This is a genomic window from Isoalcanivorax pacificus W11-5 (genome assembly GCF_000299335.2).
GTDB lineage: Bacteria > Pseudomonadota > Gammaproteobacteria > Pseudomonadales > Alcanivoracaceae > Isoalcanivorax > Isoalcanivorax pacificus.
Genome location: NZ_CP004387.1, coordinates 1,375,230 through 1,431,614, shown reverse-complemented (window position 1 = coordinate 1,431,614; position 56,385 = coordinate 1,375,230). Strand labels below are relative to the sequence as shown.

At 63.0% G+C, this 56,385-nt stretch carries 57 protein-coding genes, 1 tRNA gene and 1 riboswitch (2 of these 59 running past the window's edge); of the genes, 19 read left to right on the top strand and 39 right to left on the bottom strand.

Annotated features, from left to right (window positions below):
- Positions 1-990 carry the 3' portion of a DEAD/DEAH box helicase gene (locus S7S_RS06400; RefSeq protein ID WP_008739839.1) on the top strand. It extends 369 nt beyond the left edge of the window, so the window shows 990 of its 1,359 coding nt (coding positions 370-1,359); its start codon lies off the left edge, out of view; its stop codon occupies positions 988-990.
- Positions 991-1,057: 67 nt separating this feature from the next.
- On the opposite strand, the gene nadA is transcribed toward S7S_RS06400, so the two are convergent.
- The 22 genes from nadA to aspS form a co-directional block, all read right to left on the bottom strand.
- A complete protein-coding gene (gene nadA, locus S7S_RS06395) occupies positions 1,058-2,107 on the bottom strand; it encodes a quinolinate synthase NadA (RefSeq protein ID WP_035205883.1) in 1,050 nt (349 codons plus the stop codon).
- A gap of 112 nt (positions 2,108-2,219) precedes the next feature.
- Positions 2,220-3,476 (bottom strand): SAM-dependent methyltransferase, encoded by a 1,257-nt coding sequence (locus tag S7S_RS06390; RefSeq protein WP_082027649.1) that lies wholly within the window; start codon positions 3,474-3,476, stop codon positions 2,220-2,222.
- Between the two features lie 4 nt (positions 3,477-3,480).
- Positions 3,481-4,266, bottom strand: a complete 786-nt coding sequence (locus S7S_RS06385) for a DUF1365 domain-containing protein (RefSeq protein WP_008739836.1) — start codon at positions 4,264-4,266, stop codon at positions 3,481-3,483.
- Positions 4,263-5,525, bottom strand: a complete 1,263-nt coding sequence (locus S7S_RS06380; RefSeq protein WP_008739834.1) for an NAD(P)/FAD-dependent oxidoreductase — start codon at positions 5,523-5,525, stop codon at positions 4,263-4,265. Before S7S_RS06380 ends, S7S_RS06385 begins: the two co-directional genes overlap by 4 nt.
- Positions 5,522-6,988 (bottom strand): deoxyribodipyrimidine photo-lyase, encoded by a 1,467-nt coding sequence (phrB, locus tag S7S_RS06375; protein ID WP_008739832.1) that lies wholly within the window; start codon positions 6,986-6,988, stop codon positions 5,522-5,524. The genes S7S_RS06380 and phrB overlap by 4 nt, the downstream gene beginning before the upstream one ends.
- Complete coding sequence (locus S7S_RS18800) at positions 6,985-7,893, bottom strand: MerR family transcriptional regulator (RefSeq protein WP_008739829.1); 909 nt, start codon at positions 7,891-7,893, stop codon at positions 6,985-6,987. The genes phrB and S7S_RS18800 overlap by 4 nt, the downstream gene beginning before the upstream one ends.
- Positions 7,890-8,828: a YbgA family protein gene (locus tag S7S_RS06365; protein WP_008739827.1), complete on the bottom strand. Its 939-nt coding sequence runs from the start codon at positions 8,826-8,828 to the stop codon at positions 7,890-7,892. The genes S7S_RS18800 and S7S_RS06365 overlap by 4 nt, the downstream gene beginning before the upstream one ends.
- 145 nt (positions 8,829-8,973) lie before the next feature.
- Positions 8,974-9,048 (bottom strand) — tRNA-Lys (locus S7S_RS06360).
- Positions 9,049-9,108: 60 nt separating this feature from the next.
- On the bottom strand, positions 9,109-9,792 hold the full coding sequence (gene queC, locus S7S_RS06355; RefSeq protein ID WP_008739825.1) for a 7-cyano-7-deazaguanine synthase QueC: 684 nt from the start codon (positions 9,790-9,792) through the stop codon (positions 9,109-9,111).
- Between the two features lie 65 nt (positions 9,793-9,857).
- Entirely contained in the window at positions 9,858-10,499 is a 642-nt protein-coding gene (gene queE, locus S7S_RS06350; protein ID WP_008739823.1) for a 7-carboxy-7-deazaguanine synthase QueE, read from the bottom strand.
- A gap of 56 nt (positions 10,500-10,555) precedes the next feature.
- Positions 10,556-11,335, bottom strand: coding sequence for a tol-pal system protein YbgF (gene ybgF, locus S7S_RS06345; RefSeq protein WP_238582945.1), 780 nt, complete (start codon positions 11,333-11,335; stop codon positions 10,556-10,558).
- Positions 11,336-11,366: 31 nt separating this feature from the next.
- Positions 11,367-11,945: a peptidoglycan-associated lipoprotein Pal gene (gene pal / locus S7S_RS06340; RefSeq protein WP_008739819.1), complete on the bottom strand. Its 579-nt coding sequence runs from the start codon at positions 11,943-11,945 to the stop codon at positions 11,367-11,369.
- Positions 11,946-11,986: 41 nt separating this feature from the next.
- A complete protein-coding gene (tolB, locus tag S7S_RS06335; protein WP_008739810.1) occupies positions 11,987-13,279 on the bottom strand; it encodes a Tol-Pal system beta propeller repeat protein TolB in 1,293 nt (430 codons plus the stop codon).
- Positions 13,276-14,028: a cell envelope integrity protein TolA gene (tolA, locus tag S7S_RS19810; protein WP_008739808.1), complete on the bottom strand. Its 753-nt coding sequence runs from the start codon at positions 14,026-14,028 to the stop codon at positions 13,276-13,278. Before tolA ends, tolB begins: the two co-directional genes overlap by 4 nt.
- Complete coding sequence (tolR, locus tag S7S_RS06325) at positions 14,025-14,456, bottom strand: protein TolR (protein ID WP_008739806.1); 432 nt, start codon at positions 14,454-14,456, stop codon at positions 14,025-14,027. The genes tolA and tolR overlap by 4 nt, the downstream gene beginning before the upstream one ends.
- Positions 14,453-15,127 (bottom strand): protein TolQ, encoded by a 675-nt coding sequence (gene tolQ / locus S7S_RS06320; RefSeq protein ID WP_202966532.1) that lies wholly within the window; start codon positions 15,125-15,127, stop codon positions 14,453-14,455. Before tolQ ends, tolR begins: the two co-directional genes overlap by 4 nt.
- Before the next feature lie 119 nt (positions 15,128-15,246).
- Entirely contained in the window at positions 15,247-15,657 is a 411-nt protein-coding gene (gene ybgC / locus S7S_RS06315) for a tol-pal system-associated acyl-CoA thioesterase (protein WP_008739803.1), read from the bottom strand.
- 27 nt (positions 15,658-15,684) lie between these two features.
- Complete coding sequence (gene ruvB, locus S7S_RS06310) at positions 15,685-16,725, bottom strand: Holliday junction branch migration DNA helicase RuvB (protein WP_008739802.1); 1,041 nt, start codon at positions 16,723-16,725, stop codon at positions 15,685-15,687.
- A gap of 20 nt (positions 16,726-16,745) precedes the next feature.
- The gene (ruvA, locus tag S7S_RS06305) at positions 16,746-17,366 is read right to left on the bottom strand and encodes a Holliday junction branch migration protein RuvA (protein ID WP_008739800.1); all 621 of its coding nucleotides are present in this window, start codon (positions 17,364-17,366) and stop codon (positions 16,746-16,748) included.
- On the bottom strand, positions 17,363-17,881 hold the full coding sequence (ruvC, locus tag S7S_RS06300) for a crossover junction endodeoxyribonuclease RuvC (protein WP_008739798.1): 519 nt from the start codon (positions 17,879-17,881) through the stop codon (positions 17,363-17,365). The genes ruvA and ruvC overlap by 4 nt, the downstream gene beginning before the upstream one ends.
- Before the next feature lie 192 nt (positions 17,882-18,073).
- Entirely contained in the window at positions 18,074-18,814 is a 741-nt protein-coding gene (locus S7S_RS06295; protein ID WP_008739796.1) for a YebC/PmpR family DNA-binding transcriptional regulator, read from the bottom strand.
- Between the two features lie 91 nt (positions 18,815-18,905).
- Positions 18,906-20,669 (bottom strand): aspartate--tRNA ligase, encoded by a 1,764-nt coding sequence (aspS, locus tag S7S_RS06290; protein WP_008739795.1) that lies wholly within the window; start codon positions 20,667-20,669, stop codon positions 18,906-18,908.
- A 358-nt stretch (positions 20,670-21,027) separates the two neighbouring features.
- Between aspS and S7S_RS06285 the strand changes: the two genes are divergently transcribed.
- On the top strand, positions 21,028-21,459 hold the full coding sequence (locus S7S_RS06285; protein ID WP_008739793.1) for an HU family DNA-binding protein: 432 nt from the start codon (positions 21,028-21,030) through the stop codon (positions 21,457-21,459).
- A gap of 69 nt (positions 21,460-21,528) precedes the next feature.
- Here S7S_RS06285 and S7S_RS06280 read toward each other — a convergent pair whose 3' ends face one another.
- Positions 21,529-22,572: a DUF2806 domain-containing protein gene (locus S7S_RS06280; RefSeq protein ID WP_008739791.1), complete on the bottom strand. Its 1,044-nt coding sequence runs from the start codon at positions 22,570-22,572 to the stop codon at positions 21,529-21,531.
- A gap of 191 nt (positions 22,573-22,763) precedes the next feature.
- Between S7S_RS06280 and S7S_RS06275 the strand changes: the two genes are divergently transcribed.
- The 8 genes from S7S_RS06275 to S7S_RS06240 all read left to right on the top strand — a co-directional run bounded on the left by S7S_RS06275 (position 22,764) and on the right by S7S_RS06240 (position 33,772).
- Complete coding sequence (locus tag S7S_RS06275) at positions 22,764-24,035, top strand: ABC1 kinase family protein (RefSeq protein WP_008739789.1); 1,272 nt, start codon at positions 22,764-22,766, stop codon at positions 24,033-24,035.
- Positions 24,036-24,085: 50 nt separating this feature from the next.
- Positions 24,086-24,379 (top strand): PA4642 family protein, encoded by a 294-nt coding sequence (locus S7S_RS06270; protein ID WP_008739787.1) that lies wholly within the window; start codon positions 24,086-24,088, stop codon positions 24,377-24,379.
- Positions 24,380-24,618: 239 nt separating this feature from the next.
- Positions 24,619-25,845, top strand: coding sequence for a hypothetical protein (locus S7S_RS19805; RefSeq protein ID WP_008739785.1), 1,227 nt, complete (start codon positions 24,619-24,621; stop codon positions 25,843-25,845).
- Positions 25,846-25,847: 2 nt separating this feature from the next.
- Complete coding sequence (locus S7S_RS06260; RefSeq protein WP_008739782.1) at positions 25,848-26,468, top strand: class I SAM-dependent methyltransferase; 621 nt, start codon at positions 25,848-25,850, stop codon at positions 26,466-26,468.
- 90 nt (positions 26,469-26,558) lie between these two features.
- The gene (locus tag S7S_RS06255) at positions 26,559-27,764 is read left to right on the top strand and encodes a sensor histidine kinase (RefSeq protein ID WP_008739780.1); all 1,206 of its coding nucleotides are present in this window, start codon (positions 26,559-26,561) and stop codon (positions 27,762-27,764) included.
- Positions 27,761-28,339 (top strand): response regulator transcription factor, encoded by a 579-nt coding sequence (locus S7S_RS06250; RefSeq protein ID WP_008739775.1) that lies wholly within the window; start codon positions 27,761-27,763, stop codon positions 28,337-28,339. Before S7S_RS06255 ends, S7S_RS06250 begins: the two co-directional genes overlap by 4 nt.
- Positions 28,340-28,433: 94 nt before the next feature.
- Positions 28,434-30,227, top strand: coding sequence for an autotransporter assembly complex protein TamA (locus S7S_RS06245; RefSeq protein ID WP_202966531.1), 1,794 nt, complete (start codon positions 28,434-28,436; stop codon positions 30,225-30,227).
- A 5-nt stretch (positions 30,228-30,232) separates the two neighbouring features.
- Positions 30,233-33,772 carry a translocation/assembly module TamB domain-containing protein gene (locus S7S_RS06240; protein WP_041025942.1) on the top strand — a complete coding sequence of 1,180 codons (3,540 nt, stop codon included), beginning with the start codon at positions 30,233-30,235 and terminating at the stop codon, positions 33,770-33,772.
- A gap of 59 nt (positions 33,773-33,831) precedes the next feature.
- Here S7S_RS06240 and S7S_RS06235 read toward each other — a convergent pair whose 3' ends face one another.
- Entirely contained in the window at positions 33,832-34,242 is a 411-nt protein-coding gene (locus tag S7S_RS06235; RefSeq protein WP_008739751.1) for a PaaI family thioesterase, read from the bottom strand.
- A 124-nt stretch (positions 34,243-34,366) separates the two neighbouring features.
- On the opposite strand from S7S_RS06235, the gene S7S_RS06230 reads away from it, so the two are divergent.
- Entirely contained in the window at positions 34,367-36,085 is a 1,719-nt protein-coding gene (locus S7S_RS06230) for a proline--tRNA ligase (protein ID WP_008739750.1), read from the top strand.
- Positions 36,086-36,132: 47 nt separating this feature from the next.
- Here S7S_RS06230 and S7S_RS06225 read toward each other — a convergent pair whose 3' ends face one another.
- Positions 36,133-37,155: a DUF4062 domain-containing protein gene (locus tag S7S_RS06225; RefSeq protein ID WP_008739749.1), complete on the bottom strand. Its 1,023-nt coding sequence runs from the start codon at positions 37,153-37,155 to the stop codon at positions 36,133-36,135.
- Positions 37,156-37,415: 260 nt separating this feature from the next.
- Between S7S_RS06225 and S7S_RS06220 the strand changes: the two genes are divergently transcribed.
- Positions 37,416-38,159 (top strand): ParA family protein, encoded by a 744-nt coding sequence (locus tag S7S_RS06220; RefSeq protein ID WP_008739748.1) that lies wholly within the window; start codon positions 37,416-37,418, stop codon positions 38,157-38,159.
- 50 nt (positions 38,160-38,209) lie between these two features.
- On the opposite strand, the gene S7S_RS06215 is transcribed toward S7S_RS06220, so the two are convergent.
- The 7 genes from S7S_RS06215 to S7S_RS06185 form a co-directional block, all read right to left on the bottom strand.
- A complete protein-coding gene (locus S7S_RS06215; protein WP_008739747.1) occupies positions 38,210-39,883 on the bottom strand; it encodes an acyl-CoA dehydrogenase family protein in 1,674 nt (557 codons plus the stop codon).
- Positions 39,867-40,502 carry a TetR/AcrR family transcriptional regulator gene (locus S7S_RS20100; RefSeq protein WP_008739746.1) on the bottom strand — a complete coding sequence of 212 codons (636 nt, stop codon included), beginning with the start codon at positions 40,500-40,502 and terminating at the stop codon, positions 39,867-39,869. The genes S7S_RS06215 and S7S_RS20100 overlap by 17 nt, the downstream gene beginning before the upstream one ends.
- An 86-nt stretch (positions 40,503-40,588) precedes the next feature.
- Positions 40,589-41,026: a putative toxin-antitoxin system toxin component, PIN family gene (locus tag S7S_RS06205; protein ID WP_008739743.1), complete on the bottom strand. Its 438-nt coding sequence runs from the start codon at positions 41,024-41,026 to the stop codon at positions 40,589-40,591.
- A gap of 12 nt (positions 41,027-41,038) precedes the next feature.
- Positions 41,039-41,278 carry a hypothetical protein gene (locus S7S_RS06200; RefSeq protein WP_008739740.1) on the bottom strand — a complete coding sequence of 80 codons (240 nt, stop codon included), beginning with the start codon at positions 41,276-41,278 and terminating at the stop codon, positions 41,039-41,041.
- A 62-nt stretch (positions 41,279-41,340) separates the two neighbouring features.
- Positions 41,341-41,862 carry a DUF4262 domain-containing protein gene (locus S7S_RS06195; protein ID WP_008739738.1) on the bottom strand — a complete coding sequence of 174 codons (522 nt, stop codon included), beginning with the start codon at positions 41,860-41,862 and terminating at the stop codon, positions 41,341-41,343.
- A gap of 68 nt (positions 41,863-41,930) precedes the next feature.
- A complete protein-coding gene (locus tag S7S_RS06190) occupies positions 41,931-42,848 on the bottom strand; it encodes a radical SAM protein (RefSeq protein ID WP_008739736.1) in 918 nt (305 codons plus the stop codon).
- 24 nt (positions 42,849-42,872) lie between these two features.
- A complete protein-coding gene (locus S7S_RS06185; RefSeq protein ID WP_008739734.1) occupies positions 42,873-43,916 on the bottom strand; it encodes a methyltransferase domain-containing protein in 1,044 nt (347 codons plus the stop codon).
- 496 nt (positions 43,917-44,412) lie between these two features.
- Positions 44,413-44,517, top strand: a riboswitch (glycine riboswitch).
- Between the two features lie 35 nt (positions 44,518-44,552).
- Between S7S_RS06185 and S7S_RS06180 the strand changes: the two genes are divergently transcribed.
- Complete coding sequence (locus tag S7S_RS06180; protein WP_008740468.1) at positions 44,553-45,173, top strand: trimeric intracellular cation channel family protein; 621 nt, start codon at positions 44,553-44,555, stop codon at positions 45,171-45,173.
- Here the strand turns inward: S7S_RS06180 and S7S_RS06175 are convergent.
- From S7S_RS06175 to S7S_RS06165, 3 genes are read right to left on the bottom strand one after another with little or no spacing between them, the layout of a single operon-like run.
- Positions 45,146-45,826, bottom strand: coding sequence for an HvfX family Cu-binding RiPP maturation protein (locus tag S7S_RS06175; RefSeq protein WP_008740467.1), 681 nt, complete (start codon positions 45,824-45,826; stop codon positions 45,146-45,148). The two genes, S7S_RS06180 and S7S_RS06175, sit on opposite strands and share 28 nt — an antisense overlap.
- 58 nt (positions 45,827-45,884) lie before the next feature.
- Entirely contained in the window at positions 45,885-46,118 is a 234-nt protein-coding gene (locus tag S7S_RS06170) for an anti-sigma factor (RefSeq protein ID WP_008740465.1), read from the bottom strand.
- Positions 46,112-46,732 (bottom strand): RNA polymerase sigma factor, encoded by a 621-nt coding sequence (locus S7S_RS06165; RefSeq protein ID WP_008740463.1) that lies wholly within the window; start codon positions 46,730-46,732, stop codon positions 46,112-46,114. The genes S7S_RS06170 and S7S_RS06165 overlap by 7 nt, the downstream gene beginning before the upstream one ends.
- Positions 46,733-46,971: 239 nt before the next feature.
- Between S7S_RS06165 and S7S_RS06160 the strand changes: the two genes are divergently transcribed.
- From S7S_RS06160 to recQ, 6 genes are all read left to right on the top strand, one after another.
- Positions 46,972-47,901 (top strand): metal-dependent hydrolase, encoded by a 930-nt coding sequence (locus tag S7S_RS06160; RefSeq protein WP_008740461.1) that lies wholly within the window; start codon positions 46,972-46,974, stop codon positions 47,899-47,901.
- A gap of 53 nt (positions 47,902-47,954) precedes the next feature.
- On the top strand, positions 47,955-48,791 hold the full coding sequence (locus S7S_RS06155) for an SDR family NAD(P)-dependent oxidoreductase (RefSeq protein WP_008740459.1): 837 nt from the start codon (positions 47,955-47,957) through the stop codon (positions 48,789-48,791).
- Positions 48,792-48,810: 19 nt separating this feature from the next.
- Positions 48,811-50,322: a flavin-containing monooxygenase gene (locus S7S_RS06150; protein WP_008740457.1), complete on the top strand. Its 1,512-nt coding sequence runs from the start codon at positions 48,811-48,813 to the stop codon at positions 50,320-50,322.
- 239 nt (positions 50,323-50,561) lie between these two features.
- Positions 50,562-50,810, top strand: a complete 249-nt coding sequence (locus S7S_RS06145) for a type II toxin-antitoxin system HicA family toxin (RefSeq protein WP_008740455.1) — start codon at positions 50,562-50,564, stop codon at positions 50,808-50,810.
- Positions 50,810-51,175: a type II toxin-antitoxin system HicB family antitoxin gene (locus tag S7S_RS06140; RefSeq protein WP_008740453.1), complete on the top strand. Its 366-nt coding sequence runs from the start codon at positions 50,810-50,812 to the stop codon at positions 51,173-51,175. The genes S7S_RS06145 and S7S_RS06140 overlap by 1 nt, the downstream gene beginning before the upstream one ends.
- Before the next feature lie 87 nt (positions 51,176-51,262).
- Positions 51,263-53,068, top strand: a complete 1,806-nt coding sequence (gene recQ, locus S7S_RS06135; RefSeq protein WP_008740450.1) for a DNA helicase RecQ — start codon at positions 51,263-51,265, stop codon at positions 53,066-53,068.
- Between the two features lie 880 nt (positions 53,069-53,948).
- Here recQ and S7S_RS19205 read toward each other — a convergent pair.
- The 4 genes from S7S_RS19205 to S7S_RS06120 all read right to left on the bottom strand — a co-directional run.
- Entirely contained in the window at positions 53,949-54,293 is a 345-nt protein-coding gene (locus S7S_RS19205) for a hypothetical protein (RefSeq protein ID WP_082027646.1), read from the bottom strand.
- Between the two features lie 326 nt (positions 54,294-54,619).
- The gene (locus S7S_RS19560) at positions 54,620-54,991 is read right to left on the bottom strand and encodes a hypothetical protein (RefSeq protein WP_144401608.1); all 372 of its coding nucleotides are present in this window, start codon (positions 54,989-54,991) and stop codon (positions 54,620-54,622) included.
- Between the two features lie 9 nt (positions 54,992-55,000).
- Positions 55,001-55,888, bottom strand: coding sequence for an RHS repeat-associated core domain-containing protein (locus S7S_RS18795; RefSeq protein WP_052269212.1), 888 nt, complete (start codon positions 55,886-55,888; stop codon positions 55,001-55,003).
- A gap of 48 nt (positions 55,889-55,936) precedes the next feature.
- A protein-coding gene (locus S7S_RS06120; protein ID WP_144401607.1) for a hypothetical protein crosses the window boundary here: on the bottom strand, positions 55,937-56,385 show its end. Its footprint extends 2,389 nt past the window's final position; the window shows 449 of its 2,838 coding nt (coding positions 2,390-2,838); its start codon lies beyond the right edge, outside the window; the stop codon is at positions 55,937-55,939.

Below are 56,385 nucleotides of genomic sequence, written 5' to 3'. Positions count from 1 at the left end.
CTGGATATTCTGGTCGCCTGCCCCGGCCGCCTGCTGGATCACGCCGGCCAGGGCACGGTGGATCTCTCCGGTGTCGAAATCCTGGTGCTGGATGAAGCCGACCGCATGCTCGACATGGGCTTTATCCACGACATTCGCCGGGTACTGAAACTGCTGCCGTCGAAACGCCAGAACCTGCTGTTCTCTGCCACCTTCTCCGATGAGATCAAGGCACTGGCAGAAGGGCTGCTGGACAAGCCGGCACTGATCGAAGTGGCGCGTCGCAACGCCACCGCTGAAACCGTGGCGCAGAAAATCTATCTGGTCGACCGCGAACGTAAGCGCGAACTGCTGGCCGAACTGATCACCCGTCATAACTGGTATCAGGTGCTGGTGTTCACCCGCACCAAGCACGGCGCCAACCGGCTGGCAGAGCAGCTCGGCAAACAGGGCATCACCGCGATGGCGATCCATGGCAACAAGAGCCAGTCGGCACGCACCCGCGCCCTGTCGGAATTCAAGGCCGGGGCACTGCAGGTGCTGGTAGCCACGGACATCGCTGCACGCGGTATCGATATCAGCGAACTGCCGCATGTGGTGAATTTCGAACTGCCGAACGTGGCCGAAGACTACGTGCACCGCATCGGTCGTACCGGCCGCGCCGGCGCCGAGGGCGAAGCCATTTCGCTGGTGTGCGTGGATGAAAAGAAACTGCTCGGCGGCATCGAGAAACTGATCGGCCGCGCGCTGCCGAAAGCCACCCTGCCAGGCTTCGAACCGGACCCGAGCATCAAGCCGGAACCGATTCCCAACGGCCGCAACCGCGGCGCTGCACCGCGTGGCAACGGCGGCGGCCATGCCGCACCGCGTAATCCACGCAACGCCGCACCACGTCAGCAGCCCCGTGGCGAACGGCCGAAGGTCGCCGCCAGTGGCGTCAGCAACGATGCCAAAGGCGATGCCCAGCGCCGTCGTCGTCGCCGGCGGCGCCCGGCGGCTGCAACAGCCTGACGACAACAAGAGAACCCGCCATCTGGCGGGTTCTCTCGTTTTGCTGGTGTGGAGTGATCCGTCGCGCTCAGCGCTGCAGTGATTTACCGAAATCCAGCATCCGGTTCAGCGGAATCATGGCCTGTTCGGCAATCGCCGGATCAACAAAGATTTCCTGCCCTGCGCCGTCCGCATCTTCCAGCACACGGCACATGTTCTCCAGGCCATTCATGGCCATCCACGGGCAGTGCGCACAACTGCGACAGGTGGCACCGCTGCCGGCGGTGGGCGCTTCAATGAACGTCTTGTGCGGCGCCAGTTGCTGCATCTTGTAGAAGATGCCGCGGTCGGTGGCGACGATCAGGGTCTGGTTCGGCAACTCACAGGCCGCCTTGATCAGCTGCGAGGTGGAGCCCACCACATCGGCGATATCCACCACCGACGCCGGCGATTCGGGGTGCACCAGCACTGCGGCATCCGGCCAGGCTTTTTTCAGGTCCAGCACGCCACGCGCCTTGAATTCTTCGTGCACGATGCAGGCACTGTCCCAGCACAGCACATCGGCGCCGGTCTGGCGGGCCACGTAATCGCCCAGGTGGCGATCCGGCGCCCACAGGATTTTTTCACCCTGGCGGTCCAGATGCTCGATCAGTTCCACCGCGATGCTGGACGTCACCACCCAGTCAGCGCGCGCCTTCACCGCAGCGGAGGTGTTGGCATACACCACCACGGTACGGTCCGGGTGCTGGTCACAGTAGGCCGAAAATTCATCCACCGGGCAGCCCAGATCCAGCGAACAGGTCGCTTCCAGGGTCGGCATGAACACGCGCTTTTCCGGGCTGAGAATCTTCGCCGTCTCGCCCATGAAACGCACCCCCGCAACGATCAACGTGGACGCAGGGTGCTCTTTGCCGAACCGGGCCATCTCCAGCGAATCGGCGACACAACCACCGGTTGCTTCCGCCAGCGCCTGGATTTCCGGGTCGGTGTAATAGTGGGCCACCAGCACGGCATTGCGTGCCTGTAACAATTCCTTGATGCGGCGGCGGTATGCTTCCCGCTGCACGGCATCCAGTTCATCAGTGGCCTGAATGCGGTCGAGGTGCTCGCGCACCAGCTCGATAGCCTGTGCTGTCATCGGCATCAGAAGGGAAGTTTTGCTTCCCTTTCAACAAGTTAGTGAACGCCTGTTAGGCAGTTTCAACGCGCATGATAGCACAAAACCGCCCGGGTACAGGTAGCGGCGACGTTCACCCCTGCGCGGCCGGCCGGCCACGGCGGGCGGGGCCGGCCGCCAGCAGCTGCACCGTGCTGATGGCGCCCTCGCGAAATGCCCCTTCGCAGTAGCACAGGTAGTAATCCCACATGCGGCGAAAGCGCTCATCAAAGCCCAGGGCAGCCACCTGCTGACGTGCCGCCAGGAAACGGCTGCGCCAGTCGGCCAGGGTGCGGGCATAATCCAGCCCGATGTCATCCACCTGCTCCGGTTGCAGGCGGGTATGACGGCCCAGACCACTGCAGATCACCCGCAGTGACGGCAGGAAGCCGCCGGGGAAAATATAACGCTTGATGAAATCCACCTGACGCAGTGCGTAGTGGTAACGCTGATCGGGGATGGTGATGGCCTGCAACAGCAGCAGCCCATCGTCGGTGAGCAGGTCATTGAGCCTGGCGAAGTATCCCGGCAGGTACTGGTGCCCCACTGCCTCGATCATTTCCACCGAGACGATGCGGTCGTAACGCCCCGTCAACTGACGATAATCCTGGTCCAGCACCGTGACGCGGTCCGCCAGCCCCGCCTCCGACACCCGTGCGCATGCGTAGGCGTACTGTTCGGCAGAGATGGTGGTAGTGGTCACACGGCAGCCATAGTGACGCGCAGCGTGCAATGCCAGGCCACCCCAGCCGGTACCGATCTCAAGCAGATGGTTGTCCGGGCCGAGCTGAAGCTTCCGGCAGATCACATCCAGTTTGTGCAAGGCAGCCTCTTCCAGCGTCATATCCTCGCGGGCATAGATGGCGCTGGAATACATCATGGTCGGGTCGAGAAACAGCCTGAAGAAATCGTTGCCAAGATCATAATGCGCAGCGATGTTGCGCCTGGAGCCGGTAATGGAATTCCGGTTGAAGCTGTGCAACATGCTGCGCAGCGGTTGCAGCATGCGCGCGGCACCGCCCTCCAGCGCCTGCATCGGTTCGATGTTGGCGGCGAAAAAACGCACCACACCGACCAGGTCGTCGCTGTCCCAGAGCTCTTCCATCCAGCCTTCGCCAGCACCAAGCGCACCGCCGGTAAACAACATGCGATAGGCACGCCAGTCGAGGATGCGCAACGCGGCGGCCGGATGGCCTTCGCCGATCAGCAGACGGTTACCGTCTGGCTCCACCAATTGCAGACGGCCAACCGGAAACCGCGCCAGTGTGCGCAACACAAAGCGACGGGCCAGACGATCCAGTGCACTCATCTGGTCTGTTCCCGCCTGGCTCTGGAATCTCAGCATGCCCATACCATCATTTCTCCATTGATGACTGACGCGCATCCGCACTGCCCGCTTTCGCCGGGTGCGGATGGAACGGCACGCCCTTGCGCCACAAACGCAACGCCTGGACGTAGATGGCCGCACTCACCCGCAGTGTCTGCCAGCCAAACCGGCGCAGTACGCTGCCAAGCTGTTCAGGGTGCGCGGGCTGGCATTTCAGACGCATGCCCGCCACAAACACCCGCTCATCCGCCGACCAGTTTTCAATACGCACCGTGATGCTGGCGTCATTCATTGCCAGCCGCCAACGGTACTGCATAGCCATGTCCATGAACGGGGAGACATGAAACGCCTTGTCGTGCTGGACAGAAAACGTGCCGTCGCCATCTGCCACCAGCGCATACCAGTGGCGCTCATGCCAGGGTGTGTTACTGACTTCCGCCAACACGCTGCCAGCCTGCGTGGCGCCGGGCGGGATATGCCAGTACAGCACCAGCGGATTGAACAACCAGCCCAGGCATCGCGGCTGCGCAAGCATCAATACACGCCCTTCTCGCCAGTCCAGCCCGAGGCTCGCTGCCTTCTCGCGCACGCGGGCATGCAACGGACGCGCATCACCCGGCACAGGGGGTGTCAGGTAGTCCTGCTCACGCACCGTTAACGGTCGCCAGCGGCGGCCCCAGCTCCAGTGCCGCGCCAACAGGCCGTCGATGTCCTCAAGATCGACCCGCAGCAACCACAGCGGATAACTGAAACGATGCTGCACCGGCGTCTGCCGCTGGTGCCAGACAGCGCCCTGGCACAAGGCATGGTTCACAGCTTTTCTCCGAAGGCCTCGGCGACACGCAGTGCAGACACGACGCCATCCTCATGAAAGCCGTTCCTGCACCAGGCTCCACAGAACCAGGTGTGGCGGCGACCGTTGATCTCACCGATTTTCTGTCTCGACGCTAGGCCGCGCGTGGTGAACACGGGGTGAAAAAAACGGTGCCGGCTGATGACCTTGTCCGGTGCAATCCGGTCCGTGGCATTGAGCGTGACACAGAAGGTTTCCGGGGCCTGGATGCCCTGCAGGATATTCATGTTGTAGGTGACCTGGATCGGCGCGCCATCTGGCCGCGTGCCGCCTTCAGGCAACAGCGCATTCCAGCTTGACCAGACCGCGCGGCGGCGCGGCAGCAGACGGGTATCGGTATGCAGCACCACATCATTTTCCTGGTAGGGAATGTCTGCCAGACATTGCTGCTCGTCCGCGTCCGCGTCCTGCAGCAACGCCAGCGCCTGGTCGCTGTGGCAGGCCAGCACCACCTCGTCAAAGTGTTCATTGCCGCAGGCCGCCGTGCTGACGATTATCCCCTGCGTTTCCCGCCGCACCGCCAGCACAGGGCTGTCTGTGCGAATGTCGGCCCGGATCTGCGGCACCAGCGCATCCAGATAACGGGCAGAACCACCGGGCACCACATACCATTGCGGCCGGTTGCGAAGACTCAGCAGGCCGTGGTTCTCGAAAAAACGGATAAAGAACTTCGCCGGAAAATCCGCCATGGTCTGCTCGCTGCACGACCAGATGGCACCGCCCATGGGCAGGATATAGTGCGTCATGAACCGTTCACCGTAGCCGGCGCGGCGCAGGTATTCACCCAACGGCAATTCGCCCGCTTCATCGTGGAGCAGCGCCGGCGCTTCTCGGTTGAAACGCAGGATATCGCGCAGCATGCGCCAGTGCGCCGGAGATACCAGGTTACGCCGCTGAGCGAATACCCCCTTGAGACCCGCGCCGGAATATTCCACCCCGGTGTGCGGGCAGCTCACCGCAAAGCCCATCGACGCCGCCTGGCGGCCGACACCGATCTGCGACAGCAGCGTGTTGAAATGAGGATAGGTCCGGTTATTGAAGACAATAAACCCCACGTCGATGCGGTACTCACCGTGGTCACGCGACACCGGCACGGTGCAGGTGTGGCCGCCGAGCACAGGTGCCGCTTCGAACAACGTCACAGCATGGCGGCGGCCCAGCAGCCAGGCAGCGGTCAGGCCGCTGATACCGGCACCAATTACGGCAATACGTCGGCTCATATACAGTTCCTGTTTTTCACGGCTTCGACGATCCCGGTTGAGCCGCCAATGTCGCGGGCCTGCTGGAACGCGGCCGTTACGCGCTCCCGTACCCCCTCATGCTGGACAATCGGTGACGGATAGTCCGGCGCCAGCATCGGTGCCAGCCAGGGCTGGTGCAGCGCCTTGCCGGTCAGCCCGTGCAATTCTGGTACATACTGCTTGATGAACACGCCATCCGGATCAAACCGTTCGCTCTGCCGTATCGGGCTGAACACACGGAAGTACGGCGCCGCATCCGTGCCGGTCGATGCACTCCATTGCCAGCCGCCGTTGTTGGCAGCGAAATCTCCGTCCAGCAACTGCCGCATGAAGTACGCCTCGCCCCAGCGCCAGTCGATGAACAGGTGCTTGGTCAGGAACATCGCGGTGACCATCCGCAGCCGGTTATGCATCCAGCCGGTCTGGTTGAGCTGACGCATGGCGGCATCCACCAGAGGATATCCGGTGCGCCCTTCGCACCATGCCTGGAAGCATTGTTCATCACGCTGCCACTGCAGCCACTTTGTCTCTTCGCGAAACGGCGCCCCCCAGGCCAGGTGAGGAAAATTCGCCATGATCTGCCGGTAAAAGTCGCGCCAGGCCAGTTCACCAATCCAGACCAGGGCCCCTTCTTCCGTGTCAGCCTCGCGCGCCATCGCTTCCCGTGCCATCAGATAGCAGCGCTGCACGCTCAACGTGCCGGCGGACAATGCGACCGACAACAGGCTGGTGCCCGCTTGCGCGGGAAAATCGCGTTGAGCCTTGTAACCGGCCAGCCCTTCGCGCACGAAGCCCTGCAATCGCCGCCGCGCAGCAGCTTCGCCCGGCTGCCAGTGCGCCTGCAGCGAGGCCGGGACATCCAGCGCAGCCAGTGCCTTGCGCAGACTGTTATCATCCCGGAATGCCACCGCCTCGCGCTTGCGTGGTCGCGCTGGCGGGGCCGGCGGATGCTCGTCCAGATAATGCTGCCAACGGCGACGGTAAGGCGTGAAGACCGTGTAGGGCGTGCCCTGCCCCGTTTTCAGCGCCCGCGGCGGCACCAGCACACTGTCATCGAACCCCTGCAATGCGATGCCCAGGCCACCCAGCACATCGGCCACGGCACGGTCACGGCGCAGTTCGTTGAGCGGGTATTCCCGTGTGCAGAACAGCTGGCTGACCTGATGGCGCCGGCAGTAATCGGCCAGCGCCTGCGGTACGCCGGCAAAATCACCACAGTCGATCACATCCAGCACGATGCCCAGCGCAGCCAGCGCCTGGCCCAGTTCCCGCAGCGAGGACAGCACATACCAGCGCCGCAACGGCGCCACCTGATGCGCCTCCCACTGCCCGGGACAAAGCAGATACAGCGCCCGCACCGGCAGCCCGCTGGACACCGCTGCCGCCAGCGCCTGGTGATCGTGCACCCGCAGATCATTGCGATACCAGACCAGCGCCGTCATCGGTTGCCCTCCCCGTGCGCCGTCGCAGCAGGCAGCAGCCCTTGCAACGCCCGCGCCGTCTCGCCGTAGTCGCCGGACACGGCCTGCACACCTTCCGGCAGTGGCGCCAGCAACGGCACCGCATCACCGCAGACATACAGCGGCACACGCAGATGCCGTGGCGCGGCCCCCAGGCGCCGGCGCAAAGCGGTTCGGGTCAGGCCCGGTGACAACACCAGCAATAACGCGCGCACGCTCGCCTGCGCCGCCAGCAGGCGCACCTGCTCGCCTTCCGGCAGCGCCGGCAGAGACAATGCAGGGATGCCGTTCTCCAGCAGTATTGCGGTCTGCATCAGCGCCTCCAGATCATCATCGCTGCCCCATGGCATCACCAGCACACGTGCCGCGCGACCGCCCCGCCGCGCAGCCTGCCACTGGCGAATACCGAGCCGGGCGCGGAGAAAACCGTGCAGCATGCCCGCGGCACCCGGCTCGGCCGGCATGTGCAACCGGGCATGGGTCATCAGCGGCGTGATCCAGCAGGTCACCACTTGCTCCAGCGGATACTCGGCGGCCACCCGGTTGAAGTGCTGCTCCAGCCGGCGCGGGTCCATGTGTGTCAGCGCCGTGATGGCGGGCGCCAGCAACGCCTGCCAGTCTGCGTCGACCTGCGCCCCGGCATCACCGGCCAGCAATGGCCGCACGCGGCTGATGGCGACGCCCTTGTGCAACCAGTCGAGGATGTGGTGCACGCGCTGCACATCTTCCTCGCTGTAAAGCCGGTGGCCTTTGTCAGTGCGCTGTGGGCGCAACAGGCCGTAACGACGCTCCCACGCACGCAGCGTCACCGGGTTCACGCCGGTCAGTTCACTCAGACGGCTGATCGACACACTTGCCTGGGCGGCAGCGGGCAACGGACGGTTCACAGGCTGTTCCTCAGGCCCAGGGCATCAGGGTAAGGCTGCAGGTAGGCCTGCTCCGCCAGGTAACGGTCCGGCGCGCGACGCAACCACTGCCGCAACAGCGTGACCGGCACAACCAACGGCACTTCGCCACGCAGATAGGCGTCGATCTGCTCCTGCATCGCCAGCCGTTCATCGGCACTGATGCGGCCACGAAAATAACCGGCGATGTGCTGCAACACATTGACGTGTGCACCGCGCCGTGCCGGCGTGGCCAGCGCCGCCATCAGGCCCTGGATATAATCCCCGGCAAGCATCTCCAGCGGGCGTGCACGCAGATTGCCCAACAGTGCGCCGAGTGTTCGATAGGCATGTTGCGAGTGGGCCAGCAATTGCAGTTTGTGGCGCGTATGAAAGGCAATCAGCGCGGCCGGCGTCAGCGGCTGTGACTGTTGCCAGTCATGATAGACAAATACCCGCGCGATAAAATTTTCACGCAGCACCGGATCGTTCAGACGCCCCGCCTCTTCCACCGGCAACAAGGGAAAATGCCGTTGCAGTGCCTGCGCGAACAGCCCTTGTTCCGATAGGCCACGCAGTGTGCCGTGTTCGTCGTAGCAACGCACACGCGTCATGCCGCAACTGGGTGACTTGCCCATCAGGATAAAACCCGACAGTGTTGCCAGCGTCGGCATGACACTCGCGCTCCACGCCTGAAGCGCGCCGGTATGGTCCGTGCCGGAACGACGCGCCACCAGACGCACTTCATCCCGCTGTCGCCGCAGCTGCATCGTCGGACGCGGTACACCCAGGCCAGCACCCACTTCCGGGCACAGGGGGCTCAGTGTAACGAACCGCGCCAGTGCACCAGTGCAGAAACGCGCATGGCGATGCCCGCCATCGTGACGCACGGGGGCGCCAGTCAGGCAGGCACTGATACCTACGGTCGGGGGTGTCACGTCTCGGCTCCTCACTGGGCTGGATGATCGCCTGTACAACCGGGATTTTCTGTACAAGGCGGTGAGCGCAGAGTGAAGATGACGTGGCCGGCACAAACAAAAACGCCCCGGCAACAGGTTGCCAGGGCGTTTTTGCTTGAAGAAGTGGTGGGCCGTGATGGATTCGAACCATCGACCAATTGGTTAAAAGCCAACTGCTCTACCGCTGAGCTAACGGCCCGCTCGAAGAGGCGCAAATGATACTAATTTTTTCCGCTCTGACAAGGGCAATGTGCAATTTTTATTTCGGCATGGCCCCCGCATAGCGGGTTGGATCCACCACACCGGCGGCGGCAAAGCCCGCGCGACGCAGCCGGCAACTGTCACAACGGCCGCAGGCCTGGCCGTCGTCATCCGCCTGGTAGCAGGACACCGTCAGGCTGTAATCCACGCCCAGCGCGGTGCCGGCACGGATGATGTCGCCCTTGCTCAGGGTCAGCAGCGGGGTCTGGATGGACGGCGCATGGCCCTCCACGCCCGCCTTGGTGGCCACTGTTGCCAGCGCACGGAAGGCGTCGATAAACGCCGGGCGGCAATCGGGGTAACCGGAGTAATCCACCGCATTGACGCCGATATAGATGGCATCTGCCTCCAGCACCTCGGCCAGCCCCAGGGCCAGCGACAGGAACACGGTGTTACGCGCCGGCACGTAGGTGATCGGGATGCCCTCGCTCTCTTCCTCCGGCACCGCCAGGGCGGTGTCGGTCAGCGCCGAGCCACCAATGGTGCCCAGGTCCAGCCGGATGACCCGGTGGCTGGCCGCGCCGTGGTAGCGTGACACCCGCTCGGCCGCCACCAGTTCGGCGCGGTGACGCTGGCCGTAGTCGAACGCCAGCGTATGGCATTGATAGCCAGCCTCCTGGCCCATCGCCAGGCAGGTGGCGGAATCCAGCCCACCGGACAGCAATACGACTGCTTTTTTCATCGCGTCACCCTTGTTCGCATGACCTCTGTTCGCATGACCTTGGTTCAGATGGTGATCCAGCCGCCTCAGCGGCCCCGGGCGTCCGCCCAGAGAATCTTGTGGAGCTGGAGCTGAAAACGCACGGGCAGCCGGTCTTCCAGTATCCACTGGGCCAGCTGCTCCGGCGGCAGTTGCCCCCAGACAGGTGAGAACAGCACATCTGCCACTTTGTCCGGCAGCGCGTGCTGGTCCAGTTGCAGGCGCGCCCAGTCGTAGTCACGGCGGCTGGCGAGCACGAATTTGACCTGGTCCGCCGCTTTGAGCAGAGCGATATTGGCCAGCCGGTTGTTGTGCATCTCGCCGGAGTCCGGCGCTTTCAGATCCATTACCACGGACACCCGCGGGTCCACCCCGGCAATGTCCATGGCGCCGCCGGTTTCCAGACTGACCTGGAAGCCGGCGTCACACAGCTGTGTCAGCAGGGGCAGGCAGTTTGGCTGCGCCAACGGCTCGCCACCGGTCACGGTGACATATTCGGCGCCGTAGCTTCCCACTTCCGCGACGATGTCCGCCAGATCGCGACGTTGCCCACCCTGGAAAGCGTATTCCGTATCGCACCAGACGCACCGCTGCGGGCAGCCGGTCAGGCGCACGAAGACGGTCGGGCGCCCCACACTTCGGGCTTCGCCCTGCAGGGAGTGAAAAATTTCGGTGATGCGGAGTTCCACGACGGGCCAGCCGGCTGCTCAACGGGGCCGGGATTCTAGCATACCGGGCGCGGACGTCACTTCAGTTGGTCAAGCATGCCCTGTGCCAGCCGTGCTTCGGAGGTGCCCTCATACTGCTTGATGATGCGGTTGAGGGTGACACGGGCGCGGGTGGTATCGCCGGACTCTGCCTGCAAGGTGGCCAGTTTGTAGAGCGCAGCGGGCACCTGGCTGTGGTCAGGGTAGTCGTCCACCACGGTCTGGAACTGCTCCATCGCCTTGTTGCGATCAGGGCTCGGCTGGCTACGGTAGATCTCGCCCAGCCAGAAATGTGCGAAGGGACGGAACTGCCCCTGCGGGAAATCCTTGAGGTACTGCTCGAAGGCATTGCCTGCTGCCGGGAAATCACGGGCCAGCAGCTTCTCACGGGCGGCGGAATAGGCCGCGCGGTCGTTCTCGGCATTACTGGCGGCGGCATTGCCACTGCCATCACCTGCCGGTGCGTCGTCCTGGGGAGCTTTGTCCAGCGAGGCTTCCGCCAGAGCATTGATCCGGGTATCCAGGTCGACATAGCGGGCACGTTCCGCTTCACGGCTGCTGTCCAGCTCGTGGCGCAGTTCTTCGATCATGCCCTGCAGCCGTTGCAACTCTTCTTCGTACTGCTGCATCTGCTGCATCAGCACCATCACGCCTTCCTGCGGAACGGCGGGAGTGCCGCCCTGTGCCTGCCCCTGGGGCCGGGCCGGCGCCGCCGACGATTGAGGCCGCGGGTAGACGCGGTCCTCAACCGTCAGCGGACCGGTGGAGGACTGTGCTGCCACAGTCCCCGCCAGACCGCCAAGCAGAAGGCCTGTCATCAGGCGTTTCATGCTGGCTGACCTCATGACCTTACGGACGGCCAGAGGTGTAGTTCAGTTCCACGCGACGGTTCTTGGCCCAGGACATTTCGTCGGAGCCGCGAGCAGCCGGTTTCTCTTCACCGTAAGCCACGGTTTCGAGCTGGGAAGCAGACACGCCCTGTACGCGCAGGAACTGCTCAACCGCCTTGGCACGACGCTCGGACAGTGCAACGTTGTACTCACGGGTGCCGCGCTCGTCGGTGTGACCTTCCAGACGCACCTTGGCGTTGCGGTTGCTCTTCAGGTGGCTGGCGTGGGCACGCAGGGTGTCAAACGCAGCCGCCGGCACTTCAGAGCGGTCGAACGCAAAGTAGATGGTGCGGGAATCGGTGGTGCCATCGTAGTGAGACGGATGGTTGTGGAAGTTTTCCGCCGTCAGCGGGATGTTGCTGTAGTCCGGGCGGGTCGGACGGGTCGGCACTACCGGGGTAGTGGTGGACGGCTGCTCGGCCACCGGCTCCGGAGTGGTTTCGTAAGTGTCTTCTTCGGTGGGCTTACTGGAGCAAGCGGCAAGCATGGCAGAGGCCAGCAAGGCCACAAGCAATTTGTTGAAGGTAGTGACGCGCATGACAGAAACTCCTGTTGTTTCCGGTGAGATTTAGATCCTTTTCAGAGGAACGGCGACCACGCCGGCTCCCTGACTTCCCCTTCCTTCGATGGCAGGTTCACCTTTACCCTGCCATCGATGGATACGGCCTCGAGGACTCCAGTGCCACCCTCTTGCGTGCCATAAATTATCATAGTTCCATTTGGCGCAACACTGGGTGACTCGTCCATATTCGTACCCGTGACAACATCGAATGTGCCACGTTTCAAATCCTGAACGCCGATCTGGAAGCGACCGCTGCTGCGGTGCACGAACACCAGATGCCGGCCATCAGGCGTAATATCCGGGCGGGCGTTGTAATTCCCTTCAAAGGTCAGACGGCGCACGCTGCCGTCGCGCAGATCAAGCCGGTAGATTTGCGGGCCGCCACTGCGACTGGAAGTAAAGATCAGCGATTGCCCGTCCGGCAGCCAGCGCGGCTCGGTGTCGATGGCACGGCTGTTGGTCTGCCGGGTGAGCTGCCCGCTCTGCAGGTCCAGGGTATAGATCTGCGGGTTGCCGTCACGCGAGAGAGTCAGTGCAAGACGCGTGCCGTCCGGCGACCAGGCCGGCGCACCGTTGATCCCGCGCTCACTGGACACCACCCGTCGCTGCGACGATGCCAGTTCATGCACATAGATTTTCGGCAGGCCGTCGCCCTCGAACGAGACATAGGCCACCCGGCTGCCATCCGGCGACCAGGACGGGCTCATGATCGGTTCACGGCTGCGCAGGATGGTCTGTGTGCGGTGGCCGTCGGCGTCAGCGTACTGGAGCTGGAACGGGTAACTGGCATCGTGGTCGACGGTCACATACAGGATCTTGGTGCTGAACGCACCCTGGATACCGGTAAGCTGTTCGAACACGCGGTCGGAAATCGAATGCGCCACATCACGCAGTTGCGATGCCTCCGGCGTGTAGCTGGCTGCCAGCAGGCGGGCACCACGGGCCACGTCGTGCAGTTCGTATTCCACTTTAAAGAGGCCATCGGCCTGGCGATTCACACGTCCGAGCACGACATAATCGGTGTTCATGACACGAAAATCGCGCCAGATCACATCTTCGCCACGGGACGGACGGCTCAGCAGATCCGCTGTCGGCAAGGGTCTGAACTGGCCGCTGCGATGCAGATCGGCAGCCACGATAGCCGCAATGTCCTCGTCGGGCTGCCCACCGGTGGCCTGGAACGGCACCACGGCGATGGGCACGGCGTCTTCCCTGCCCTGTGTGATCTCGATCACCAGATTGGCGTTGGCTAACGAAGCGTGCACCAGATTCAGGCATCCCAGCAGCAAAATGAAGGTCCACTTTCTCACAACCGCATATCCTCCGGCCGGAACAAAAAGGTGAATTCACGAAATTTTTCGAACGCGGCGCCTTCCGGCACGGGTAGACGTCCCGCGTTCTTGACCGCAGCCACGGCGGTACGGTCCAGTGCTGCATCGCCACTGGATTGCTGCACTGTGACATTGAGCACATCACCGCCCGGTGCCAGGCGCACGGCCAGTTTTACTTCCATACCATTGCGCGCACTCGGCGGACGGCTCCAGCGACGGCTCACGGTGCTCTGGATCGCCGCGATGTACTCTGACGTTTCCGGGTCCGCTTCCAGGCTGTCACTGTCACTCTGCTGCGCCGCCGTCTGTTCCTCGCGGGCGGCTTCCCGCTGTTCGGCGCGCATCACTTCCTCTTCTGCCAGCAGTTCAGCCAGGTCGGGCTGTTCAAAGCTGGGGGCCGGCTCCGGTTTCGGCGCCGGCCTGGGTTCAGGCTGTGGCGTCGGCTGCGGGCGCGGCACCTCCGCCGGCTTCGGCGCCGGTTTCGGAGCGGGTTTCGGCGCTTCCGGTTCGGGCCGTGGGGCCGGTCGCGGCGCAGGACGTGGCCTCGGCGCCGGTTGTGCGGCTGCCGGTTTCGGTCGCTCCATCACCACCGCCTGAATATGTGGCGGTGCCGGCCTGGGCTTTCTCAGCTCCGGTGTGCCGGCCCAGGAAAACACCATCAGCCCGACAATCAGCACGTGCAGCAACACCGATATGGCGACCGCCGGGGCCCCGTCACGCCAGTTCATCTGCCCGTCGGCTCCGGCGGTTCCGTCACCAGCCCGAGGCGCTCGATGCCGGCGCCCTGCAACATGGCCATCAGCTCGATCACCCGGCCGTAGGGCACCTCGGTATCGCCCTCTACCAGAAACAGCGTCTCCGGCGCGTTGCGCTTGATGCGTTGTACGTGCCCACTCACGTTTTCCAGCGACGACGAGGTCTGCTGTGTTTCACCGACATTGATAAAGTAGTTGCCGTCTTTCTTTACCGTGATCACCACCGGCTCTTCGTCGGTGACGATCGGCTGGCTGGTGGTCTTCGGCAGGTCGACCTGCAGCCCCTGCGTCATCATCGGCGCCGTGATCATGAACACCACCAGCAGTACCAGCATCACGTCGATGTAGGGCACGACGTTGATGTCCGCCACCAGCTTGCGCGGTGCCCGCACCTTGATCATTGCGCGCCTCCACGGCCGTGAGCCTGGCGATGCAGCACAGAAGAGAATTCCTCGGCAAACATTTCACATTCGCCCACCAGCTCATCCGTGGCGGCCGCAAAACGGTTGTAGGCCACAACTGCCGGGATCGCAGCAAACAGGCCCATGGCGGTAGCAATCAGCGCCTCGGCAATCCCCGGTGCCACCACCGCCAGCGTCGCCTGGCTCACATTGGCCAGTGCGCGGAACGAATTCATGATGCCCCAGACGGTGCCGAACAGGCCGATGTAGGGGCTGGTGGAACCGACCGTGGCAAGGAACGGCAATGAGCGGTTAAGGCGCGACTGCTCGCGCTGCAATGCCACCCGCATGGCACGCTGGGCGCCTTCCATCACGGCATCGGCATCCCGCGAGGACTTCGACAAACGCACGAATTCCTGGAAGCCGGCACGAAAAATCGCCTGCTGCCCGGAATCCGGATCAGGGTCCTTTTTTACCTGCTGATACAGCGAAGACAGGTCCTCACCGGACCAGAAACGGTCTTCAAACGCAGCACCGGCACGGCGGGCACGACCAATCACGCGAATGCGCGTGACGATCATTACCCAGGACATCACCGACAGCGCCACCAGCAGCAGCATGACCAGTTGCACCAGTGTCGTGGCACCACTGACCAGACTCCATATGGACATGGCATCCGAGTCCACTTGCATCTACCCCGTCTCCTTCATTCTCGCCGTACGCTGACGACGTGCTCTATTAGCCTTTGGACCAACCTTGCCCGCCGGCTCTTGTCAGACCCTGTTCATGATCATGACGCCGCCTGCATGGCACTGCGCAGCGCCGTGGGCAATGCGCGCGGCACCAGATCCGAAGCACGTACGCAGGCCACCTTGACCCTGCCCTCGCACAGCAGTTCCCCGTCGCGCCGGACCTGCTGCACAAAATCAAGCCCGGCCCGGCCAATGCGCGCCAGTGCGGCCGTAACGTGCAAGGCATCATCAATACGCGCCGGCTTGAGATAACGCACCTCGCAGGAGTGCACCACAAACTGGAAATCCTCGTCTGCCAGCGCGTAGTGCTGGTAGCCAAAACTGCGCAGGTATTCAGTGCGCGCACGCTCCATGAACTTCAGATAGTTCACGTAGTACACAATGCCGCCGGCATCGGTGTCCTCGATGTAGACCCGCACGGGCAGGCTAAATTCCGGCGGTGCGCCCATGGTAGCCGTCATCGTTGGAAAACTGTGTTAAACATCGAACAGGTCCCCTGCATTCCCGACGGACGACGACGGCGGCCGCAGACCGAAATGACGCCAGGCATGGTTGGTTACCTGCCGGCCACGCGGTGTGCGATGAATGAACCCCTGCTGGATCAGGTAAGGCTCCACCACTTCCTCCAGCGTGCCGGCGTCTTCGTTCAGCGCGGCCGCCAGGCTTTCCAGCCCCACCGGGCCGCCATCGAATTTTTCCATCATGGTGGACAGCAGCCGGCGGTCGGTGCCGTCCAGGCCCAGCGCATCCACTTCCAGCATGTCCAGTGCCGCACGGGCAATGTCGCCGGTGATCCGGCCATTGCCACGCACTTCGGCGTAATCGCGCACACGGCGCAGCAACCGGTTGGCAATACGCGGCGTGCCCCGGGAGCGGCGCGCCACTTCTTCGGCGCCCTCGTCGTCCACGGGCAGGTTGAGAATGTCACAGGAGCGCAACACGATGCCGGCCAGATCCGGCACGGAATAGAATTCCAGCCGCTGCACAATGCCGAAACGGTCACGCAGCGGCGCCGTGAGCAGGCCGGCACGTGTGGTGGCGCCGACCAGTGTAAACGGCGGCAGGTCGATCTTGATCGAACGGGCGGCAGGCCCTTCGCCGATCATGATGTCGAGCTGGTAATCCTCCATCGCCGGGTAGAGGATCTCCTCCACCACCGGCGACAGGCGATGAATCTCATCGACGAACAGCACGTCGCCGGATTCGAGATTGGTGAGAATGGCCGCCAGATCGCCGGCCTTTTCCAGCACCGGGCCGGAGGTGCTTTTCAGCTCGGAACCCATTTCACGGGCAATGATATGCGCCAGCGTGGTCTTGCCCAGCCCTGGCGGACCAAAGATCAGGGTGTGATCCAGTGCCTCACCACGCATGCGTGCCGCATCAATGAAGATTTCCATGCGCTGGCTGACTTTCGGCTGGCCACGGTAATCTGCCAGGCTCGACGGACGGATGGCCCGTTCAAGCTGTTCCTCGACACCGCCGGTGGTGTTCGCCGAGATCAGTCGTTCACTGTCCATGAGCCTGTCCCCGTGCTGCGTCAGCGCGCCAGCAGACGCAACGTCCTGCGGATCAGTTCGGCGCTGTCGAGCGCCGCCTGTTCCGCGTCATCCAGCCCGGCGGCCGCTTTCGCCACCGCCTGTTCTGCATCCTTGCCCCGGTAACCGAGCGCTTCCAGCGCCGCCACGGCATCAGCATTCACCTGCGACGACGCCGGCAGCGCGACGCGGCCCGGCACCGTCACCGGGTTGCCTTCCAGCCGGTCGAGACGATCTCGCATCTCGATCACCAGCCGCTCGGCCGTCTTTTTGCCGATGCCCGGCACGCGCACCAGCGAACTGGTGTCCTGTTCTTCGATGCAGCGCACCAGCCGTTCAGCCTCAATGCCGGACAGAATCGCCAGTGCCATTTTCGGGCCGACGCCGTTGACCTTGATCAGCGCACGGAACAGCTCACGCTCGAAGCGGTCGACAAAACCGTACAGCAATTGTGCGTCTTCGCGCACCACCATGTGGGTGTGCAGGATAATCTGTTCGCCGGGTGTGTTCTGTTGGTAAAAGGCTGTCATCGGTGCTTCCACCTGATAGCCGACACCACCCACTTCCACCAGCAACCACGGCGGGCGCGCTTCCAGCAAGGTGCCTCTGAGACGTCCAATCATCGAATTCTTCTTCTGCGGATGGCGCTGGCCCCGGCCATACGGGCAAGGCTGACGCGCATGTGAGCGTGACAGATGGCAATGCCGAGCGCATCGGCAGCGTCCGCCTGTGGGGCTTTCTCCAGCCCCAGCAGGTAGCACACCATCTGGGCGACCTGATGTTTTTCCGCACCGCCGGTGCCAACCAGCGCCTGCTTGACCTGGCGGGCGGAATATTCGAATACCGGCAGCCCCGTCTGCACGACAGCAGCAATCGCCGCGCCACGGGCCTGCCCGAGCTTGAGCGCGGAATCCGCATTGCGGGCCAGGAACACTTTTTCGATGCCCACTTCCACGGGTGAATGGGCGCTCACCACTTCGGTGAGCTGGCCAAAAATCTGTCCCAGCCGGGCCGCCATGTCATCGCCTTGTGTGGCAATCGTGCCACAGGCCACAAAGCGGCACTTCTGGCCCACCTGATCAATCAGGCCATAGCCGGTGAACCGGGAGCCGGGGTCAATGCCAAGGATGCGCGTCATGCGGCATTGATACTCAACTTATGGACAGTATGCAAGGGCGTGGGTCTGATGATTGCCGGACGGCGACCACAGGCCCGGACGGGCCGGTGGCGATTGGGTGGCTACTATATATAGAAGCCGGTGCCGTCGACAGAGGGAAGATTGTGTATTCGGTAAAATCGCGCGCGGAGTATCCCGGCACCACCAGCGAGGTCAACCTTCGAAATCATCCGGGAAGCGGACGTTGGTGTAGACGTTCTGCACGTCGTCGAGATCTTCCAGGTGATCGATCATCTTCATCACCTTCTCGGCGGTGTCGCCGTCCACCTCGGCGTCGGTGGCCGGGTGCATGGTCACCTCGGCATTGGCGGGTTCGAAGCCTGCCGCCTTGAGGGCGTCGACCACGTCACCAAAGGCACGGTCGGCCGTAGTGATCACGGTCATGGAGCCGTCGTCATCCACCTGTACGTCTTCGGCGCCGGCTTCCAGTGCGGCTTCCATCAGCGCGTCTTCATCGGTACCCGGCTCGAACAGGATTTCACCACGCTTGGTGAACAGGTAGGCCACCGATCCGCTGGTGCCCAGGTTACCGCCATGCTTGGTAAACGCATGGCGCACATCCGATACGGTGCGGTTGACGTTGTCGGTCATGGTTTCCACCAGCACCGCCACGCCGCCCGGGCCGTAGCCTTCATAGCTGATCTCGTCCATGCTGGCGCCGTCGTCGCTGCCGATGCCGCGCTTGATGGCGCGGTCAATGGTGTCGCGGGTCATATTGGCGGTCAGGGCCTTGTCGACCACCGCGCGCAGGCGCGGGTTGTCGTTCGGCTCCGGGCCGCCCAGCCGGGCGGCGACGGTGATTTCACGGATCAGTTTTGTGAAGATCTTGCCCCGCCTGGCATCCTGGGCCGCCTTGCGGTGCTTGATGTTCGCCCATTTACTGTGTCCGGCCATACCAACCTCGTGCTGCTTCCTTTATTAATCTGGTGCGGTCTGTACGAAACGGCCCGCTTGAAAGCGGGCCGTCTGGGTGTTGCCTGTCGGGTTACTCGCCCTTGCGCACGGCGATGCCCAGTTCGCGCAGCTGGCGGCTGCTCACTTCGGCGGGCGCCTGGGTCAGCGGGCAGGCTGCCGTCTGGGTTTTCGGGAAGGCAATCACATCACGGATCGACTCGCAGCCGGTCATCAGCATCACCATCCGGTCCAGACCAAAGGCCAGGCCACCGTGCGGCGGCGCGCCAAACTTGAGCGCGTCGAGCAGGAAGCCGAATTTCTCTTCCGCCTCCTCATCACTGATGCCCAGCGCCTTGAACACCGCGCGCTGCATGGTCGGCTCGTGAATACGGATCGAGCCGCCGCCCAGTTCAGTGCCGTTGAGCACCATGTCATAGGCGCGCGACAGTGCCGCACCCGGGTTGGCCACCAGTTCTTCCGGTGTGCACGACGGCTTGGTGAACGGGTGGTGCAAGGCCGCCCAGCTGCCGTCGTCGTCCTGTTCGAACATCGGGAAATCCACCACCCACAGCGGTGCCCAGTCGCCCTGCACCAGGCCACGGTCATGACCCACGCGGATACGCAGCGCACCCAGCGCTTCGTTGACGATCTTCGCCTTGTCGGCGCCGAAGAAGATCAGGTCGCCGGTGGCTGCGCCGGTGCGTTCGAGGATGCCCTGGATCGCGTCATCGGTGAGGAATTTCAGGATCGGTGACTGCAGGCCATCGTTGCCGGCCGCCAGGTCGTTGACCTTGATATAGGCCAGGCCCTTGGCACCGTAGATGCTGACGAATTTGGTGTAGTCGTCGATCTCCTTGCGGCTGATTTCGCACCCGCCCGGCACGCGCAGTGCAGCCACGCGGCCGGCCGGATCGTTGGCCGGGCCGGAGAACACCTTGAAGTCCACGTTCGCGAGCAGGTCACCGATGTCCACCAGTTCCAGCGGGATGCGCAGGTCCGGCTTGTCGGAACCGAAACGGCGCATGGCCTCGGAGAACGGCATGCGCGGGAATTCGGGCAGCGTCACATTGAGCAGCTCGGCGAAGACGTCGCGCACCATGCTTTCGGTGATCGCCATGATGTCGTTCTCGTCGACAAACGAGGCTTCCAGGTCGATCTGGGTAAATTCCGGCTGCCGGTCGGCACGCAGGTCTTCATCGCGGAAGCATTTGGCGATCTGGTAGTAACGGTCGAAGCCGGCCACCATCAGCAGCTGCTTGAACAACTGCGGCGACTGCGGCAGCGCAAAGAAGCTGCCCGGATGGGTGCGGCTCGGCACCAGATAATCACGCGCGCCTTCCGGCGTGGCCTTGGTCAGGATCGGGGTTTCCACATCCATGAAACCCTGCGCTTCCAGCGCGCGGCGTACGGCGGCGGTCAGGCGCGAGCGGAAACGGAAATTGGCCTGCACCTCGGGGCGGCGCAGGTCCAGATAACGGTATTTCAGGCGCACTTCCTCGCCGGCGGCGGTGCGCTCGTCCAGCTCGAACGGCGGCGTCTCGGAGGTGTTCAGCAGCGTCAGGCCGGTGCCCAGGACTTCGATATCGCCGGTGGCCATGCGGCTGTTGCGCACGGCTTCGTCGCGCAGGCGCACACGGCCCTGCACCTGGACCACGTACTCGCTGCGCACCTTGTCGGCGCGGGCAAAGGCGTCCTGGGTATCCGGATCGAATACCACCTGCACCAGGCCGGCGCGGTCGCGCAGGTCCAGGAAGATGACGCCGCCATGGTCACGGCGACGGTGTACCCATCCGCACAAGGTCACTTGCTCCCCGTCGTGGGCAGCCCTCAAATCACCACAGTAATGGCTTCGCATAACATCCGGTTCCACTGAATCGTTCGGGCCCGCGCCAGCGTCTGGGAGCCGGTCGCGGAAAGGCGGCTAGTATAGCGATTCACCCTGCCGGCAGCCATGCTGGCGGCGGTGCAGCAGCCCCTGAAGGCACAAAGCAGGGCTTTTTCGCGGGAAAAGTAGCAAAACACCTATAAAAATGGGGCCAAACGGCTTGCTGACGTTCACGCCATCGCATATAACAGGCCCAGAACACGCGGCAAACGGCCCAGTGGCAGCGGCTGCTGCGGTAAGGGCGCGGTAAAACGTGCCCCTGCGCCAACTGTTCGCACAGGAACCATACCAACTCTCTCGGATGAACCAGACAGGGGTACTCAATCCAATGGCTGCAAAAAAGAAAGCTGCTGCTGCGAAAAAACCGGCTGCCAAAAAGGCACCTGCCAAGGCTGCTGCCAAGAAAGCTGCACCGAAGGCTGCTCCGGCACCGCGTAAGCTCAAGGCTGTTTCCGAGCCGATGAGCAAGACCCAGATCACCGCGACCATCGCTGAAACCACCGGCCTGACCAAAAAGCAGGTCACCGCGGTATTTGAAGAGCTTTCCACCCTGGTCGAAGCCCATGTGGCCAAGAAAGGCGCCGGTCAGTTCACCCTGCCGGGTCTGCTGAAAATCACTACGGTGAAGAAGCCGGCCACCAAGGCGCGCAAGGGCATCAACCCCTTCACTGGTGAAGAAACCATGTTCAAGGCCAAACCGGCCTCCATCGTTGTCAAAGTACGCCCGCTGAAGAAACTGAAGGACATGGCTGCCAGCTAAGCACCTGCTGCGCATCCGGAGAAAGGCGGCCTGTGGCCGCCTTTTTTTCGTCTGCCAGTCTCTGGACGGCTATAACGAGAGGCGCTCGGCAAACAGCCCCTGCCCGCCCTCGTGCATCCAGTCGCCCAGTTGCACCTCGCACCCCTGCTTCTTGAATTCGCCTGCCACGGCCAGCAGGTAGGCGGTGTCTGCCTCGACCGGAAACAGCGACAGCACCTCGCGGCCAAAGCGGGTCAGGCGATAGACCGGGAAGCGCAGATCATCCTGGCCGGCGCCCCGCTCGATGAAGATCGCACGGTGCTGACACGGCAGGATGGCACGAAAGCGATCACCGGTGGCCGAGGCCAGCAGCCAGGTTTCCGGACGGCCATACACGCCGCGCAACAATCCCAGCTCCTCCAGTGTCTCGAACAGCGGCTGGTGCAGCGTGGCGGAAAAATAACGCCCCGGCTGCCGGTAGATAAAACCGTCAAAGGCAAACCGCGCGCACAGGCTCACCATTTCCAGATCACGACGCGAGACCAGCCGCAGGAACTCCAGTGTACGCACCGAATAGGTGCCGGGCCGCAACACCTCACCGGCGAGCAGCCGCGCCCACAGTCGTTTCAGTTCAATGGAGACACATCCGGCCGCCGCATCCTGCCAGCGGGCCAGCCAGTCCGGGTCCACCACCGTCTGTTGCAGGCGCTCGCGCGGCAGTCGCCGCCCCTCTTCTTCGGCCAGCACGGCGATATGTCGCAGCGTCAGTGCCCGGCGCACTTCGCGCACCGATTCCGCCAGACCGGCCTGCGACAACATCGCGGCCGCATCCAGCGGTGCCACACGCCAATCCCCACCGCGCTGCTCGATCACCGGATTGAGCCGGACCGCGTTCAGAGCGGTGTCATCCACGGCTTCTGACAGCCGCCCTGCTGCGGTGAGCTGCAGCCGGCCCTCCACCAGGGCCGCCAGTTCACGTTGCACCCGCGCCACTTCGCGCAGTTCGGCCGCGCGCACCTGACGGTGGGGCTGCCCGCGCCGGCGGATCTCGTCAGGCGACACCAGGCCCGGAACGCCCTTGCTGAACAGGGTGTGCCAGAGTTTGTCGAGATAGGTATCCAGTGCCGTATCCATGTGCCCCCGATGAGCCCCGTGTGTGCTGGCCAGGAGCGTAGCATTGGTCGCGTCCGCGTGCTGCTGCCTGTGCCGCACTCAAGGCGAACCAGGGCGCCGGATCCCGACGGCGCCACCGCCGGGGTCGCCTGTAGTCGCTTGGACTTGCCGCTGGCGTTATGTCATAAAGAGCGCCGGACCGGGAGCCCAGCATGTCAGCCATGACCGCACCAACCACCGCGAGCACGCCACGCCTGCTATGGCATGCGCGCGCCCGCTATGGACGTGTGCTGATCACCGGCCGCCGCATTCAGCAGGCACTCTGGCAACACCGCGAGCTGCTGCGCCACCGCGATGAACAGGTGCTGGACCCGCTGCACGACGATGTCGCCCGGGCGCTGGCCGAATTGTGCCGGCGCAACGGCGGTGCCTGGATCAAGTTCGCCCAGTTCCTCAGTTGCCGTCCCGACCTGCTGCCCCCGGCCTATATTGACGCCTTCTCCACACTGCGCGAGGACGCCCCGGCGGCGCACTTTGATGACGTGCAGCCGTGGCTGGAAGAGCTGCTCGGCAAGGACTGGGCCAGTTCCTTCAGCGCCTTCAATATCATTCCCGTGGCGTCCGCCTCGATTGCCCAGGTGCACCGCGCCCGGCTCACCGACGGCACCGAGGTGGCGGTGAAACTGCAACTGCCGCGCGTACAGGCCGAGTTTTCCCAGGACGCCGCTGCACTGCGAGCCCTGACCCGGGTGATCGCCCCGCTGTTGCGTGAGCTGGACCTGCGCCAGATCGTCAATCAGTTGATCCTCACCACCGAACGCGAACTGGATTTCAGTGAGGAGCTGCGCCACCTGCTGGCCTTTGCCGCGCTGCCTCATGCTGCCGGCATCCGTGTTCCGAAAGCCTATCCCGCCCTGAGCAGCGAACGCCTGCTGGTCACCGAGTGGATACCGGGACAGAGCCTGTCCCAGGTGCTGGAGCAGGACCCGGCGCGGGCCCGCCCGATGCTCGAACGGCTGATGGACAGCACCCTGCGGCAGGTGCTGGAGTTCGGCTTTTTCCACGCTGACCCGCACCCCGGCAACTTCATTGTGACGCCGGACAATGAGCTGGCAGTGCTCGATTTCGGTGCAGTGGAACACCTCACCCGCAGCGAGCGACAGCATTACACCGCGCTGCTGATGCGCCTGCTCGGCCTGCGTGACGACCCGTTGCTGCCGCTGTTCGAGGCGGCCGGCTTCCAGGGTCTGGATGAAGAGCGTCTGACCCGGCTGTCGGCGGCGCTGGTACGTGCTCACCAGACCGACAGCACGCTGGTCGAGAACCTGCGTGCGCTGCTGGACGAGTTCCGTCGCCTGCATCTGGTGATCCCGGATTCGTTCGTCGCCATGGTGCGTGTGCTGGTGGTGATCGGCGGCCTGACCACCCGCCATCAGGTCCCGTTCCGCTGGCCTGTCGGCCTCACCCCCGGCTCTGGCGGTTGAAAAAGGCGCCCTGACGCGGGGATAATCGCGCCCCCGAGCAGGAGACCCAGATGAGCGAGCGCAAAGACAAAAAGAAAGTCATCGGCGAGCCGATGACCGACGACCAGATCCGGGTGTTTCTCGACAGCATGCCGGAATCCGGTGTGGATGCCGACTTCCACGCCCTGCAACGCGCCTATCGCAGCCTGCGCGAAGAGGACTTCGAGCGTTTCGTCCGTTTTTTCAGCGAGGCCGGTCGCAACGTCGCCGCCCGTGACCCGCAGGGCCACAGCCTGGCCGATATCGTTGCCACACACGCCCAGTCCGCCACGTATCTGGACATCCTGCAGCGCCACGGCGGCTGACCTGCGGCACCGTCGTCCGCCCCCTCCCGGCACCATCCGTCGCAAAGCGTGGCCGCATGGCCACGCGGCCCGGCGATAAGTCCCTGATTTCCCCGCCTCCCGTTTGTCAGCGGTACGTTCGCGCCAGCAATGGCTGACGCAGCGGCCTGTTCAAATGCGGCAGTAATATGGCAATGTTCAGGCTTGGACTTGCGGTGTCATAACCAATAAGAACAATCCGGATAATAACGAGTGCCGATATGAAATCAGCCCACCCGGCCGCCAGACCTTTCTGGCTCGTCCTGCTGTTCACCTGCCTGCTCTCCCTGAATGCCCACGCAGTCGATGACGATGAGAACATCGACGAAATGGACGAAGTAACACCGGAGGAGCTTTCCTACGAAGACATCCCCGTGGACGAGCGCATCTTCCTGCGCGAATGGCCGAAGGTGCCGTTCAACACTGCCTTCTTCGACTACACGCCGGAGCAGATCGAGGCACGCTGGGATGAATTCATGGTGGGTATCCGTGCGCCGTTTCCGTCGGCGGACTATCTGGAGTACATGATTTCCAACTATCCGGAGATCGTCGAGGGCGTGGAGGCCTTCAACGGCGACTTCGAGGATTTCAGCCAGAAGAACATCCACGTCTGGCGCCTGTTCCTGCGCGGCGACCTGCAACAGGCCCGCGAGGAAGGCATGAAGCTCGGCGTGATCGGCCTGTACCCGGCGATGTTCGCGCAGATACTTCAGGCGATCTATCTGACTGAGCGGCAAAGCGACAAATACATGATGCTGCAGGATGTGGCCAACAAGGTGCGCGAGCATTTCCACATCCTGGAACGCGCGGAGGACGACCCGATCGCCGCCGAGATCGTCGCCTTCACCAAGCTCGGCTATGCCTATGCCCTGGCCCGTATCGCCGAGGAATCACCGGTGCCGGTGATCGTGTTCCGCCGCTATATTGGCAAGATCAAGGGCGGTGCCGAAGAGGTGGTGGAACTGATCCCCGACCACCCGCTGGGCCACGCCTTCCGCGCCGGCGTCGATGCCGGGATCATGCGCCGCGTCGGGCGCGCCACGGGCCGTATTACCTACGGCGCTCGCAGCACGGTGGTGGATGAATCGTTCGGCAAGGCATTCGAAATGGCGCCGGATATTCCGATTCTCAACTATGAGTACGCCAACGCGCTGATCTACATGAGCCGCAAACGCGACCTGAACCAGGCCTACGACTACCTGGCCCGCGCCACCCGCTACACACCGGCCTGGTCGATGGACGCACTGGATACCATGTATGCCTTCAAACGGCTGCAGGAAGTGCGTCTGTTCGACGAACAGTACCGCAGCTTCCGTTCCTTTGAACGTCAGCGCCGCCGCTTCAGCCGCGTTACCGACCGCAACCTGACCAATGTGATGACAGCGCCGCTCACCATGGACATGATGGAGCACCCGGAGAAATACGCGTTGCCACCACAGGAGCACTGACATTGGGCTGGTACGAAGACCATATCTTCCCTCCCCTGCTGGACTGGGCCACGCGCCCACTGGAACGCACCCGCCGCGAACTGCTGGCCCAGGCCAGCGGTCGCGTGCTGGAACTGGGCGTCGGCACGGGCGCCAACTTTCCCAGCTACACCGCTGCGGCCACCGAAATACACGGCATTGAACCGACGCCAGCGCTGTTGCGCCTGGCCCGTGACCGCGCCGCCAGCCTGCCGGACCCGCAACGCTTCACGCTGGTGAAAGCCGGCGCTGAAGCGCTGCCTTACCCCGATGACCACTTCGACAGCGTGGTCGCCTGCCTGGTGTTCTGCACCATCCCCGACACCGAGGCTGCCGCCGCCGAGATCGCGCGCGTGCTGCGTCCGGGCGGTACGGTGCTGGTGCTGGAACATGTCGCCAGCCACCGGCATGGCCTGCGGCGTCTGCAACGGGGCATCAACCCGGTGTGGCGCCGGCTGGCCTGTGGCTGCGAACTGACCCGCGATACCGCAGCACTGCTGCACCGGCATGGTTTCGATCTCAACGACACCCGCCACTGGCGCCACCCGGCCCTGCCCGGCCTGATGGCCGAAGTGCTCTATGGCCGCGCCACCCTGCCGGGCTGAATGCAGGATCAGCAGACAGGACAATTTGCCACACCCCCTCCGCGCGCGTGATCGCTACAATAGACGGCTTCATGAGCCGATAAGCCGCCGATGACTTCAAGCTGGCAAGACCCGCGTGCCTGGCGCCGCCGCCTGGTATTCCTGCGCGGCAGTCTGGTGACTGCCCTGGCATTGCTGTATCTGCTCGCCGACCTGCGCGCAGCTTCGCCCTTGCCGAGCGTGCAGGTGGCCTTGTGGCTGGTGCTGTTGTGGCTGCCGTCGCTGCTGTTCCTGCTGACGCGCAACCGTCCGGTACGCTGGCAGTGGTGGTTGTGCGGGCTGGAAGTATTGATCGACCAGTTACTGTTTCTGGCCCTGCTGCATCAATTGGGCGGCTCGGCCAACCCGATCGCCTTCTATCTGCTGCTGCCGGTGCTGCTGGCCGCACTGGCGCTGCCGCTGCCGGTGAGCCTGCTGCAATCGGCCATCGCCATCGGTGGCTATGGCCTGACGCTGCACTGGCATCTGGTCCCCAGCCATCACAGCCACCTGCACGCGCTGACCAACGAAATCCACCCCGACCATGGCCTGGGCATGTGGCTGGCGTTTTCTGCCGTGGCCGCTGTGCTGACCATACTCGGGCAACTGTTGCGGCAAGCCCAGCAGCGGGAATTGCGCAGCCAGGGCACGGCGCTCAATCTGGCGCTGCAGCGCGAACGCATGTATCAGGTCGGCGCCACGCTGGCCGACCGTGCCCATGAACTGAACACGCCGCTCTCCACCCTGCTGTTGCTGAGCGAATCACTGGCCGAGGACACCGGCCTGCCGGCCCACAGCCGCGAGGACGCGCAACAGATCGGCGCGCTGGCACGGCGCATCAGTGCCCTGCTGCGCCCGGCGCCGGAAACCGCCGCCCAGGCGGAGCCACCCTGCGCGCTGTCCGTATTGACCGGCGAACTGGCACTGACCCTGCGGCATCTGGCGCCCACCCTCACCGTGCGCTGGCAAGGCCCGCTGGACCCGCTATTGCGCCAGCGCGGCACCTGGCAGCGCGTGCTGGCCAATCTCGGCTATAACGCCTGCGATGCCGGCGCCACGCACCTGGATATCGCCTGCGACCAGGACAGCAACGGCCTGCTGATCCAGATCAGCGACGATGGCCCGCGCGGTGACGGGCAACGTGAACGCGAAGGCCTGGGCATTGGCCTTGCGCTGGTGGAGACCAGCCTCGCCGCACTCGGCGCTACACTGGAACTGGATTTCGACCGACAGTGGACCCAGGCGCGCATCCGCGTGCCCCGTGGGGAGCAGCCATGAGCACGCACGCCCATTCGATTCTGATCGTCGAAGACGACGATGCCCTGCGCACCCAGTTGCAACGTGCGCTTGGCCGCCGCGACTGGCACTGCCACGCCGCCGACAGCGTGGACGCCTGCCTGGCGCTGCTGCCCGCCCTTGCGACGCTGGACGCCGCCATCCTGGATCTCAATCTCGGTCACGACAACGGCCTGACACTGATCACACCGGTCCTGGCGCGCTTCCCGGCCTGCCGGGTGCTGGTGCTGACCGGTTATGGTTCTATTCCCTCAGCGGTGGCCGCCACCCGGCGTGGCGCCCACAACTACCTGACCAAACCGGCCAGCCTGGCCGATATTCTCGCCGCTCTGGGCGACAACACGCCGGAGCAGACGCCATTACTGCCGGATGCCCCGCCATCGCTGGAACGGCTGGAATGGGAACATATCCAGCGGGTGCTGGATGATCATGACGGCAACATCTCTGCCGCTGCGCGCACCCTTGGCATCCACCGCCGCACCCTGCAACGCCGTTTGAAAAAACGCCCCAGCGCCAGTGACTATGCCCGCGACCGGCAATCCGGCCAGGCACACTGACACGCGCCTTCACACTGATTTTTTTACGCTTTTCCGCAACGTAAACGCTGATACTTTGTCTCACAGCGATACAATGGGTGCTCCGACGGCCGGGATGGCCGTTCTCGTTATTCAGCGTCGCGGGCAAGGCATGCTTGGTTTTCCGTTACAGACAGTCCGCGCATGGCATTGCGCACTGCGCCGCCTGCTGCTGGCGCTGACGCTCACCCTGATGACCTCTGGCGCCCTGGCCGCCACCCCGTCGCTGCAGCTCAGTGGTGTGGATGGCGAGCCACGCGACAACATCCTGGCCCACGTGGCCATCGGCAATGAACCCTGTGAACTGGCGAGCTGGCGCGAGCGCGCCATGCAACGCAACGCCCGCCGCAACGCCGACACGGCGCTGCGCGCACTGGGTTACTACAGCCCCACCCTGACCACCCGACTGCAACGCACCGACAACTGCTGGACGCTGGATATGCAGGTCACGACCGGGCCGCGCGTCACCGTGAGCGAGGTGCAGATGACCGTGACCGGGCCGGCAGAAAGCGACCCGGCATTTCGCGAGGTGCTGGCCAACCCGGCCCTGAAAGCCGGTGACCCACTGCGCCATGATCGCTACGAGCAGATGCGCAATACGCTGTCACGGCTGGCCGCAGACCGCGGCTATTTCGACAGCCAGATGGTGGCACACCGGCTGGAAGTGGACGTGCCCCGGCAGCAGGCGCGCATCGTGCTGCACCTGGACAGCGGGCCACGTTACCGGTTCGGGGAGGTGACGCTGGAACAGGATGTGCTGCACCCGGAACTGGCACAGCGCTTCATTCCGTTCGTGCCCGGCGACCCCTACGACAGCCGCCAGTTGATCAACCTGCAACAATCACTCAACAGCAGCGGCTACTACGGCAATGTGCGCATCAGCACTGAGCCGGACGCACAAAGCCGGCGAGTATCCGTGGCCGCCACCACGACCGCCCGTGCCAAGCACGGCTACATGGCCGGTATCGGGTTCTCCACTGACATCGGCCCGCGCCTGCGGCTGGGGTATGAAAACCGCCGCGTGAACCGGCGCGGCCACCGCTACAGCTTCGAGATGGAAGCGTCGCCGGTGCGCTCCGGTGCCGGTTTCAACTATGAAATCCCGATTGAGCCGAACCGCGAGAAAGTCACCTTCTCGGCCGGCTACCGGGACGAAGAGACCGACACCAGCGACAGCGAACGCTATCGTCTCGGTGTGGCGCATCAACTCGAGCTGAAATCCAACTGGATCGCTACCACCTCGCTGGAGTTCGAGCGCGAATATTTTACCGTCGCCGACGTGCGCGACCGCACCGATCTGCTGATGCCCGGTTTCGAACTGGCACGCACACGCGGCGACCATCCCGTGTACCCGCAACATGGCTGGCACTTGTCCGGCAAGGTGCGTTTCGCCGAGCAGGCGCTGGCCTCCAGTGTCACCTTTGTGCAATTCCGTGGCCGCGCCAAACTGATCTTCCCGCTGCTCGGCGGACGCATCATCAGCCGCGCCGATGCCGGCGTCACCGAAGCCGATGAACTGGTCGAGCTACCCAGTTCCGTGCGCTTCTTTGCCGGTGGCGACGCCAGCGTCCGCGGCTACGCGTATGAAAGCCTGGGGCCCACCAACGACGATGGCGATGTCGTCGGTGGCCGCCATCTGCTCACCGGCAGTGTCGAGTACGATCATCTTTTTCTGCCGAGCTGGAGCGCGGCGATTTTCATCGACGGCGGTAACGCATTCGATACCCTGGATACCTTCGAGGCCGTGTACGGTTACGGCGTCGGCATCCGCTGGCGCTCGCCGATCGGCCCGATCCGGCTCGATGTGGCGCGCCCGTCCGATCAGCGCGACGAATTCCGGATTCACGTCAGCATGGGGCCAGACCTGTGAACAGGATGACGCTGGGCAAATGGCTGCGCCGGGTGCTGCTGGCGCTCTTGCTGCTGTTGCTCACGGTGATACTGGCCGTGCCGCTGGCGCTGGGCCTGCTGATGTCGCGCGAGGACGGCAGCCGTTGGCTGCTGCAACAGGGCCTGGGCTTTGCGCCGGGCGAGACGCGTATCGAACAGATCGAAGGTACCCTGCTGCACGGTCTGGACCTGTATGGCATTCACTATGCCATGCCGGCGGTGACGATCGAGGCAGAGCGGCTGCAACTTGCACTCTCCTGGACCACACTGCTGCAGCGCCGCGTGACCGTCACCACGCTGAAGATCGAGCAATTGGCTATTGCATTGCACGATACCGACAGCACACCAGCGCCCGACACCGGCCCCCTGACGCTGGCAGATATACCCGACATTCGCCTGCCCGTGACGCTGGCCATTCCCGGTGGCGAAGTGCAGGGCTTTTCGCTGACCCCGGCCGGCGGCGCGCCGGTGCAACTCGACCGTATCCTGCTGGCCGCCAGTACCGATACCGGGCACCAGTTGCAGCTCCAGCAGCTGTTGGCCAGCCAGGGCGCGTACCAGGCCAGCCTCGGCGGCACCCTCAGCCTGCTGTCGCCGTTCCCGGTGGACGCCTGGCTGGACTGGCAGGCGCCCCTGCCGCCAGCGGCGCAGGAGACGTTCGCCAGCGACACACCGGCCCAGGGCGAAGCCCGCCTGCGAGGTGATCTGGCCCGGCTTGCGCTCACGCACCGGCTGCGCAACCCGGTCCTGCTCACCACCGAAGGCGAACTGGCGCCTTTTGAAGCGCCGCTGCGTTTCCACCTCAGCCATCAATGGCAGCCCTTCACCGTGCACACGCCGTCTGATGCGGAAGCCGGCACCGACAGCCGCACCCTGGCGGTCGCGGGCGGCACCCTGACCCTCGACGGTACGCCGGACGCCTACGCACTGACGCTGGACAGCGGCACCTCACTGCCCGACCTGCCAACACTCACCGTCAGCCTGCAGGGACACGGTTCCACCACTGGCCTGGCCATCAGCGACGCACGTATCCAGGCCGACCGCAGCAGCGCGCAGATCCATGGCCAGGTGGACTGGTCGCCCCGGCTGCGCTGGGACGTCGCTCTCAACGTGACCGACCTCGACCCGTCGCTGGCCGTGCCGCAACTGCCGGGCACGCTGCAACTGCGCAGCCAGGCTAGCGGCCACTGGCAGGACGGCACGCTGGAACTGGAACTGGTCATCGAACAACTCAGCGGCACGGTACGCGGCAACCGGGTCAGTGGCGGCGGCCGCTTCGCGCTGAGCGAAGACCAGACGCTGCACAGCGACCTGCAACTGCGCGCCGGCGACAACCGCGTCAGCCTGCGCGGCCACGCCAACCACCAGCTCGACCTGGCCCTGGCCGTGCAGGCCAATCAACTCAGCGCACTGTGGCCGGGCCTGACCGGGCAGCTCAACGGCACCGCCCGCCTGCAGGGCAGCCGCACAGTGCCGCGCCTGAACGCACAGCTCACCGGCAACACCATCGGTTTCCAGGGCTGGTCGCTGGCCAGCCTGTCGCTGGAGGCTGCGGCCAGCAACCCGCTCAACGACGCCGACATCCGCCTGGCCCTGAACGCCGACACGCTCCAGCAGGACGGCGAGCTGCGGCTGGACAACGTCCGCCTGCGCGGTGAAGGCAGCGCCGCGCAGCACAGCGTCAACTGGGCCTTGAGTGCGCCACAGGGCACCCTCTCCGGCACCGCCAGCGGCACCCTGACCGAGATGCGCGCCTGGGACGGCACGCTACAGACACTGACGGTGAGCAACCCGCTGGCCGGCACCTGGGCGCTGGAGCAGCCCGTGGCCGTGGCGGCCTCCCCTGACGCAGCCCGCCTGGCACCGGCCTGTCTGGTATCCGAGGCGGGGCGCCTGTGCGCCGACGCCGACTGGCAGCAGCAGGGCCCCACCAGCGCTCAGTTGGACCTGCACCAACTGCCACTGGCCTGGTTCACCCGCAACCTGCCCGACGGCGCCGTCCATCTCGACGGGGACCTGGCCCTGCGCGCCAGCTACCAGGACGACGGCCGGCGCCGCCAGGGCGAAGCACAACTCACCGTCAGCGAGGGCGAGATGCAGCTTTCCAGCGGCGGCGAAGACCCGTACCGGGTGCACTGGCAAGGGTTGTCCGCCAACGCCACGCTGGAGAACAACACCGTGCAGGCCGATGCCCGTGTTCAGCTCGACCAGGCCAACAACGCCGAGGCGCGGCTGAGCGCACAACTGGCCGGCGACGCCACCCGCCTCGACGGCGAACTCAACGCCGCGCTGGACGAACTGCGCTGGCTGGAAGTGTTTGTACCGCAATTGCGCAACGTCGGCGGTCGCCTGCGCAGCGACCTGCGCGTCAGCGGCACGGTCAGTGCACCCCGTTTCAACGGCAGCGTGCAGTTGGAAGACGGCGCCGCAGAAATTCCCGACCTCGGCCTGATGCTCACCGACATCGGCATGACCGCCACCGCACTGCCAGACGGGACACTGGATATTCACGGCAGCGTGCAATCCGGCCCCGGCCAGCTCACCCTCACCGGCACCCTGCTCACCCGTGGCCCGCAACCCTGGCCGGTGGCACTGCATATCCAGGGGGAACGCTTCCAGGCTGCGCAGTTGCCCGAGGCAATGGTGCTGGTGAACCCGGACCTGCGCATCCAGCTCAGCGGCGACACCGTCACCGTACGCGGCGACCTGCGGGTACCGGAGGCGCGCTTTGAACTGCGATCACTGCCGCAGCAGGCCGTGGGGGTGTCGCGCGATGAAGTGATCGTCAGCGCCGACCCCACCGAACAGTCCGCCTGGCAGGTGGACACCGAGGTCAACGTCTCACTGGGCGAGAAAATCACATTCGAGGGCTTCGGGTTGTCCGCCAGCTTCACCGGCGGTGTGCGCATTGAGGACAAGCCAGAGCGCACACCGCGCCTGACCGGCGAGGTACGCATCGTCGATGGCCGTTACCGCGCCTTCGGCCAGAATCTGCGCGTGGAGCGCGGCACGCTGATCTTCCAGGGGCCGCCGGACAATCCCGGCCTGGATATCGTCGCGGTGCGCAACGTCACCACCTATGACGTGCGCGCCGGGCTGATCGTCGGCGGCACGCTGCAGGACCCGCGCTCACAGGTATTCTCCGAACCGGCCATGGAAGAAACCGAGGCCATGGCCTACCTGCTCACCGGCCGGCCGCTGAACCGCGCTTCCGACAACGATGCCAACATGATCGTGCAGGCCATCGCCCGCTACGGTATCGAGCGCGGCGAATTCATCACCGACCGGCTCGGCCAGACGCTGGGCGTGGAAGTGGGGGTGGACACCGAAGGGGAGTTCGAGGACACCGCACTGATGCTCGGCAAGCAGTTGTCCTCACGGCTGTACCTGCGCTACAGCGTCGGCCTGTTCGAGGCACTGAACACGGTGATGCTGCGCTATACCCTGACCAACAGCCTGAGCCTGGAGACGCGTTCCAACGCCGAGGAACAGGCCATTGATCTGATTTACCGGACGGAACGGTAGGGCCTGTCAGGGTGTTGGAAAAGGTTCATCACCACAATGATTCTTTTTATGGCGGTGGGTCAATGGGGTAGCGCGTAAGTCCCGGTGACATGTGCCACAGGCTGCTCCTCCCCATCGCTGTAAAGCCAGACCTCCAGCACCGCCGAGCGACGACCCATGCGGATGATGTTGCAGTCGGCGATCAGGTCGCGCGGCGCCGGCCGGCGCAGGAAATTGATATTCAGGTTCTGCGTCACGGCCATTTCCAGCCGTCCCAGTTGCCCGAGGATGGCCGCGTACATGGCGGCGTCGGCCAGCCCCATCATGGTCGGTCCCGAGAGCGTGCCCCCGGGCCGGATCATCGACGCCCGGAACGGCTGCCGCACCCGTGCCTTGCCGTCCCCGACCTGCTCCACCTGAACGCCGGTCTCGCTCGCTGCCGGCAGGCCGTTGAGGATGATCTGCTGTACTGCTGCTGCATCAAGTGCCATCTGTGACTCCACTACGCCATGATCCGACGCCATCATACCCAGACCCATGCCACGGGGCACTGTGCTCAGCGCGGGCCTGTGCTTACAATGGCCGCTTTCATTCACTCCATCAGGATTCTGTGCAATGCGTGCCTCCCGTTATCTGCTGGCCACCGTCAAGGAAACCCCTGCCGACGCCGTGGTCGTCAGCCATCAGCTCATGCTGCGTGCCGGCATGATCCGCAAACTCGCCTCCGGCCTGTACAACTGGCTGCCGACCGGCCTGCGGGTGCTGCAGAAAGTGGAGCGCATCATCCGCGAGGAAATGAACAATGCGGGCGCGCAGGAAGTGCTGATGCCAGTGACCCAGCCGCTGGACCTGTGGGATGAGTCCGGCCGCTCCGCCGGCTTCGGTCCCGAGCTGCTGCGCTTTGTCGACCGCCACGGCAACGGCTTCTGCCTCGGCCCGACACATGAAGAAGTGATCACCGATCTGGTGCGCAACGAAGTACACAGCTACAAGCAGTTGCCGATGAACTTCTACCAGATCCAGACCAAGTTCCGCGACGAGACCCGCCCGCGTTTCGGCGTGATGCGCTCGCGCGAGTTCATCATGAAGGATGCCTACTCCTTCCATATCGACCAGGCCTCGCTGGCAGAAACCTACGACGTCATGTACGCCGCCTACAGCAGGATTTTCGACCGCCTGGGGCTGGATTACCGTCCCGTGGCCGCCGACACCGGCTCCATCGGCGGCTCCGGCTCACATGAGTTCCATGTGCTGGCGGAATCCGGTGAAGATGCCATCGCTTTCTCCGACGGCTCGGACTATGCCGCCAACGTGGAACTGGCCGAAGCGGTGGCCGAGGGCGAACGCGCTGCGCCGTCGGAAGACCTGCGCCTGGTGGACACGCCGGATGCAAAAACCATTGCCGAACTGGTTGAGCAGTTTTCACTGCCCATTGAGAAAACCGTCAAGACACTGGTGGTGGCCGCCAGCGAAGAAGCCGGGGGTGGCCTGATAGCGCTGCTCGTGCGCGGCGATCATGAACTGAACGAACTGAAAGCAGAAAAACTGCCGCAGATCGCCGCGCCACTGCGTTTCGCCACCGACGAGGAAATCCGCGCCGCCATCGGTGCCGGCCCCGGCAGCCTCGGCCCGGTGAAACTGCCGATCCCCTGCCTGGCAGATCGCAGCGTGGCCTTGATGAGTGATTTCGGGGCCGGCGCCAACGTCGACGGCAAGCACTACTTCGGCATCAACTGGGAGCGCGACCTGCCGCTGCCGGAGACCGCCGACCTGCGCAACGCCGTGGAAGGCGATCCCAGCCCGGACGGCAAGGGCCGCCTGACCATCAAGCGCGGCATCGAAGTGGGGCATATCTTCCAGCTCGGCACCAAGTATTCCGAAGCACTGAAAGCCACCGTGCTGGATGAAAACGGCAAGAGCGTGATCATGCCCATGGGCTGCTACGGTATCGGCGTGACCCGCGTGGTCGCCGCCGCCATCGAGCAGAACTTTGATGAGCGCGGCATTATCTGGCCAGAAGCCATTGCCCCGTTCCAGATCGCATTGATTCCGGTGAACCTTAAAAAGAGCCCGCGCGAGCGCGAATTGTGCGAGCAGCTTTACAGCGACCTGACCGCAGCCGGTTTCGAGGTGCTGTACGACGACCGCGAGAAAGAACGCCTGGGCGTGAAACTCTCCGACGCCGAACTGATCGGCATTCCGCATCGTGTGGTGGTGGCCGAGCGCGGCCTGGACGACGGTACGGTGGAATACCGTGCCCGTCGCGACAGCGATAACACGCTGGTGCCGGCGGGAGAGATCGTGCAGTTCTTACGTGACAAGGTGCGCCGCTGATTCGGTGCATAACGAAACAGGGCGCCAACCGGCGCCCTTTTTTTTGCTCAACGCCGGCGCGCCAACACCTGTGTCATGGCCTGGTCGCCCAGCGGCGTCAGTTGCCAGGTGATCTGGCTCTGCCCCGGCTGGCGCGGACACTTGCGGATCATGCCCAGCGCGCGCAACTGCACCTTCACCTGGCTGAAGCTGTCGGTCTCCAGCACGATATTCCGCACCGCGTGTGCCTTCGGCATGCTCAGTTGCACATCCGTCAGCGCCCGGCTGGCGAGCATTTCCTCCAGTGCCTGGCGCATGACCGATTCCGGCACTTCGTTGAGCATCTGGGGTGCCAGGCAGGCGATGATCTGGTCCCAGGTCAGTGTGCTCTGGGCGTTGCTCACCTTGCAGTCGCCCTTGATGTAGACATTGCAACTGTAGCGCAACGCCACCGTGTCCGTGCCCCGTGCCAGGGTTTCCAGCGGCGGCCGGTAGCCAGCGGTCAGCTCTTCCTTTTCCCGCTCCAGCTCCTGGATACGCTGGGTCAGCCGCACCACTTCCTGCTGGCTGGCACTGTCCGCGCCTTGCGTGGCACGCACCCAGCCGCTCGCCGGGTGCTTGTCCACCAGTTGCGTCATGGCCTTGCGCGCGACGTCGCCCAGATCGGCCGGGGCGTGCCAGAAGCGCGTCATGCATTTGTTCTGTAGCAGTTGCCGGAAATCATTGAAGCGCACCTCCCCTTCGCGGGTCTGTTCGCGCTTGTCCGGCGACAGGAACTCCGGGGAATCGTGCAGCAACGCCAGCACCGGCTTGCCCTTGGTGGCGGCGTAGACGAATTCGCGGTGGGTATAGGACAGGCCAATCGGTGACAGGGAACCGTAACGGCCACCGACCAGCACCAGATAGTAATCACACTCGCTGATCACCTGCTGGATCGCGCCCCACTGGCTGTCCGAACCGCCGGGATGCAGTTCCATGCCGGTGGGGATCATGCCCATCGACAGCAACGACAGCAGCAACTCCTGACGGGCCTCTTGCAGATCCGTGAAGGTTGAGCTGATGAAGACCTGGTATTTGCGCTCGGTACTCAAGCGGGCTCCTGTCCCGAATGGCGGGGTTTCTGTCGCGCCCTGCGGCGCGATGTCATTCTGCCAGAATCCGTCGACACTGCAATTCAGCCTGTCTGCCAGCGGCACGGAGGTGAGCACGGATGGGCGCGAATGAGTGTAGCGCAGTCACCCGGCACGGGCGAGCGACTCCCCCGGCTTTGCCCCACGCGCGCAGGCAGGGCACTATTGGGGCAGCATCATGCTGGCACTGGCCGGCATGATCACTGGGGATGGAGTTTCCTATGCACACGATTGCCTTCTATAACCTCAAGGGTGGCGTCGGCAAGACCTCCGCTGCCGTGAACATGGCCTGGCATGCCGCACGCTGGAAGCACCGCTCCGTGGTCTGGGACCTGGACCCGCAGGGCGCGGCCAGTTTCTACCTCGGCGTGGACGGCGAGCGCAGCTACAAGGCCGGCACGCTGGTCAAGGGCAAGCAGCCCATCGGTCGTCTGAAAGTGCCCACCCGCTGGGAAGGCCTGGAAGTCATCCCCGCCGATATCAGCCTGCGCAACCTGGACCTGAAACTGGCCGAGGCCGGCGGTCGCTCAACGCTGAAGCACCTGATTGAACCGCTCGGCGAACAGAGCAGCCTGGTACTGCTGGACTGCCCGCCGACGCTCAGCCCGGTGGCCGAGCAGATTTTCGCGGCGGCGGACTATCTGCTGGTGCCGGTGATTCCCACTCACCTGTCACTGCGCGCCTTCCAGCAAGTCAGGGACTGGCTTGACCAGAAGCAGTACCGCAGCCTGAAAGTGCTGCCGTTCTTCAACATGGTGGACCGCCGCCGGCTGCTGCATGTGGAGATGCTGGTGAAACCACCGGCACTGATGAAGGGCGGCCTGAAGACCTGGATTCCCTACTCCACCCATGTGGAGCAGATGGGCGAACACCGCGCCCCGGTCGGTGAGTTCGCACCGAACACCCCGGCCGCACGCGCCTATCGCAACCTGTGGTTCGAGATGGCCGACAAGCTGAAACTCTGACCGGTGGCCGCAGCGCGGGGTCGCTCTGCCCGCCCCGCGCAACGGCGCACTCAGGCATCCTGCCGGCCACGTGCAATGATGCGTTTTACATCCATACCACGCGGTAACGTGCCGTATTGACGATCGCCCTGGCTCCCCAGACGCGAGGCGATAAACCCTTCCGCCACCGCCGTGTCGCCCGCCTGCACCAGCAGATGCGCCTGCATGGTCAGCGTCAGTTGATCCACCAGATGGCGGCCACGGTATTCGGCCTCGGCCAGATCGCTGAACTCACCCTGCAACGTCTTCACCGCCTGATCCAGCCGCGCATCCGCCCCCGCGCTCTTGCCCAGCTCGTGGAACCAGGCTTCCAGCACTGCCGGCGTTTTCGCCAGCGCACGCAGTACATCCAGCGCCTGCACATTGCCGGAGCCTTCCCAGATGGCGTTGATCGGCGCATCGCGATACAGGCGCGGCAGGATGCAGTTTTCCATGACGCCGTTGCCGCCGATACACTCCATCGCCTCAAAGGCATGGTGCGGCGTACGTTTGCAGATCCAGTATTTGCCCACGGCGGTGCCCAGGCGCATCAGCAGTTGCTGCTGTGGATCATCCAGGTGGTCCAGCGCCTCGGCCATGCGCAGGGTGATGGCCAGCGAGCCTTCGACTTCCAGTTGCAGGTCCGCCAGCACGTTCTGCATCAATGGCTGGTCGATCAGTGTCTTGCCGAAGGCACTGCGGTGTGCGGCATGGTGAATGGCTTGCAGGGTGGCCTGCCGCTGGCCGGCGCTGGAGCCGATCATGCAGTCGAAGCGGGTCATGGCCACCATCTCGATGATCGCCGGCACACCACGGCCTTCTTCGCCCACCATCCAGCCCAGCGCGCCACGCAGTTCCACTTCCGATGAGGCATTGGAGACATTGCCCATCTTGTTTTTCAGACGCTGTACCTGGAGCGGATTCTTGCTGCCGTCCGGCCGCCAGCGCGGCACCAGGAAACAGCTCAGGCCGCTGTCGGTCTGCGCCAGCATCAGGAACGCATCGCACATCGGTGCGGACAGAAACCACTTGTGGCCGACCAGTTCGTAAGCTTCACCGGGGCCGGGCTGCCCGAGCGGATAGGCACGGGTGGTGTTGGCCCGCACATCGGAACCGCCCTGTTTCTCGGTCATGCCCATGCCCAGGGTCAGCGCCTGTTTTGCAGTGTGTGGCACGTTGCGCGGGTCGTAGTCACGGGCGTGCACCTTGCCCAGCCACTGGTCGGCGATGGCGGGCGTCAGCTTCAGTGACGGGGTGGCGGCGAAGGTCATGGTGATCGGGCAGCAGTGGCCGCATTCCACCTGCGAATGCAGGTAATACTTTGCCGCACGGACCACATGCGCGCCGGCTTTCGGATCGGTCCAGGGGCTGCTGTGCAGGCCCTCGGTGAGCGCCTGTTTCATCAAGTGGTGGTAGGCCGGGTGATACTTCACCAGGTCGACCCGGTTACCGAAGCGGTCATGGGTATCGAACTGCGGTTTGAATTCGTTTGCCAGATAGCCCCATTCGATGACGTCGGCGCGGCCACATACTTCGCCGTAGCGTTGCAGATCGGCCTCACCCCAGCTGCCACCGTGACGGGCCACACCTTCACGGAGCGCCGTATCACCGGCATACAGATTATGGCCCTCCAGTGCCGTGGCCTGGTTGAACACATCGTGGGTGGCGGCCATGGCGTCGGGACGCAGGTCAGCAGACTTGTTCATGGGAAACCTCCGGAGCGGTCGGGTCGGCGGCGCCAACGGCGCGCAGACAGAAACGGATCAACTGTTGAACAACATGCTCATCGGCCTGATGGTCCGCAAGCGGCCCCACCAGCGCCTCGGCCAACGCACCCACCAGCGCAGCGGCGGAAAGTGTCGGCGATTGCAGCGGCAACTCGCCGGCACGCACGCCGGCCTCGATCATCTGTTCGAATAATGCGGCGTAGGCCGCGCGATAACGCAGGCGCTCGGTGTCCACCGCCGGGTCCACCGGCTCGGCAATCAGCGCCCAGGCCAGCCGGGGCGCGCGCAGGGCGCGGCGGGCAAAACGGCTGGCCGCCTGCTCCAGTTTCGCAGCGGCGTCTGTCTGGTGTTGCAAGGCTTCGGCCACCGCCGCCACCTCGCGCTCGGTGGCCAGGCGAAAGACTTCCGCCGCCAGCGTGTCCTTGGCGCGGAAGTAACGGTAGACGGTGCCGACACCGACGCCGGCACGGGCAGACAGTGCCTGGATGGTCAGCGCGGCGAAGCCGCCCTCACGCACCAGCCCCTCGGCGGCAGCCAGCAGGGCTTCACGCTGGGCGGCCTTGCGGTCGCGGATCTTGACGGTTTCACGGTAGGCCATAAGAACGGAATCCGGATTCATGGTTTAAAGAAGTGAATCACGGTTCCGTCTTTTGGCGCAATGGCTTTGCGCGACAGATCGCGGGGTCAGTCAGCCAGGTATCGGGCGACCCAGTCAGTCGGGGGCATCAGGGAAAGCGATTCGGGGGCCTGTTCCAGCAACAGGCGGTCACCGGTGAGCAAGGTCAGGTCTTCCCGATAGCAGAGCAGGTCCCAGAGGTGCTGGTCGCCGGGGTCGGGAGCCTGCAAGGTGGCGGGCGGGACGGGGTCGACGATCACTGCTGGAAGGATCAGGGCTTCCAGCAACTGGTCCACCTCCTCCACTGCCAGGCTGTGTCGTGCGAGCAGCTTCGGGCGCAGCAATACCGTTCGGTATTCAGCCAGCAGGGGAAGTGACAGCGCATAACGGACCTGCGCCGTCAGCATCTGGTCGAGAATCCGTGCCGGCGGCCCGCCGGATGACAACACGCCGGATACCAGCACGCAGGTATCCACGACCCACAGCGTGTCGGCGCGATAATGCACGGCGCTTCCCGTTTATTGCCCGCGCCGGACCGCGCGGGTTTCTGCTTCAGCCAGTGCGAGCGCCTGGGCTTCGGTCAGGGCGGACTGGAGGCGGGCACGTTGCAGCAGATCCTGCACCGTCTGCGCCGGCTTCACGCCGTAAGCGGCCAGGGCCTCCGCCACCATTTTCCCGATCGGGACGCCACGCCGGGCGGCGGCCTCTTTCAGGGCCTGGTGGTAACCTTCGGGCAGATTGATCGTGAGCCGGTCCATGGAGCCTCCCGCGCAGTGGCGCATAGCATAAACGCATATTTATGCTATGGCACATATGCACGTCATTGCAACCGGATCGCCGCAGGCGCGGCGCCCAGCAACGGCTGCAGCCGCTGGAAGCGCCGGTCATAGCCCGGCTGCCAGGGAAACACGCCGCGCCCGTCCGGCCACACCAGCTGCAACGTCGGGTACGGCATCGGCAGGCTCTCATAGAACCAGTTGGCGAAGCCCAGATAGTGGCGGTAATGCGGGAAGGCCACCGGCAGAAACACCACGTTCAGGCCCGGCAGAAAATCCGGGTACTCACGATGCGACAGCAACTGCTCGTGCATGTCACGGATGCGCACGGCGGCCGCATCCAGCAAGCGGCTGGCCAGTTCGGCCTTGAGGCCGAGCACAATGATTTCCGCATGGTCGTGGTTGAGAAAATGCCCCAGGGAAAAACTGAACCCCGGCTCGCCCTGCGCCGGCGGCACGGCCAGGTTGTGCCAGCCCTTGCGATTGATGTGGGCGAGAATGCGGGTATCGCCGTCGTCTTCCGGGCTGGGATAGCGGAAGCCTTCCGGCATGGCATCGAGAAACATGGAATGACATCTCTTGGCGGGGATCAGCAGCCGCTGATTCTACCGTGTCCGCCCCGCCAGTTCATTGTTCAGCGGGTAATTTCACTGCATGAAGCACCGTGACTGAAACAACTGAAACAGCGGTGATGACGCAACATGACCCGCTGCGCCAGGCTCTCACGCAGCGAGCCGCCGAGATCGTATTTGCCATCGTCGTCCACCAGCGTGCACGCATAGACCCGCATGCGACCACGATCTTTTACGACCATGCGGCTGAAGGCACACATGAAACCGGCGCGGCTCTGCTCGCTGTGATAGGTGGTCATGCAGTGTTCGGTGATTTCCGGCGTGTGGCGATCAACACCCGGCGGTGCGAAATCCGGGAACGAGACCAGCAGCAGGTCATCCGGTATCCCGTAGGCACGCAGCCACGCTTGATAAGCCGCTTCGACCGCAGCCGTATCTTCATCCGCCGTCCACTGCCGCGCCAGTGACACATGAAACCCGGCGTCGTGCAGCACCTTCAATGCCTGCATCGATTCAGCGAACGTGCCTTCGCCCCGCCCGGCCTCATGCCGGGCTACGTCCGGGTAATCGATGCTGACCCGAAAGGCCACCCGGTGCGCGGCCCGGGCCAACGCCCGAATCTGCGCCAGGCGGCGCAACAGGGGCCGGGTGCCGTTGGTCAGCACCAGGCAAGGCCGGCGCTCGGCGGCATAGGCCAGGATGGCCGGGAATTCCTTCGCCACAAACGGCTCGCCGCCGGTGAAGGAAAACTGCTCCACGCCCAGTTCACAGGCTTCGTCCACCAGCGGCTGTACGTCCGCCAGCCGCATCAGGTCCAGCCGATCATCCGCCGGCGAGGACCCTTCCAGACAGAACGGGCAGGCCAGGTTGCAGGCGGTGCCGGTGTGAAACCACACCTCGCGCAGCCGGCCGGTATCAATATAGCCGCGCGGCTCTCCGCTTGAAGTGCGATACCAGTCGGCCGTGGCGATCCGCCGCATAACTGCTCCTGAGCCAGTGTGTCATCAGCAGCATCCTCCCACGGGCGTGATGGAACTGTCACTGGCGAACGGCATCTGGCTGCCACAACCAGGAAAAACACCGTAATGGGTGGTGAAATCCCCGATGAACTCGAAGTGCCCGGCGAAACGGCTGTCGCGCAGCATGCGCCAGGTATTGCCGCAGACCGGGAATACCTTGCCGCGTTCGATCAGATGGTGGTTATCCAGCACAAACGCCGACGGGCTTTCCGGCAGCGTGCCCCGATAAATCACCGCCTGGCCGTAGTCCTCGCAGGCCGGCTCAAGCCCGGCCAGTTTGAACAGCCGGTAGGTCGCGGAGAAAAACCGGGCTGGCGCCAGGCGTGTGCGGATATGGTCATTCCCGATGGTGATCGGGCGGTCCTCCACCAGACGCGGGTCCAGAAACCCGGCCTGCCGGGCCAGTGTGAGAAAATCCTGCCAGTACAGCGCACCGGACAGGCATTCACCGTACAGGACAGGGTCCTTCAGCAGCGCGTCGGGAATGCGCCGGTCGCCATAGATATCGGAGAAGTACATCTCACCGCCAGGCTTGAGCACTCGAAACACCTCGTTCAGCGCCCGCGCCTTGTCCGTGCAGAGATTGATCACGCAGTTGGACACCACGATGTCAAAGTAATCACTCTCCAGGCCGAGCTCATCCAGGTGTTCGATATCGCCCTGCACAAACCGCACATTACTGCGTGCATGGCCAAACGCCTGCTGGTGATACGCCTGGTGACGCTCGGCAACGGCCAGTTGCTCGGGGGTCATGTCGACGCCCACCACCTCGCCCCGCTCACCTACCAGCGCGGACAGCAGGTACACATCGCGGCCGCTGCCACAACCGAGATCCAGCACCCGCATCCCTTCCAGCTGTTGCGGTGCCACCAGCCCGCAGCCGTAGTAACGGCTCACCACTTCATCGTGCAACATCGCCAGCCACGGCTTGAGCCACTCGGGTGGTGCGGCATCGCAGCAGGCATTGGTCTGCAGGTCAGCGCTGCTTTGCAGTGTCTGGCCGTAGTAGTCCTGTACATCCTGTTTCATGATCCGTTCTCCCTTGTTGTGATGGCGGCACCAGACCGGCGCCGGCCGGCCCCCTCGACAGGCTCTCCGGGGAACCTCTGAATAACTCCCCGGTGGTTCTGGCTTTCCGGGCGGCACCTGATCAAGGCGCGACTTCGAAGGCATAGCGGGCTACGTCGAGAAGTCGCAACGCGGAGCAGGTGCCGCCCGGAAAGCCCCGCAGGGCGGGCGCTACAGCACGCATTAGCCGCGTTGCGTCGCTTGACAAGGGCGATGCCATTGCCGGCGCGCCGCGCCTTGCTACTGCATGCTGTAGCGCCCGCAGAACCACCGGGGAGTTATTCAGAGGTTCCCCAGCAGCGATGCATAACACTTTCAGGTCACAAACTCCCGAGTTTGTCGGGTGGCCTGGCCACGCGCCGCGGGTTATCATGCCGCCTCGCAGGAGAGAGAGGGCCTCCCTCCGCCGAAGGCGCAAACTCCCATAATCGCTCAGGCACCATTACTGCGACGTCAATATCCGCCGACTGGAGAGCGGTCGTTCAGCGACCCACCGAAGGGGCAAGGCAACCGGCACAGGCCGGCGGCCTAAACTCTCAGGTAACAGGACAGAGGGAGAGGCAACCAGCAGGCTGTAATGCGCCTGAGGAGTCCTCTGTGTTGACGCTGATCTATCTCGTTGCCATTTCCGCCGAAGCCATGTCCGGCGCGCTCGCCGCCGGCCGCCGCAATATGGACCTGTTCGGCGTGTCCCTGATTGCCTTTGTCACCGCGCTTGGCGGGGGCACCGTGCGCGATATCCTGCTCGGCAATTACCCGGTCACCTGGACACAGCACCCGGCCTACATCTACCTGACCATTTCCGCCGGCCTGTTGACGCTGCTCGTGGCACGCTTCATCCATCGCCTGTACCGGCTGTTCCTGCTGGTCGATGCGCTGGGGCTGGTCGCCTTCACGATCATCGGCTGCAATGTGGCGCTGTCACTGGGCTACAGCACGGTCGTGGTGATCATGTCAGCGGTCATCACCGGCATTTTTGGCGGCATCCTGCGCGATATTCTCTGCCATCGCACGCCGCAGGTACTGCGGCGTGAACTGTATGCCTGCGTATCCCTGGTGGTGGCACTGGCCTACCTGGGCCTCAATGCGCTGCAGGTCTCCGAAACCATCACGCTATCCCTGGCCTTTGCCGTCGGCATCAGCCTGCGGCTGGCGGCCCTGCGCTGGGGCTGGTCACTGCCGGTCTTCTCCTACCCGGCCGGCCGCTGGGGGCACTGAGCCCGGCGAGACCAGCGCGCCCACCAGTGATCCAGGCTGACAAAGCGCCCGCCACCCTGAAACAGCAGCACCAGCAGCATCAACAAATAGGTTGCCGCGAATTCGATGCCGTTGTTGAGCACCACGAAGCGGCCCTTTTCTGTCAACCAGCGGGCATCCCCGTGCTCACGCAGGATGCTGCGGGCACGGGTCAACCGCTGCCCCACCGCCGCGCTGTTTTCCAGGCTGCGCTGCGCGGCAGGCACGCCAAGTGCCGCCAGCGGCGCGAACATGTTCGCTCCCGGATCAGAGGGCGCCACTGCAAACCAGCCATGCTGCCAATGCACCGACGCGATGGCGACCAGCATGGTGATGATCAGCGGCACCGTCACCAGCCGTGTCGCCAGCCCCAACAGCAGCAGCACGCCACCCACCAGTTCGGTCATGATCGCCAGCACGGCCAGCAGCCAGGGCAGCGGCAGGCCCAGCCCCCAGTCGGCATTGCCAAACCAGCTGACGGTGGCCTCGAAGTGCATCAGTTTTTGCCAGCCCGCAGCAAAGAACACCGGGGCAAGAAACAGGCGCAATAACAGCGGGGCGATGAAGTCCAGCGTGCCGAGACGTTGTAAGCACGACAGGTAACAGTGATCAAGCCGGTGAAACAGAGTGGACATGGCGGGAGCCCCCTTGCACGCATCAGTGTCTATCACTGATGCGCGGGAAGCGGATGTGTTACAGCGATTTTTCCTGATGATGCAGATGCTGCATTACCTGCGCCACTTCCTCGTCACTGGCCGGGCCATGCATGAAGGGGACTGAGCGCAGCAATTGCCGCAACTGGCGCAGGTAACGGCGGCAGACATGGCAATGCAGCCAGTGCAGACGCATGGCCAGCCGCTCGCGCAGGCGCATGTCGCCATCCAGCATCCTGTCCGCCGCCTGGGTAAATTCCCGGCACTTCAGCATTCGCCTGTCTCCTGATAATGATCCACCAGCCCGAACAGCCGGGCGCGGGCGCGATGCAGCAGCACCCGTGCATTGGATGCAGAAAGGCCGAGAAGATTACAGATTTCATCAAACGGCAGGCCGTCGGTGTCGCGCATTTCCAGCAGGGCGCGCTGGTTGCCCGGCATGCCCGTGAGCAAACGCTCCAGGCAATCCGCCAGTTGTGCTGTCATCAGCAATGCGTCCGGGCTGTCGCTGTGCCACTGGGCCGGCGGTGCGGACCACAGGCCGCGTTCGTCAAACCGGGCCGCCAGCGGGTCCACTGTCTCTGGCAAGCTGTCCAGCGACACTTCCCGGCCCTGCTTGCGCAGCCACATGCGCCCCTCGTTGATGACAATCCGCGACAGCCAGGTACGCAGGCTGGCACGCCCCTCGAACGTGGCGATGGCGCCGTACGCTTTCAGCCATGCCTGCTGCACCATTTCCTCGGCGTCGTTCTCGCCGACCACCGCACGGGCCAGCGCGACCAGCGCCCGGTGATGGCGCCGCACCAGCGCCGAGAACGCCGCCTGGTCACCTCCTTTCAGCTGCACCAGCCAGGCCGCGTTTTCTTCCGGCCCGTTATCTGTGGTCATGCCTTGCCCCCGACTGCGAAATGATGCCCGGTGATGTTATGCGCAACAGACCAGCGGCAACAGCCCGCCATAGAGCACAGCCGGGCACCACGGCAGGCCCCTGCCGGCGCCGAATCTGAATTGAATCCGAACAAATGTCCGGCTATCTTGCCATCGATCAATGTAACAGTGATGGCGGGGTGCGTTTTGCCCTCTCCGCACCGGCCACGCCTGGCGATCCAACCGAAGGGTGACTGCCCATGAACACCGCGACCATTCATCAATATGTCCCGAAGCATACCCCTGCCAGGGCCGACGTCCCGATCCGCCATATGGATTTCCGGTTTGAGGCCAGCGAGGCAGATACCCGCTTCTATCTGAATACGGAACTGGCCACCGCCTATTTCGAGGCACTGTCGATCTTCCTGACGTTCGGTGAAGATCTGGTGATCGATACCGCCCGTCATCACCGCCAGTTTCTCAAGGACGCCGAACTGAAGCGGCGCGTGACGTCGCTGATTGGCCAGGAGGCGATCCACTCGAAAATGCACAATGAGTGGAACGATGTGCTGGCACAGCACCGCTTCCCGGTGGCCTTTTATCGCTTCCTGGCCCACAACGTCTTCAAATTCGGCTTCAAGAAACTGCCGCACCGCCTGCAACTATCACTGATGGCCGGCATCGAGCATTTCACCGCTGTCATGGCGGAGTTCTTCATGAAGCATGAAGAGATCTTTTTCGAGACGGATGACGAAAAGCAGCGTGCCCTGTGGATGTGGCACATGCTGGAAGAATCCGAGCACAAGGATATCGCCTACGACGTCTACCAGACACTGTCAGGCAGCTATCCACTACGGATCAGCGGCTTCGCACTGGCCTTTGTCACCATTCTGCTCCTGGTGCCTCTCGGCGGCGCGGCCATCCCGGTCATGCGTTCGCCACGCAACCTGCTCAGCCTGCGTTACTGGAAAGATGTGCGCCGCAGTGTTGGCCTGCTGTTCGGCCCCAGGGAGGGCGTCTATGGCAGCACCATGGGGCATATCCTGGATTACCTGCGCCCGGATTTTCATCCCAATGACCACGACACCACTGCCTACCTGGAATACTACAAGGAACGGCTGCTGCACCCTGAAACCGGCCTGTTGACGCCCTATCTGGTCAAGGAATTCGTACCCGCAAAACAAGTATGACGTTACCGGTCCACACCGCAGGATGCATGACACCAACGTTGCGTGAGTGCCTTATGATGAATTTTCTGAAACAGCGCTTTGCCAAACCCAGCAAGCAGGCCTACGCCGTGGTCACCGGTGCCGGCAGTGGCATCGGCAGAAGCTTTGCACTGGAACTGGCCCGGCGCGGCGGCAGCATCGTCTGCGCCGATATCAACCTGGCTGCCGCCGAGGAAACCGTTGCATTGATCGAGCAGGAAGGCGCCACGGGCTTCGCACTCCGGTGCGATGTCGGCAGTGCCGAACAGGTGCAGCAGCTGGCCGAACAGGCGGAAGTACTGTTGCAGCATCCTGTCACGCTGGTGATCAATAACGCCGGCGTCGGCCTGGGCGGCAAGTTCGATGAACTGAGCCTGGATGACTGGCAGTGGTGCATGAACATCAACCTGTGGGGCGTGATCCACGGGTGCCATTACTTTGTGCCGGGCTTCAAGAAGCAGGGCCGTGGCGCCATCATCAACGTGGCATCGGCGGCATCCTATACGGCCGCTCCGGAGATGAGCGCATACAACGTGACCAAGGCCGGTGTGCGGGCCTTGTCGGAAACCCTGTTTGCCGAACTGAAACGGGACAACATTCGCGTCAATGTACTCTGCCCGACCCTGGTGCCCACCAACATCATCAAGGATGGCCGTATTCCGGAGCGCTATTCCCGGCTGGCGAACCACGCCCTGATGAACTACGCCTTGACCACCAGCGATGCCGTGGCCCGGCTGACGCTGAACCGTCTGGACAAGGGCGAGCTGTACACCACCCCGCAGGTGGACGCGAAACTGTTCTGGATCATGAAGCGGGCCTCACCCGACCTGTACGCCAGGTTCCTCGGCTTCTCCTATCGTTTTGTCAAATAAACCAACAGAGACCACGACCATGGCAGAGAACAACAACCCGGCCTCTGCGGCAACCGTCCACGACACCTTCATTGTCGGCGCCGGCATTTCCGGCATCGCCGCAGCCATCAAGCTGAAGCAGGAGGGTTACCACGACTTCCTGATCATCGAACAATCGGATCGTGTCGGCGGCACCTGGCGTGAGAACACCTATCCAGGCTGCGGCTGTGACGTGCCCTCGTCCCTGTACTCCTATTCCTTTGCCTTGAGCAGCAAATGGAGCCGCCTGTTTGCCAAACAGCCGGAAATCCTCCGCTACCTGGAAGACGTCAGCGATCACTTCCAGATCACACCGCTGATCGAATTCAACACCGCACTGGAAAACGCACGCTGGGATGACAGCCGCCACCTGTGGGTGCTGGATACCACGCGCGGCCAGTATCTGGCGAAAACCGTCATCTTCGCCACGGGCCCGATCACTGAAGCACAGATTCCCGCACTCCCTGGCCTGGACGGCTTTCAGGGCGAAATGTTTCATTCCGCCAAATGGAATCATGACTACGACCTGACCGGAAAACGTGTGGCAGTGATCGGCACCGGGGCGTCGGCCATCCAGTTTGTGCCAGAGATTCAGCCCAAAGTGAAAGAACTGTTCGTATTCCAGCGCACCGCGCCCTGGGTACTGCCGAAGCCGGACCTGCCACTGGGCAACATGAGCAAGCTCGCCATCGAGAAGTTGCCGGCCATCCAGCGCGGCTGGCGCAAGGCGGTGGCCAGTTCACTGAACGTGATCAACTTCGGCCTGCGCAATCCCGGCGTCCTGAAACCGGTCAGCGCGGCCGCCAGGCAGTTGCTGAAACTGCAGATCCGGGATGCGCGTCTGCGCAAGGCGGTCACACCGGATTTCACACTGGGCTGCAAGCGTATCCTGTTTGCCAATAACTATTACCCGGCCTTGCAGGCAGACAACACCACGCTGATTCCCCACGGCCTGGTGGCCGTGGAAAACAACACCGTGATCGCCGCCAATGGCGAACGTCATGAAGTGGATGTGATCATCTGGGGCACCGGCTTTGATGTCTCGCATCCCCCGATCGGCAAGAAAGTGTTCAACGCCAACGGGGACCGTATCTCGGACCTGTGGAAAAACAGCTCGCCGGAAGCCTTCCTCGGCACCAGCCTGGCGAATACCCCGAATGCCTTCCTGGTTCTGGGCCCGAACGTGCTGGTGTATGACTCCTTTATCGGGCTGGCCGAAGCACAACTGGACTACATCATTGATGGCCTGAAAAAAGTCAGGGCACAGGGCATCAGCAAGTTCAGCATCAAGCCGGACGTGCTGAAACAACACAACGACAAGGTGCAGAAACACCTGCAGACCACCGTCTTCAACAGCGGTGGCTGCAAGAGCTACTACCTGGACGCCAATGGCCGCAACTTCGCGGCGTGGCCCTGGTCACTGGCGACCCTGAAAAAACGGCTGAAGACCTTCCCGGTAGAGGCCTACGACGTGGTGTACGCACAGCCGGAGACACTGCGCGCAGCATCCTGACGTATTCAGTGGCCCCCTCGCCGCAGGGGGCCATTACCCCTCACTCCCCTGCCCCACTACCCGCCAAAAGCTCGCACCACGCAGCGTCACGCGCTGACGCACACCGTGGCGAATATCGCACATCCCCCGTATCGCCCGGCGGCTAAGGTCGACGTATGACCCGCAGGACAGAATCATGCAACTAAAATCAGTTGCAATACTCTCTCCTGCCCCTTAGCATCCACCCGGAGTGACGTCCTATGACACGCCACGACCTCCTGCTGGCCCGGCTGCGCGACACACGCCGCAGCTTCACCTGGCGGGATCTGGACACCCTGCTCGGACGCCTGGGCTACCAGCGCACCGAAGGCCGCGGTTCGCGCGTCAGGTTCTGCAACGGCAATCCCGCTGCCCTGATCTGCCTGCACCGGCCCCACCCGGGCAATGAGCTGAAACTGTATGCGCGCCGGCAGATCCTGGCCGCGCTCACAGCCGGAGAACTGATCTGATGACCGCCATCGTGAAATACCGTGACTATTACGGCTCCATCGAAGCCAGCCCGGAAGACGGCTGCCTGTACGGCCGCCTGCTGTATATCCAGCCACTGGTGAACTTTGAGGGCCGCACTGTGCCGGAAACCGAAGCCGCCTTCCGTGCCGCCGTGGACGATTATCTGGCCGATTGCGAAGCCCGGGGTGTGCACCCGGAGCAACCCTGCAAAGGCACTTTCAATGTGCGCGTGGGTCATGCGCTGCACCTGAGCGCCGTACAGGCCGCCACCCGCGAGGAGATTTCCCTGAACGAACTGGTGCGCCGCGCCCTGGAGCAATACCTGCATCCAAGTGGACAGGCCCGCTATGTCGCTGAGCCCTGACCGACAACCACCATCGGCAATCACTGACATCCTGCCGGGGACAAATCGCACAGCAGAGCCACCGGCCAGTCTGTATACTGCGACGCCATGACTGAGACACCCCTGACCATCCTGGAACGCGTTTTCGGCTACCACAGCTTCCGTGGCCACCAGCAGGCAATCATCGAGACCCTCTGGCACGGCAACGACGCCCTGGTACTGATGCCCACTGGCGGCGGCAAATCCCTCTGCTACCAGATTCCCGCCCTGCTGCACAGCGGCACCGGCGTGGTGATCTCACCGCTGATCGCGCTGATGCAGGACCAGGTGGATGCCCTGCACGAACTGGGCGTACGCGCCGGCTTTCTCAATTCCTCGCTGGGCCGCGAGGACATCATCGCCACCGAGCAGGCGCTGCTGCACGGGCAACTCGACCTGCTCTACATCGCCCCCGAACGGCTGACCCAGCAGCGCACGCTGTCGCTGCTGAAGCAGATTCCGCTGGCCCTGTTCGCCATCGACGAAGCCCACTGCGTGTCGCAATGGGGCCACGATTTCCGCAGCGAATACCTGCAACTTGGCCTGTTGCACGAACAGTTTCCCGACGTGCCGCGCATTGCCCTCACTGCCACTGCGGACATGCGCACCCGCGAGGAAATCGCCCGGCGCCTGCAACTCACCGATGCCGCACACTTCGTCAGCAGTTTCGACCGGCCGAACATCCAGTACCGCATCACCCAGAAAAGCAATGCCCGCCAGCAACTGCTGCGCTTTCTGCGCGCCGAACATCCGGGCGATGCCGGCATCGTCTATTGCCTGTCGCGCAACAAGGTGGACACCACCGCCGAATGGCTGCAGCAGCAGGGCTTCAACGCGCTGCCCTATCATGCCGGCCTGCCGGCGGCACAGCGCCGCGATCACCAGCAACGATTCCTGCGCGAAGACGGCGTCATCATGGTCGCCACCATCGCGTTCGGCATGGGCATCGACAAACCCGACGTGCGCTTTGTGGCTCACCTGGACCTGCCGAAAAGCATCGAAGGCTACTACCAGGAAACCGGCCGCGCCGGCCGTGACGGCGAGCCTGCCACCGCCTGGCTGGTGTACGGCGTGGAAGATGTCATCAAACTGCGGCAGATGCTCGAAGGCTCCGCCGGCTCCGAAGACCACAAGCGCAGCGAACGGCAGAAACTCGACGCCATGCTCGGTCTGTGCGAGATCGTCAGTTGTCGACGACACGCCCTGCTGACCTACTTCGGCGAAGCCAGTGACGCACAATGCGGCAACTGCGATGCCTGCCTGCACCCGGCCCGCACCTGGGATGCCAGCGACGCCGTGCGCAAGGCATTATCGTGCGTATACCGAACCGGCCAGCGCTTCGGCGTCAATCACCTGATCGACGTGCTGCGCGGCAGCGATAACGAAAAAGTGCGCCAGTTCGGCCATCAACATCTGAGCACCTACGGCATCGGCAGCGACCTCCCCACCGCCGGCTGGCGCAGCGTCTTCCGCCAGCTGGTGGCGCGCGGCCTGCTGCGGGTGGATGTGGACGGTTACGGCGCCCTGCACCTCACCGAAGCCTGCCGCCCGATTCTGCGTGGCGAAGAAGCCGTACATCTGCGCGAGGACGTAAAAGAAGCGGCCGAGCGCAGCCGCAGCAAACGGCATCAGCCTGCACTGCCGGAAGAAGACCGGCCATTGTGGGAAGCCCTGCGCAAACTGCGCAAAACGTTGGCCGATGAACACGGCGTGCCACCATACGTGATTTTTAATGATCGAACGTTGACAGAAATGGTAGAGCGGCGGCCGTTAAAAGAGAACGAGCTTTTGAGCGTGACCGGAGTGGGTGAAACCAAGCTGGAGCGGTTTGGGGATGCGTTTTTGGAAGTGATTCGGGAATTTGAATACGGATAGTTCATCGGCCAATCCATACGGATTTTTTGATACAGGCCGTGCGGGCACTGCTGGACAGCCAGCTATATACATATTCCAAAACGGGCAATATAGAAAAAGCTTAGGTTTCAGATTTAAAACGGCCTTCTTTCCTAAAGCGATTTTCACCGCAAATTCACCTTTCTCACCGCACGGAGCGAAACTGCCATCAGAAAACACTTCCTGCCAGTTCAGGAGAGACTTGCGATCCATCTCCTCAGTAACGCCCATCCGGCATTTAGCCAGGCGCCCAGTCTTCCTAGAACTGCAAACGGCGCCAGCAAGTGCTCGGCGATGGGTAGTGGCCAGCGTTGAAGCTCAGGGGGGCCCGATCTGTGAACCTGACCGCGTCTGGCGACAACATACGGCCCACTTCCTGGTCGTACCACCGGCCCCCCGCATTGATCAGACCAAGCGCCTGGTCTTCATAATGGCCCGTATAACCAATACCGCCTGCGCTCCCCGACACCTCTGCCTGGCACCAAACGGTTCGTAGCGTGCCTCGAAGCTCGTCGCACCCGCCTGGGTACGCCCCATTACCGGGGAGCCGAGGTGATCCGTATGGATATAGGTCACCGCGACGGTCTGCGACAGGGCAAGTTGCGTCGGCCCCAGCAGCACTATCCACAGCATTGTCCGTAGTGAATGCTTCATCAACGCGGTCGTTCTCTCCTTCCCGGACTAGACCGGGTTCCACCCCGGCTTTATTGAGTGACGGCTCTTTTCGCAACAAGGCGGTGGCCCAGGTAGATATATTCCTTGTAGCCCTCCTGCGAGCCTCCGCCGTACTGATATGTAGAAACCAATCCCCACGAAAGAATTTCAAAAATAATCAGCAGGAAAATACACAGGAAGCACACCATCATGCCCCTTGCCCCTGACGAGGAATAAATATCTCAGCTTCAGAGGATATCCTACTGCTTTGGCACACCGCTGAAAGAGTCACCAAGGAATTTCCATAAAGTTGAAAGTGGATGTTCCCGATTTCGTTCTGATCGTCAAAAATTACCGACATCTTTATGTCGCCATCGACGTAGCTTTCAATACCAAGATAGCTTTCCAAAAAGCTAAGTCCTAGTGACTGAATAAGATAGTTCTTTATATCTGCGGAAATTCTAGCTGGGCCATCAAACTCCCAACCGTCATCATTCAAAATTTTTCTAGCTCCGATAGGAACAATGAAAGCAGCCTGATATCTTCCCTTCATCACGCTACCCCCACATCTTCAATGGAATTTTATCTAGGCCAGCTTTTTTGGCTGCCTCTGTGCGGCGATGCCCATCCTGAATTTCAAGCCTTCCAGTATTCGAGTTTCGCCATGCATCGACTGGTTCGCTTTGATTGACCCCATTCTGCTTCATATTTTTTTGGTCGTTTAACCTGAGGCCCTGACATCTCAGCCGTGGCTTGCGTTGGAATGAGATTGCGCGGATTCTCCTGAATCAGGCCATGCCCCCTCTGGCCACCGGCGCCCCCATAAGTGACTTGCCATGAAAGTCAGAAAGAACAAGCAAAGAAAACGAACCAGAATGCTCATGTTAACCACTCTACTTTAGGAGGGGGCGAATTAATTATCACCTCACCCCAGTCCCCTGACAGATGATATCCTTCTGAAGACAGTTGAAAGGAATCGATATTTCCATAATCTTCATCATCATCGGCATCGGTAAAAGGTCGCATATTTCTGTTTAGCCATTTAACATCTTTCAACTCTTGAAAAATAATTTTTCCCTTTTTGTAGCAATACTGTTCGCCTTTATGTGGCAGCGAATACATCGGATGATCTTCGGTCAGCACCATCTCAACAGTGAATGACACTTGATTCTCAGACTCTTCAATTCCAATAACGAAGCCATCCTCCAGGTAAACATTTTTGAAATTATCCCACTCGAAATATTGGCTCATTTCACACCCCTACAAATCGAAATCAATTGTAGTGTGATTTCCAGGACTTCTTCGAGTCACTGGATTGCCAGCAGGATCAATTCGCTGCCCTGATGCATTACGCAGCTCCACATGCGGATTTGCACTACCTGGTGCGCGAGAACTACCTTGTTTTATTGTCAGTCTGTTGATGCCATTTTCGTCAACATACTTCAGTGGGCCATTTGCAGTCTGCGAAGGCTTCCATCCCTGTTGCTCAGCAAACTTTTTAAGCTCACTTGCTTTTGGAGTACGTCCCGCCTTGAAAAGGTCATCTACGCCCTTTGTAACCCCACGCGCCGAAGCAGAGGCAATAACCGTGCCCCCTCTGGCCACCGGCGCAATCGCCAATACCCCGACCCGCTCCAGGTTAGAGCGTGTCACCGGCTCCTCACCCACAGCCGGCGCGTTGGCATACTCACTGAACGTCAGAAGCGCGCCGATACCCGCCACAGCCAGAACTGGCAATACCCAGTTGCCATCCGGGTCGATATACCGGTAGGGATTGTTCAGTCCATACGCATACCGGTTGAAGCTCAGGGGCACCCGATCTGTGAACCTGACCGCATCCGGCGACAACATACGGCCCACTTCCTGGTCGTACCACCGGGCCCCCGCATTGATCAGACCAAGCGCCTGGTCTTCATAATGGCCTGTATAACCAATATCACCTGCGCTACCCGACACACTCTGCCGGGCACCAAACGGTTCGTAGCGTGCCTCAAAGCTCGTCGCACCCGCCTGGGTACGCCCCATTACCGGGGAACCGAGGTGATCCGTATGGATATAGGTCACCGTGACGGTCTGTGACAGGGCAAGCTGCGTCAGCCCCAGCAGCACTATCCACAGCATTGTCCGTAGTGAATGCTTCATCAACATGGTCGTTTTCTCCTTCCCGGACCATCCAGACCGGGCTTCAGCCCAGTTTTATTGAGCGACCGCTCTTTCCGCAACAAGGCGTTGACCCAAGTAGATATATTCCTTGTAATCGTCCTGCCCATCCCACTGGAACATCAATTTACCGTTGGCGCCATACATCGAGTATTCCAGGCCGCCACTGTCGGTGAAGGTCTTGGCCACTCTGCCCCGGGCGTCATATTCCATGATGGTCCAGCCACTGTAGAAACCGGCAGGCTGATATTTATAGAGCTGATTATTGATATCCCGCTTCAAATCGTGGACACCATTACTACCCACTGCGCCGAAGTAATAATCGGGGTAGCTATAGTTTCTCGTTACCGCACCGGAGACTGCCGTAAGTCTATTGTCAATATCGTACTGATACAGGGTGGAGCTCGCCCCGTTATTCACCGAGAGAACATTGCCCAGCCCGTCATAATCAATGGTTTTTGCCCCCCAAAACCCTGACGCCGAGA

Excerpts from the sequence above, each read along its gene's own strand:
- S7S_RS06285 (WP_008739793.1), top strand. The coding sequence starts at position 21,028 with ATGGCTGCAAAAAAGAAAGCTGCTGCTGCGAAAAAACCGGCTGCCAAA.
- S7S_RS06270 (WP_008739787.1), top strand. The coding sequence starts at position 24,086 with ATGAGCGAGCGCAAAGACAAAAAGAAAGTCATCGGCGAGCCGATGACC.
- S7S_RS06170 (WP_008740465.1), bottom strand. The coding sequence starts at position 46,118 with ATGCTGAAGTGCCGGGAATTTACCCAGGCGGCGGACAGGATGCTGGAT.
- S7S_RS06195 (WP_008739738.1), bottom strand. The coding sequence starts at position 41,862 with ATGTTTCTCGATGCCATGCCGGAAGGCTTCCGCTATCCCAGCCCGGAA.
- ruvC (WP_008739798.1), bottom strand. The coding sequence starts at position 17,881 with ATGACGCGCATCCTTGGCATTGACCCCGGCTCCCGGTTCACCGGCTAT.
- ybgF (WP_238582945.1), bottom strand. The coding sequence starts at position 11,335 with ATGACAGGCCTTCTGCTTGGCGGTCTGGCGGGGACTGTGGCAGCACAG.
- aspS (WP_008739795.1), bottom strand. The coding sequence starts at position 20,669 with ATGCGAAGCCATTACTGTGGTGATTTGAGGGCTGCCCACGACGGGGAG.
- S7S_RS06145 (WP_008740455.1), top strand. The coding sequence starts at position 50,562 with ATGACACGCCACGACCTCCTGCTGGCCCGGCTGCGCGACACACGCCGC.
- S7S_RS06160 (WP_008740461.1), top strand. The coding sequence starts at position 46,972 with ATGAACACCGCGACCATTCATCAATATGTCCCGAAGCATACCCCTGCC.
- S7S_RS19205 (WP_082027646.1), bottom strand. The coding sequence starts at position 54,293 with ATGAAGGGAAGATATCAGGCTGCTTTCATTGTTCCTATCGGAGCTAGA.
- S7S_RS06230 (WP_008739750.1), top strand. The coding sequence starts at position 34,367 with ATGCGTGCCTCCCGTTATCTGCTGGCCACCGTCAAGGAAACCCCTGCC.
- S7S_RS06255 (WP_008739780.1), top strand. The coding sequence starts at position 26,559 with ATGACTTCAAGCTGGCAAGACCCGCGTGCCTGGCGCCGCCGCCTGGTA.
- S7S_RS06190 (WP_008739736.1), bottom strand. The coding sequence starts at position 42,848 with ATGCGGCGGATCGCCACGGCCGACTGGTATCGCACTTCAAGCGGAGAG.
- S7S_RS06280 (WP_008739791.1), bottom strand. The coding sequence starts at position 22,572 with ATGGATACGGCACTGGATACCTATCTCGACAAACTCTGGCACACCCTG.
- queC (WP_008739825.1), bottom strand. The coding sequence starts at position 9,792 with ATGAAAAAAGCAGTCGTATTGCTGTCCGGTGGGCTGGATTCCGCCACC.
- S7S_RS18795 (WP_052269212.1), bottom strand. The coding sequence starts at position 55,888 with ATGTTGATGAAGCATTCACTACGGACAATGCTGTGGATAGTGCTGCTG.
- tolR (WP_008739806.1), bottom strand. The coding sequence starts at position 14,456 with ATGATCAAGGTGCGGGCACCGCGCAAGCTGGTGGCGGACATCAACGTC.
- phrB (WP_008739832.1), bottom strand. The coding sequence starts at position 6,988 with ATGACGGCGCTGGTCTGGTATCGCAATGATCTGCGGGTGCACGATCAC.
- ruvA (WP_008739800.1), bottom strand. The coding sequence starts at position 17,366 with ATGATTGGACGTCTCAGAGGCACCTTGCTGGAAGCGCGCCCGCCGTGG.
- ybgC (WP_008739803.1), bottom strand. The coding sequence starts at position 15,657 with ATGGGCGCACCGCCGGAATTTAGCCTGCCCGTGCGGGTCTACATCGAG.
- S7S_RS06220 (WP_008739748.1), top strand. The coding sequence starts at position 37,416 with ATGCACACGATTGCCTTCTATAACCTCAAGGGTGGCGTCGGCAAGACC.
- S7S_RS06380 (WP_008739834.1), bottom strand. The coding sequence starts at position 5,525 with ATGAGCCGACGTATTGCCGTAATTGGTGCCGGTATCAGCGGCCTGACC.
- S7S_RS06165 (WP_008740463.1), bottom strand. The coding sequence starts at position 46,732 with ATGACCACAGATAACGGGCCGGAAGAAAACGCGGCCTGGCTGGTGCAG.
- S7S_RS19560 (WP_144401608.1), bottom strand. The coding sequence starts at position 54,991 with ATGAGCCAATATTTCGAGTGGGATAATTTCAAAAATGTTTACCTGGAG.
- S7S_RS06175 (WP_008740467.1), bottom strand. The coding sequence starts at position 45,826 with ATGTCCACTCTGTTTCACCGGCTTGATCACTGTTACCTGTCGTGCTTA.
- S7S_RS20100 (WP_008739746.1), bottom strand. The coding sequence starts at position 40,502 with ATGGCCTACCGTGAAACCGTCAAGATCCGCGACCGCAAGGCCGCCCAG.
- S7S_RS06140 (WP_008740453.1), top strand. The coding sequence starts at position 50,810 with ATGACCGCCATCGTGAAATACCGTGACTATTACGGCTCCATCGAAGCC.
- S7S_RS06295 (WP_008739796.1), bottom strand. The coding sequence starts at position 18,814 with ATGGCCGGACACAGTAAATGGGCGAACATCAAGCACCGCAAGGCGGCC.
- S7S_RS06240 (WP_041025942.1), top strand. The coding sequence starts at position 30,233 with ATGACGCTGGGCAAATGGCTGCGCCGGGTGCTGCTGGCGCTCTTGCTG.
- pal (WP_008739819.1), bottom strand. The coding sequence starts at position 11,945 with ATGCGCGTCACTACCTTCAACAAATTGCTTGTGGCCTTGCTGGCCTCT.
- S7S_RS06275 (WP_008739789.1), top strand. The coding sequence starts at position 22,764 with ATGTCAGCCATGACCGCACCAACCACCGCGAGCACGCCACGCCTGCTA.
- recQ (WP_008740450.1), top strand. The coding sequence starts at position 51,263 with ATGACTGAGACACCCCTGACCATCCTGGAACGCGTTTTCGGCTACCAC.
- S7S_RS06200 (WP_008739740.1), bottom strand. The coding sequence starts at position 41,278 with ATGGACCGGCTCACGATCAATCTGCCCGAAGGTTACCACCAGGCCCTG.
- S7S_RS06390 (WP_082027649.1), bottom strand. The coding sequence starts at position 3,476 with ATGGGCATGCTGAGATTCCAGAGCCAGGCGGGAACAGACCAGATGAGT.
- S7S_RS06235 (WP_008739751.1), bottom strand. The coding sequence starts at position 34,242 with ATGGCACTTGATGCAGCAGCAGTACAGCAGATCATCCTCAACGGCCTG.
- ruvB (WP_008739802.1), bottom strand. The coding sequence starts at position 16,725 with ATGGACAGTGAACGACTGATCTCGGCGAACACCACCGGCGGTGTCGAG.
- tolQ (WP_202966532.1), bottom strand. The coding sequence starts at position 15,127 with ATGTCCATATGGAGTCTGGTCAGTGGTGCCACGACACTGGTGCAACTG.
- S7S_RS19805 (WP_008739785.1), top strand. The coding sequence starts at position 24,619 with ATGAAATCAGCCCACCCGGCCGCCAGACCTTTCTGGCTCGTCCTGCTG.
- tolA (WP_008739808.1), bottom strand. The coding sequence starts at position 14,028 with ATGAACTGGCGTGACGGGGCCCCGGCGGTCGCCATATCGGTGTTGCTG.
- nadA (WP_035205883.1), bottom strand. The coding sequence starts at position 2,107 with ATGACAGCACAGGCTATCGAGCTGGTGCGCGAGCACCTCGACCGCATT.
- S7S_RS06215 (WP_008739747.1), bottom strand. The coding sequence starts at position 39,883 with ATGAACAAGTCTGCTGACCTGCGTCCCGACGCCATGGCCGCCACCCAC.
- S7S_RS06250 (WP_008739775.1), top strand. The coding sequence starts at position 27,761 with ATGAGCACGCACGCCCATTCGATTCTGATCGTCGAAGACGACGATGCC.
- S7S_RS06245 (WP_202966531.1), top strand. The coding sequence starts at position 28,434 with ATGGCCGTTCTCGTTATTCAGCGTCGCGGGCAAGGCATGCTTGGTTTT.
- S7S_RS06155 (WP_008740459.1), top strand. The coding sequence starts at position 47,955 with ATGATGAATTTTCTGAAACAGCGCTTTGCCAAACCCAGCAAGCAGGCC.
- S7S_RS06150 (WP_008740457.1), top strand. The coding sequence starts at position 48,811 with ATGGCAGAGAACAACAACCCGGCCTCTGCGGCAACCGTCCACGACACC.
- S7S_RS06185 (WP_008739734.1), bottom strand. The coding sequence starts at position 43,916 with ATGAAACAGGATGTACAGGACTACTACGGCCAGACACTGCAAAGCAGC.